Here is a 55,184-nt window from a genome sequence, read left to right as displayed (position 1 = left end):
CAGCAGCAGCGTTTCGGCATCGGGCGCGTGCTCGTAGACGGCGATGCCCATGTCGTTGAACGTGCCGATGATGCCTTCGATCGCTTCCGGATCGACGATGTTGTCCGGCAGATGGTCGTTGATCTCGGAATACGTGAGGAAGCCGCGCTCCTTGCCCGACTTGATCAGGGCCTTGAGCTTCTGGCGGCGGATTTCCAGTTCCTCTTCGCTCGCTTCCGTATCCGACGAGAATGCATCTTTCAGCAGCGCTTTTTCCTTGGCCTTGCGGTCCTTGGCCTTGGCCTTGTCGACCGCTTTCAGTTCGGCGCGCTCGACCGCGTTCAGGGCGGCAACTTCATCGTTTTCGGGCGTGAATTCCTTGGGCTTGCGACCACGCCGGCCCGGGACCTTGACGGCCGGCAGCACGTAGCCCGACGTGTCGATCGCGGCGAGGGCCTCCGCGTCGGTCGTCTGGTTGACTGGGGCGACACCCGCAACGCGAGCTTCCGCCTTGTCTTGCGAATTGTCCGCCTTGGCGGACATCCTGGTGGATTTGGTAGCCACTTTGGTTTCGGGTTTCTTGGTTGGCACAGGCGCTTTCGAAGTCACAACGACCACTTTACGATGGTTAATGATAAAGTTTTGTTACCTTACATCACGCTGCAGGCATACACTGCTGCCCCGCTAACTGAAACACCCAGCCCGAATTGTCACGAAAAATCGTTTCAATGCTTGCAATAGTTAGCGTTTTATTATAGCACGCACCCCTGTTCTTTCCAGTCAAGAACGGCGCCTTGGCAACTGGTCCCGATCAGGCGAATTTCGCAGGGGTGTCGTTTGCCGCCTCCCGGGCCAAGAGGTCCTGCTGAGCTGTGATTTCGCGATAGCGGGCACTCACCTGATCTGGGGTCAATCCGGAAGAAAACAACTGGTTCAACTCCTGTTTCAGCACGTCCATCTTGACTTGCCTCACGGCACTTGTGAGCCAGACGCGGTCCGCGTCGATATCCGATTCCGGTTCGACCGCGATCGATGCGATCAGGTTGTCGTACTCCGAACTCGCCTCCTTCAATTGCTCGGACAACGCGGCGAACGTACCGTTCGGTCCCAGTGCCTGCGCCATCGCCACGAGCTGGCGCAAACGTTCGGCCTGCTCGGTGCCGAAATGGTCGAACGCACGCAAGGCCGACTCGTCCAGGCCCAGTGCCAGCGCCGGATGCGAGACGAGGATGCGCGACATCTGCAATTCCAGGCCGACCGGTTCCGGACGCCCCTGGCGCGGCGGCGCTTTCCTTGCCACTGCAACCGGTTTGGACAACTCGAACAACGTTTCGATCTCCGCCGGCGTTGACTCCGTCAGGTTTGCCAGGCCGCGCACGATCTGCAGGCGCAGGGCGGTCGGCGTCATCGCCTGCAGCAGCGGTTTCGCATCGAACTGGACGCGCGCCCGGCCTTCCGGCGTGTCGAGATCGTGTTCCGTCGTCACCTCGCGCAACAGGAATTGCGACAGCGGCATCGCTTCGTTGATTTCCTGGGCGAACGCATCCGCGCCAAACTCGCGCACATAGCTGTCCGGATCATGCTCTTGCGGTAAGAACAGGAACCTGATCGTCTTGTTGTCCGTCACCTGCGGCAGGCACGCTTCCAGCGCGCGGCGAGCGGCGCGGCGACCGGCCTTGTCGCCGTCGAAGCTGAAGATGACGTTGTCCGTCTGGCGCAGCAGCTTTTGCACGTGGGTACTGGTACATGCTGTGCCGAGCGTCGCGACGGCTTGCGGGAAGCCGAGCTGGGCCAGGGCGACCACGTCCATGTAACCCTCCGTCACCAGCACGTAGCCGGCATCGCGGATCGCCTGGCGCGCCTCGAACAGGCCGTACAGTTCATGCCCCTTCTGGAACAGCGGGGTTTCCGGCGAGTTCAGGTATTTGGGTTCGCCACCGTCCAGCACGCGGCCGCCGAAGCCGATCACCTGTCCTTTCGTGTTCCGGATCGGGAACATGATCCGTTCGCGAAAACGGTCGTACCTCTTTTTATTGTTGCCATCCTCGTCCACCTTGTCGATGACGAGGCCGGACTCGACGAGCGCCAGCGCCTCGTAGTCGCGGAAGACGGAACGCAGGTTGTCCCAGCCGCCCGGCGCATAGCCGAGGCCGAAGCGGGCGGCCACTTCACCCGTCAGGCCGCGGCCTTTTAAATAGGCGATCGCGTTCGGCGCGGTGCGCAACTGGGCGCGGTAAAAGTCACAAGCCTGGTTCAGCGCATCCGTCAGGGCCAGGGTCTGCGCCTGCTGGGCGGCGCGCTGGGCCGGCGGGATCTTGTCGTCCTCCTGGGGCACGATCATGCCCACGCTCTGTGCGAGATCCTTGACAGCGTCGACGAAGCCCATGCCCGAGTATTCGATCATGAAGCCGATGGCGGTGCCATGGGCGCCGCAGCCGAAGCAGTGGTAGAACTGCTTGGTCGGGCTGACGGTGAAGCTGGGGGACTTCTCGTTGTGAAACGGACAGAGCCCCATGTAATTGGCGCCGCCCTTTTTCAGCTGCACGTAACGCCCCACCACGTCGACAATGTCAACGCGGTTGAGCAGATCGGTAATGAATGATTGCGGAATCACTTGATCTAACTAACAGTATTTGTCTCAGGTCAGACTATACCGCAGGGCTCGTTACAAGTTGATTTGCAACAATGCAACATGGCGTTGCCGCTCCGGTGCATCAAAAACGGACACAGCCGTGGCATCGATGCCGCAACCGTGCCGTGCACGTATTAACCGCCAGCCAGGGCCTTCTTGACCTGGGCCGAGACGGCCGTCATGTCGGCGCGGCCGGCCAGTTTCGGTTTCAGGATGCCCATCACCTTGCCCATGTCCTGCGGACCGGCGGCGCCCGAGTCGGCGACGGCAGCGGCCACTTCGGCGGCGACTTCTTCATCGGACAGCCCGGCCGGCATGTAGGCCGACAGTATGGCCAATTCCGACTTTTCCTTGTCGGCCAGATCTTGGCGGCCACCATTTTCGAACTGGGTGATCGAATCCTTGCGCTGCTTGATCATCTTTTCGACGACGGCCAACACCTGCGCATCCGTCAGCTCGATGCGCTCGTCCACTTCCTTCCGCTTGATCTCGGCGATCAGGAGACGGATCGTGTTGAGACGCTCGCTCTCCTTGGCGCGCATCGCGGCTTTCATGTCGTCGGTGATTTGGTCTTTCAAGCTCATGGAAACTCCGTTCGATAGGGGCAAAAGGCAAAACCCGCTGCGGCACAACCGGAGCGGGCTTCGTCGAATTCAGGCCTTGCAACGCCGGGACTGGCAGTGGCCGTCACCGGGGAAGACGTGAATATAAATCAGTACAGCTTCTTCGGCAGTTGCTGGCTGCGGATGCGCTTGTAGTGACGCTTCACGGCAGCGGCCAGCTTGCGCTTGCGCTCTGCAGTCGGCTTCTCGTAGAACTCGCGTGCGCGCAGTTCCGTCAGCAGACCGGTTTTTTCGATAGTGCGCTTGAAGCGACGCATAGCGACTTCGAACGGCTCGTTTTCTTTAAGGCGGATAGTGGTCATGTAAAAATGAAACCGTTGGATTTAGGGAAGAACGAAATTCTAACAGCTTTTCAAGTTCTGTGCGAAGTTTTTCATCAGTGTGCAAAGTTGCCACATGGCTGTTTTTTCACTCGATCGCGCTGCCTGCCGCGACGCCGGAAGCCCATGCCCACTGGAAGTTGTACCCACCGAGCCAGCCCGTGACGTCGACCGTCTCGCCGATGAAATACAGGCCCGGGACAGTGTTCGCCATCATCGTCTGCTGCGACAGTTCGCGCGTATCGACGCCGCCCAGCGTCACCTCGGCCTTTTTATAACCTTCCGATCCTGTCGGGACGATGGCCCAGCGGTTGATCGCATCGCCCAGCTTGCGCAGTTTCGCATCGGCCATGTCCGGCAGGCGCGCATCTGGTGTCAAACCATTGCCGGTCAGCAGGCCTTCCGCCAGGCGCGTCGGCAGCCATTGCGACAAGATATTGCCCAGCTGCTTTTTCACTGTCGTCTTCATGCCGATCAGCTCTTCCGCCACATCCATTTCCGGTAGCAGATTCAGCACGATGGGCGTGCCCGGCTGCCAGTAGCTGGAGATTTGCAGGATGGCCGGCCCGGACAGGCCGCGGTGCGTGAACAACAGATCTTCGCGGAAATAGCCGTACTTCGCGTTCTTGCCCTTCTTCGATCTCGTCGTCACGTCCACTTCAAGCGCGATGCCGGCCAACGGCACGAATGGTTGCCAGCTGGGGCCGTCGAACGTCAGCGGCACGAGGCCGGGGCGCGTCTCGACGATTTTCAAATCGAAATGTTTCGCGATGCGATAACCCAGGTCGGTGGCGCCGATCTTCGGGATCGACAGGCCGCCCGTTGCGACCACGACATTGCTCGCGAGAATAGGCTCGCCGTCCGTGTCGATGCGGAACCCTTCCGCGTTCTTCGTGACGGCCGCCACCTTGCACGGCATGCGCCACTGCACGCCGCCCGCATCGCATTCGGCCTTCAGCATCGCGATGATCTGTTCGGACGAGTCGTCGCAGAACAGCTGGCCGCGGTGTTTTTCGTGGTACGCGATGCGGTGCTTTTTGACGAGCGCAAGAAAATCCTGCGCCGTGTAGCGCGACAGTGCGCTGCGGCAGAAATGCGGATTCTCGGAGAGAAAATTCTGCGGGCCGGCGTTGATGTTGGTGAAGTTGCAGCGACCGCCGCCCGAGATGCGGATTTTTTCCGCCAGCTTGGCGGCGTGGTCGACCAGCAGGACGCGCTTGCCGCGCTGGGCCGCGGTGGCGGCGCACATCATGCCGGCGGCGCCGGCACCGATGATCGCCACGTCGTAGTGTTTTGCCATGCCTCTTCCGTCAATGCTGCGCGCAAAAGGCGTGATTGTACGGGAAGGCGAACGGTTCAGACAGCCGAACGTAACGCCCGCGCCACCTGCACGCACTGCGCCACCTGCGCCGCGATCGGCGGCGGCACGGGCTGTTCACCGCGCAGCGCACGCAAGATCCAGTCGGCGGTCGCTGCGGCGTCGCGGCCCTCCGGTGCGGGCGCCAGCTCGTCGGTCGGCGCATCGCGCTCGACCAGCAGCGTTTTTTGTCCGGCGTGGAACCAGTTGATTTCCTGGGCGCGGTTGGCGTTCGCCACCGTCTCGCCTTCCGTGCCGCGCATGAGGAACGCGTCGCCGCGCACGTGCGGCGCGGCCGTTGCGAAATACTCGGTCAGCATCGCCAGGTATTCCGGGTGCGTGTACGACACGAGGCGCAGCGCCGGGCCCTCGAACGGCTGCAGGATCTTGACGAGGGTGTGCGTGGAATTGCGCACGCCGAGGATGCGGCGCAGCGACAGCTGGTGCGCCAGTTCCGGCGCCAGCCGCTCGATCGGCATGAAGCACGGGCGACCGGCCGCGAAGGCATCCAGCATGTCGGCCGTGGAGCCGCTCGGGCCGATGCCCATCTCGGCGAAAATCTCGGCCGTCGTCACGCGGCCCGGGTCTTCCTGCACGCCGTGCACGAGCACCGGCACGCCCTCGCGCGCGAGCAGCAGGGCCAGCAGCGGCGTCAGGTTGGCCAGCTTGCGCGCGCCGTTGTAGCTGGGGATCAGCACGGGCGCGAAGTCGCCGGGCGGCGCGGGCAGCGGCGCGAACGAGCTTTCCGCCGCGTCCATGAAGCCGGCGATTTCTTCCACCGATTCGCCCTTGATGCGCATCGCAAGCAGGATGCCGCCCAGTTCCAGGTCGGACACCCGCCCGTCGAGCATCGCGCCGTAGAGCAGTTTCGCATCGTCGCGCGTCATGCTGCGCGCGCCTTTTACACCGCGGCCGATCTCCTTGATGAAGCGGGCGGCCGGGAAGGGATTTTTGGAGGTGTTGGTCGTGTCCATGATGACAGGATACCATGCAACATTTTTGGGCAGGAGGATGCAAGGTGTAAGATTTCAGGCTAGACTCAACGATCCCCTCTGGAATAAATACGATTGCCATGCTGATCACGCCCGATATCGAAAACACCAACGTCACCTCGTTCGCGACCATGCCGACGCCGAGCGAGCTGCATAAAAAACTGCCGCTGACGGACAAGGCCTTCACCACCGTGATGAAGGGCCGCGAGACCCTGCGCAACATCCTCGACCGCAAGGACAAGCGCCTGTTCGTCGTCGTCGGCCCCTGCTCGATCCACGACCCGGTCGCGGGCCTCGACTATGCGCGCCGCCTGAAGGCGCTGCAGGCCGAAGTCGAAGACACGATGGTGCTCGTGATGCGCGTGTATTTCGAAAAGCCGCGCACGACGACCGGCTGGAAGGGCTATATCAACGATCCGTTCATGGACGATTCGTTCCGCGTCGACGTGGGCATGGAGCGCGCGCGCCAGTTCCTGCTCGACGTGTGCGAACTGGGCCTGCCGACCGCCACCGAAGCGCTCGACCCGATCTCGCCGCAATACCTGGGCGACCTGATCGCCTGGACCGCGATCGGCGCGCGTACGACGGAATCGCAGACGCACCGCGAGATGTCGTCCGGCCTCTCGACGCCGGTCGGCTTCAAGAACGGCACCGACGGCGACGTCAGCATCGCCATCAACGCCGTGCTGTCCTCGTCCAGCCCGCACTCCTTCCTGGGCATCAACGGCCAGGGCGGCGTGTCGATCGTGCGCACCCGCGGCAACGCCTACGGCCACGTCGTGCTGCGCGGCGGCGGCGGCCGTCCGAACTACGACTCGGTCTCGGTCGCGATCGCCGAACAGGCGCTCAAGAAGGCCGGCCTGCCCGCGAACCTCGTCGTCGACTGCTCGCACGCCAACAGCTATAAAAAGCCGGAACTGCAGCCGCTCGTCATGTCGGACGTGATCCAGCAGATCAGGCACGGCAACCAGTCGCTCGTCGGCGTGATGATCGAGTCGAACATCGTCAGCGGCAGCCAGCCGATTCCGAGCGACCTGTCGCAGCTGAAGTATGGCTGCTCCGTCACCGACGGCTGCATCGCCTGGGACGACACCGAGGCCATGCTGCGCAGCGCGCACAAGGAATTGCTGCAGCGGCCGTGATGCCCTGGCGGGCCAATGCAGGTACAATGGCAGATTGCGCGCCGCCCCGGCGCGCCGATCTTGTCTTCCTCATACTGTTCCTGCTTGCCCATGATTGTCCTCGGCGTCGAATCCTCCTGCGATGAAACCGGCCTGGCTCTGTACGACACGGAGCGCGGCCTGCTGTCCCACGCACTGCACTCGCAGGTCGCGATGCACGAGGAGTACGGCGGCGTCGTGCCGGAGCTGGCGTCGCGCGACCATATCCGGCGCGCGCTGCCGCTGCTGGAACAGGTGCTGGCGAAGGCCGACCTGCCGATGGAACGCATCGACGCCATCGCCTACACGCAGGGTCCCGGCCTCGCGGGCGCGCTGCTGGTCGGATCGTCCGTCGCCTGCAGCCTGGCGCTCGCACTCGACAAACCGGTGCTGGGCGTGCACCACCTGGAAGGCCATTTGCTGTCGCCGCTGCTCGCGACCGAGCGGCCGGAATTCCCGTTCGTCGCCCTCCTCGTCTCCGGCGGCCACACGCAGCTGATGCGCGTGGATGGCGTCGGCCGCTACACCTTGCTGGGCGAGACGCTGGACGACGCGGCCGGCGAAGCGTTCGACAAATCGGCCAAGCTGCTGGGCCTCGGTTATCCGGGCGGTCCGGCCATTTCCCGCCTGGCGGAATTCGGCGATCCGGAAGCGTATAAACTCCCGCGCCCGATGCTGCACTCGAAGGATTTCAACTTCAGCTTCTCGGGCCTCAAGACGGCCGTGCTGACCGTCGTGAAGAACAGCGCAACCGACATTGCCAACGTCTGCGAACAGGACAAGGCCAACATCGCACGCGGCTTCGTCGATGCCATCGTCGACGTGCTGACGGCGAAGTGCGTGCTGGCGCTGAAGCACACGGGCCTCAAGCGCCTCGTGATCGCGGGCGGCGTGGGCGCGAACCGCCAGCTGCGCGCGTCGCTGAACGAAGCGGCCGCGAAGAAGCGCTTCAAGGTCTACTACCCCGAACTCGAATTCTGCACGGACAACGGCGCGATGATCGCGTTCGCCGGTGCGATGCGCCTGGAGCGCAATCCGGACGCGGCACAGCGCGACTACGCATTCAACGTGCGTCCGCGCTGGCCGCTGGACGAGATCGAACCCGCCTGACCTTCAGGCGGCTTCCTTCGCCGGCCTCGCCTGCCGGTGATACAGGAACTCCAGCACCCGCGTCCGATACTCGTTATACAGCGCATCGTGCGCCAGCGCGACGCGTTCGCGCGGCCGCGGCAGGCGCACGTCCACGATCTCGCCGATCGTCGCGGCCGGGCCGTTCGTCATCATCACGATGCGGTCCGACAGCAGCACCGCCTCGTCCACGTCGTGCGTGACCATCACGACCGTCGACTGGGTCTGGGCGACGATGCGCAGCAGCTCGTCCTGCAAATGGGCGCGGGTCAGCGCATCGAGGGCGCCGAACGGTTCGTCCATCAACAGCACCTTCGGTTCCATCGACAGCGCGCGGGCGATGCCGACGCGCTGCTTCATGCCGCCCGAGATCTCACTGGGCCGCTTCTGCGCCGCATGCGTCAGGCCCACCAGCGCCAGCGCGTCGGCCGTGCGTGCGCGCAGCTTGTCCTTCCCTTCGCGGGCGCCGAACACGCGCTCGACGGCCAGGTAGACGTTCTCGAAGCAGGTCAGCCACGGCAGCAGCGAATGGTTCTGGAACACGACCGCGCGCTCGGGCGCCGGTCCGGCGATCTCGCGGCCGGCGCAGATCAGCACACCCTCGGTGGCGCGCGTCAGGCCCGCCAGCAGGTTCAGCAAGGTCGACTTGCCGCAGCCGGAGTGGCCGATCAGCGTGATGAACTCGCCGCGCGCCACCTTCAGGTTGACGTCGGTGAGCGCGTGGAAGCGGCCCTTGCGGGTGTCGAACAGCATCTCGACCTGCTGGACTTCGATGAATTTCGGTTCGCTCATGATCCACTCTCTTCGTAAGTGACGGCGCGGGCCAGTGCGACCAGCGCCTGTTCCAGCACCAGCCCGACCACGCCGATGACGACGATGGCGATGAGGATGTGCGGCACGTTCAGGTTGTTCCACTCGTCCCACACCCAGAAGCCGATGCCCACGCCGCCGGTCAGCATCTCGGCCGCGACGATCACCAGCCACGCCGTGCCGATGGCCAGGCGCACGCCGGTCAGCATGTACGGCAGCACCGCGGGCAGCAGGATCTTCGTGAAGACCTTCCACTCCGACAGGTTCAGCACGCGCGCCACGTTCATGTAGTCCTGCGGCACGCGCTGCACGCCGACGGCCGTGTTGATGATCATCGGCCAGATCGAGCAGATGAAGATGGCCCAGATGGCGGCCGGGTTGGCGGCCTTGAACACGAGCAGGCCGATGGGCAGCCATGCGAGCGGCGACACGGGACGCAGCAGGCTGACGATGGGATTGCACATCCCGGCCAGGAAGCGCGAGCGGCCGATCAGGAAGCCGAGCGGGATACCCGCCGCCGCGGCGAGGCCGAAGCCCAGCGCCACCCGCTTGAGCGACGCGAGGATGTTCCAGCCGATGCCCTGGTCGTTCGGCCCGTTGCTGTAGAACGGGTCGGCGAACAGCTGGACGGCCGCCTCCCACGTGACGAAGGGCGACGGGAAGTTGCTGTTGTTCGCGGAGACGAGCTGCCACACCAGCACCAGCATGGCGAGACCCAGCACCGGCGGCAGCACTGCCAGCAACAGCGCGCGGCCGTTCGGCATGCGCAGCGCCAGGCCGTGCGGCAGGCGCACCGCAGGTTTGACGCGCGGTTTCGATGTCGAATTCACGACGGTATCCATGATGTCCTCCGATCAAACCTTGATCTTGAAAGCGGCGGCATACGCGGCCGGGTTCTTCCCGTCCCACACGATGCCGTCGATGAGCTTCGCCGACCGCATCGGCGACTTCGGCACGTCGGCCTTGGCCAGCGCGGCCGCCTCGCGGTACAGGCCGACCTGGTTGACGCTCGACGCCACGGCCAGGTAGTCGGGATCGGACTTGAGCAGGCCCCAGCGGCGGTGCTGGGTCATGAACCACATGCCGTCCGACAGGTATGGGAAGTTGACCGTGCCGTCGTTGTAGAACTTCATGTAGTTCGGGTCGTCCCACGTCTTGCCCAGGCCGTTCTGGTAGCGGCCCAGGATGCGCTGGTTGATCACGTCGACGGAGGTGTTGACGTACGATTTGTCGGCGATCGTCTCGGCCATCTTGACCTTGTTGGACAGGCTCGCGTCGATCCACTTGCTCGCCTCCAGCACGGCGGCCACGAGGGCCCGCGCCGTGTTCGGATATTTTTTCACCCACTCGAGCGAGGTGCCGAGGGTCTTTTCCGGATGGTCCTTCCAGATGTCCTGCGTGGTCGCGGCGGTGATGCCGACGCCGTCCGCGATGGCGCGGTGGTTCCACGGTTCGCCCACGCAGAAGCCGTCCATGTTCCCGACCCGCATGTTCGCCACCATCTGCGGCGGCGGCACCGTGATCACCTTGGCGTCCTTCATCGGATTGATGCCGTAGCTGGCGAGCCAGTAGTACAGCCACATCGCGTGCGTGCCGGTCGGGAAGGTCTGCGCGAAGCTGTACTCTCGCTTGTCCGTGCCCATTACCTTCGCCAGCGACGGGCCGTCCACGGCCCTGGCGTCGGCCAGCTTCTTCGACAAGGTGATGGCCTGGCCGTTCTGGTTCAGGTTCATCAGCACCGCCATGTCCTTCTTCGGACCACCGATCCCCATCTGCACGCCGTAGATCAGGCCATACAGCACGTGGGCGGCGTCCAGTTCGCCGTTGACCAGCTTGTCGCGCACGCTGGCCCAGGACGATTCCTTGCTGGGCACGATCTTGATGCCGTACTTCTTGTCGAAGCCCAGCACCGACGCCATCACCACGGAGGCGCAATCGGTCAGCGGAATGAAGCCGACCTTCACTTCGGTCTTCTCGGGCTTGTCGGAGCCCGCGGCGAAGACGCCACCGGAGACGAGTCCGGTGAGCGAGGCCGTGGCACCGGCGGCCAGCAGGCGGCGGCGGGTCAGGTTGGTTGTATCGGTCATGTTGGTCCTTGTAGAAGGCAATCGAAAGTAGAGACAACGCTGCGGCGGGCGGAGTGGCCAGCTCCGGCGCCCTCGCAGTCAATACAGCAAGTGCCGTGCCAACACGCAAAATGGTGCGTCGGCACCGTGGTTGTGCCGACGCACCATGAAAAACGGGTCCACACACCGATTGCGTGCAACGGTCCGCATGGCTGCGGCGCATGCGCGTCCGGAACCGTGCGGCGTGCGCCGGCGTGGCGCATGATCTCGAACGCAGCAACGCGCGCCGCTTCCGAATGGGCCGCTTCGGACACTTTTTCGATGAACTTGTAACCTTGACATCGATCCTACCGTGTGACCGTCATTCTCCAAAGAATGGCAAACTCTGGCAGTTGAGTTTTACGGAGGTATCGAATGCGCGTGGTTAGCTGGAATATTCACTGGGGCTGTGGGAGGGACGGGCGCATCCGGATCCACGCAATCATCGATGTGCTGCGCAAGCTGAATCCCGACGTGATCTGTCTGCAGGAAGTGGCCGCCAACCATCCCGAACTGGAGGGCAGCGCCAGCGCGAGCCAGTTCAAGCAACTCGCCGGCGCGTTCGGCGGGTACCACATGATCGAGCAGGCGCCGAGCGAAATCTACCGGAACAACCTGCCCCGCCAGTTCGGCAACATCCTGCTGTCCAAATTCCGCATCACCCAGGCGCAACGCCACATGCTGCCCTGGCCCGTCGATCCGGAACACCCGGCCGGCATGCCGCGCGGGATGATCGAAACCGTGCTGGAAGCGCCCGGCGGCAAGCTGCGCCTCCTCACCACCCATCTCGAATATTTTTCGCCCATGCAGCGCCGCGCGCAGGTGCGCCGCATCCGCGAACTGCACGAGGAAGCGTGCGCCCGCGCGGCCGTCTACCAGCCCGAGCCCGATCTCGAGCCGCCGTTCCAGCTGGGTTTCCGGCCCGGCACGGCGATCTACTGCGGCGATTTCAATTTTGGTCCGGATTCCGAAGACTATCGGGCCCTGCTGGCGCCCGCGTCAAGCGGTGCACTGGGCCTCGTCGATGCCTGGCGCGTGCGCCACGGCGACGCCCCGCGCGCGCCGACGGCCGGCCTGCACGGGTTCAAATGGCCGGAGAAGCCCGACTGCTACGACTATTTCTTCGTCACGGAAGACCTGGCGGGGCGGGTGTCCGACATGAGCGTGCAGTCCGAGACGTCGGCCTCGGACCACCAGCCCATCGTCCTTGACCTGAACTGAGCTGGGCTGAACCGAGCTGGGGCCGCGCCGCCTCAGGCGGCCGGTTCCTCGTCCTGCTCGAGTTCCTCGTCCTGCTGCGCGATCTGGCGCAGCGCCTGCTCGAACACCTCGGGCGGCTGGCCACCCGAGATCAGGTGGCGCTGGTTGATCACGATCGCCGGCACCGAGCGGATGCCGGCGCGCTGCCAGTAGTACTCGAGCTGGCGCACCTCGTCGGCGTACGCGTTGGATGCCAGCACCTGGCGCGCGGCTTCCACGTCGAGGCCGACCTCGCCCGCCGCGCGCAGCAGCACGTCGTGCGCGCCCGGGTTCTCGCCCTGCGTGAAATACGCCTCGAACAGCTTTTCCTTCAGCGCCTGCTGGCGGCCCTGGCCTTCCGCCCAGTGCAGCAGGCGGTGTGCGTCGAAGGTGTTGTAGATGCGGCCGCGTTTGCTCATGTCGAACGTGAAGCCGACGGCCTCGCCGCGCTGGCGGATCATCTCGCGCGACTGGTCCTGCTGGGCGGGGGTGGAGCCGTATTTCTCGGTGATGTGTTCGAAGATGTCCTGGCCTTCCGGACCCATGCCCGGGTTCAGCTCGAAGGGCTGGAAGTGCATGTCGACCGTAATGTCACCGCCCACCCGTTCCAGTGCCTGCTCGAGCGATTTCAGACCGATCACGCACCACGGGCACGATACATCCGACACGAAGTCGATTCTCATTTGCTTGCTCACTTTTTCACCGCCTTCCAATTGGTTTCACTAACGCTTAGGGCATATGGTGACACATCGAACGAAAGGCAGCAGCGCGCCAAACAAATTCGGCAAATCAAAAAGAAAAGGGGCCTGATCGGCCCCTGTGCTCACTTCTTCTTGACCGCCGGTTTGGCAGCCGCAGCGCCCTTGGACTTGCTGCCGATCTTCGATTCCTTGCCGGCCATGAGATTGCCGATGTTGCTGCTGTGGCGGTAGAGGAGCAGCAGGCTCATCGCGATGACGGCGACCAGTTTTTCGTCCGCGCCGAACAGCAGGCCGTAGTAGAACGGCGCGAAGACCGCGGCCACGAGCGCGGCCAGCGACGAGTAACGGAACGCATACGCGACGACGAGCCAGGTGACCAGCGTCGCCAGGCCGAGCCAGACGTTCAGGCCCAGCAGCACGCCCAGCGCCGTCGCCACGCCCTTGCCGCCGACGAAGCGGAAGAACACGGGCCACAGATGGCCCAGAAAGACCGCGATGGCGACCAGCGCCACGCCGCCGTCCTCGACGCCGAAGCGCTCGCCGAAGCGGATCGCGAGCCATACGGCCAGCCAGCCTTTGGCGCAGTCGCCGGCGAGCGTCGCGATGGCCGCCTTCTTGCTGCCCGAGCGCAGGACGTTGGTGGCGCCCGGGTTCTTCGAGCCATAGGTACGCGGGTCGGCCAGGCCGAACAGGCGGCTCGCGACGACGGCGAAGGAAATCGAGCCGATCAGATAGGCTGCGATGGTGAACAGAATTGTGTACATGAGTCTCTTTTCTTAATCCCTACCGGGCTTAATCCCTGGCCAGGAATCTGGCGCGCGTGAAATATACACCATCGGCCGAGCCGGGCGATAGTCAGTCGGCCAGCGCGCAGTTCACCGGACGGGCCTTCAGCACGTCCACCAGCACGGCGGGCGCGATCCCGACCAGGAAACCGCGCCGTCCGCCATTGATATAGATTTTGTCCAGCTGCAGGATGCTTTCCTCGACGTAGACCGGCATCGCCTTGCGCACGCCGAACGGCGACGTGCCGCCGACCATGTAGCCGGAATGGCGCTGGGCGACGTCCGGCTTGCACGGTTCGACGGATTTGCAGGGGATGGCGCGGGCGAGGTTCTTCGTCGAGACCTTGCAGTCGCCATGCATCAGCACGATCAGCGGCTTGGCCGCCTCGTCCTGCATCACGAGGGTTTTCACGACGGCGTGCTCTTCCACGCCCAGCTCGCGCGACGACACGGCCGTACCGCCGTGTTCCTCGTATTCGTAGGGATGCTCCGTGAATGCGACCCCATGCTTGCGCAGGAACTGTGTTGCCGGGGTTTCGGAGATATGCTCTTTCTTGGCCATGCGTGTTACGCTAAATGCAAACGGAGGAGTTGCTTATTATGCAGCAAGAGATTCGCTTTGCCACCTTCAACGTGTGTAACCTCGCCCCGCCGGGCGCCAGGCTGTACGACAACCTGGAACCGAGCACCCCCGAGGAATACGAAGCGAAGATCGCCTGGACCGCGCACCAGATCGACATGCTCGGCGCCGACGTGATCGGTTTCCAGGAAGTGTTCTCCCAGGCCGCGCTGGCCGAGGCGCTGTCGCGCACGCGGCGCTTCCGCGACGCCGTCCACGTCGGCTTCGACCCCGACCCGGACGCGGAGAAGCTGACGCCCAGCGTCGCCCTCGCCTCCCGCCTGCCCCTGGCCGACGCGCCCCGTCAACTGCCCTATTTCCCGCCCGGGATAGCGATGCCGCCCGGCAACCGCGATCCGGAACGTTTTACCCGTGCGCCGCTGCACGCGGCGATCCAGCTGACGCCGGATCTCGTCGCGGACGTGGTGGTCGTGCATTTAAAATCGCGCCGCCCCGACTACCGCGCGGGCGACACGGGCGACGACCCGCAGCTGTACGCGCTGGCATCGCTGCGCTCGCTGATCCGGCGCGGCACGGAAGCGGCCGCGCTGCGCGTGCTGCTGACCGACATCGGCCGCACGCACCACCGCCCGCGCGTCGTGCTGGGCGACTTCAACGACGTCGCCGACGCGGTCACGACCGGCATCGTGCTGGGCCTCGGCGCGCCCAGCGGCGACCGTTTATATGATGCCTGTCAGCTGCAGGGCCGCCAGGACCATCTGCGGCACGTCGGTTTTTCCAACGTGCACGATGGCTATCACTCGACCATCGACCACATCCTCGTGTCGGCGGAATTCAATGCGTCGCTGCCGGGGGCGCTGGGCGAAGTCATCGACGTCGTCTACCTGAACGACCACCTCGATCTCGGGTTGCCGGAGGCGTCGGATCACGGGCAAGTGCTGGCGCGGCTGCGCCTGTTCGAGCGGGCCGGCACGCCAACCGGCGACGGCTGACGCCCGCCCGTCGTCCCCGCGAAGGCGGGGACCCAAGTTCTGCAAACGTAACCGCTACGCTGGCGAAATTGGGCCCCTGCCTCCGCAGGGGCGACGTTGGTTAGTGTTTCGACCGTCTGCACGTCCGCCCCGGATTTTTCGCAGTTCAGCGTCCCTTTTGCACCGCTCGTCGCATTCCGATAGCGGTTCGTCATGGACAAACCTACCATGCCGTCATGCGCTGGGAGCTCCATCCTGCCTGGCAGGACGGAGCACGTGCGCTCTCCTTTCCGCTCGCGCTTGCCACTACATAAAGAATAACCATGAAGATCGAGTCCCTGCCTTTGTCCGCCGACCAGCCCGCCAAGAAACCGGCGCCGCGCCGCCGCGCCAGGATCATTGCGCTGTCGCTGCTCGCCGTCGCACTCGCGGGCGCCGGCGCCTATGCGCTGACCCACCGCGCCGCGGCGCCCGCGCAAGCGGCCGCACCGGCACCGGCGGCGGCCAAGGAACCTGTCCACGAACTGTCGGTGCGCGACATCGCCCGCGTCGAGGCGCGTCCGCTGGCCGTCACCCTGCCTGTCACCGGTTCGCTGATGCCGCTGGCGCAGGCCACCGTCAAGTCGAAGGTATCGGGCATCGTGCTGTCGACCGCCGTGCAGGAAGGCATGGACGTCAAGGCCGGCCAGGTGATCGCGCAGCTCGACCCGGCCGAGGCGCGCGCCCGCGTCGCGCAGCAGCAGGCCATGCTGGCCGACGCGCAGGCACGCCTGACGATGGCCAGGAAAAACATGAGCAACAGCGCGTCGCTGCTGAAGCAGAATTTCATCGCGCAGAACGCGTACGACACGTCGGCGAACGCCGTCGACCTGGCGCAGGCCGCCGTCGACTCCGCGCGCGCGCAACTGGACCTCGCGCGCATCGCGCTGGCCGATACGACGATCCACGCACCGCTCTCGGGCGTCGTCAGCAAACGCCACGCGCAGGCCGGCGAAAAGCTGGCGCCGGACAGCCCCGTGTTCTCGATCGTCGACCTGAAACACCTGACGCTCGACGCCCAGGTGCCGGCCTCCGACATCCCCCGTATCCAGGTGGGCCAGGACGTGCAGTTCAAGGTCGACGGTTTCGACGGCCGCAACTTCACCGGCAAGGTCGCGCGCATCAACCCGGCGACCGAGACGGGCTCGCGCGCCATGATCGTCTATGTGGACGTGGCGAATCCGGACGGCCTGCTGCGCGCCGGCATGTTCGCCAAGGGCACCGTCGTCACCGAGAAGTCGAACGCGCATCCGCTGCTGCCGCTCGGCGCCGTCCGCAAGGACAACGGCCGCGACGTCGTCTACCGCATCGACAACGGCAAGGTCGTCGCGCAGCCGGTGAAACTCGGCCTGCGCAACCAGGACGAGGGCGTCGTCGAAGCGCTGGAAGGCGTCGACGCCGGCATGACGGTGCTCGCGGTGCCGCTGGACGGCATCAAGCCGGGCAGCCAGGTGAAACTGCCGGACGCGAAAGGCTGAGCCATGTGGATCACACGTACCAGTATCAAATACCCCGTCTTCGCCACGATGGTGATGGTGGGCCTGATGGTGCTCGGCCTGTTCGCGTACCGCGGCCTCGGCGTCGAGAGCATGCCGAACGTCGAGATCCCGGCCGTGTTCATCGAGACCGCGTATCCCGGCGCCTCGCCTGAACAGGTCGAGAACGACGTCACGCGCCCGCTCGAGGAAGCGGCGAACACGGTCGGCGGCATCAAGACGATCCGCAGCACGTCGTGGGAAGGCCGCTCGGGCGTCGGCATCGAATTCCAGCTGACGGTCGACATGGACCGCGCCGTGCAGGACCTGCGCGACCGCATCAGCACCGTGCGCGGCGGCTTCCCGCGCGAGGTGAAAGAACCGATCGTGTTCCGCGAGGAAGGCGAGAACACGCAGCCCGTGGTCCTGCTGGCGCTGACGTCGAAGGAGCGCAGCCTGCGCGACCTGACGATGCTGACCGACCAGGTGATCGTGAAGCGCCTGCAGGCCGTGGCCGGCGTGGGCCAGATCCGCGTCAACGGCAAGCAAGACCGCCAGGTGCTGATCGACATCCGCCCCGACCAGCTGAAGAGCCTCAACGTCGGCATCGACGAGGTGATGAACGCGATCACGACGACCAATGCCAACCTGCCGGCCGGCCGCATCAGCCGCGGCGCACGCGAGAACCTCGTGCGCATCGAAGGCAAGATGAAGGAAGCGGCCGACTTCAAGCGCATCGTCGTCGCCAACCGCACCGGCGGCCCGATCTACCTGAGCCAGGTGGCCGACATCTCCGACGGCGCCGCCGAGGAACAGTCGATCTCGCGCGTGAACGGCGAGCGTTCCATCACGCTGGAGATCGCGAAGATCCAGGACGCCAATACGGTGCAGGTGGGCACCGGCGTGAAGGCCGCCATCGAAGCGATGAAGACGACGCTGCCGAAGGACATCCAGTTCCGCATCCTGGACGACAAGGCGAAGAACGTGCAGGGCCAGCTCGACAACGTGAAGGACACCATCATGGAAGGCGCGATGCTGACCATGGTGATCGTGTTCTTTTTCCTGCACTCGTGGCGCAGCACGATCATCACGGGCCTGACCCTGCCGATCTCCGTGCTGGCCAGCTTCATCGCGATGAAGTACTTCGGCTTCACGCTGAACTTCCTCACGCTGATGGCGCTGTCGCTGTGCATCGGCCTGCTGATCGACGACGCCATCGTCGTGCGCGAAAACATCGTGCGTCACTTCGGCATGGGCAAGAACCACGTGCGCGCCGCGGAAGACGGCACCAACGAGATCGGCGTCGCCGTGATGGCGACGACGTTCGCCATCGTCGCCGTGTTCGTGCCGATCGCGTTCATGAAGGGCATCATCGGCCGCTTCTTCCTGCAGTTCGGAATCACCGTCGCCGTCGCCGTGCTGGTGTCGCTGTTCGTCAGCTTCACGCTCGACCCGATGCTGTCGTCCGTGTGGCCCGACCCCGTGAAGGACCGCTTCAAGTACGTGCCGTGGCTGGGCCGCCTGATGGCGCGCATCGAGCACGGTATCGAGTGGCTGCACGGCCTGTACGCGAAGGTGCTGGGACTGGCGCTTGCCTGGCGCAAGTCGACCCTGCTGCTGGCCGTCGTGCTGTTCGGGGGCAGCCTGACGCTGGTGCCGATGATCGGCGGCGAATTCGTGCCGCAGGTCGACGACGGCTACATCCATATGCGCCTGAAGACGCCGATCGGCTCCAGCCTGGAATACTCGGATGCGAAACTGCGCCAGGCCGAAGCGGCGCTGGGCGAGTTCAAGGAAATCGAAAGCGTATCGACCATCGTCGGTTCGTGGGAGGGCCGCAACTACTCGGAGGTGCACCTGAAGCTGACGGACGTGCACAAGACGCACCGCCGCTCGCAGCAGGACATGGAAAAAGTCATCCGCGACCGCCTGGAGAAGATAGCCGGCATCTCGATGACGGTGGGCCAGCGCCCGATCTACATCGCCATCCTGGGCAATGACGAAGCGAAGCTGGACGCGGTGGCCCACACTTTGATGGACAAGATGCGCAAGATCCGCGGCATCGCCGACATCGAGTACAGCCAGGAAGGCGCGAACCCGGCCACCATCGTCAAGATCAACCACGAGCTGGCGTCCGACCTCGGGCTCACCGTGCAGCAGATCGGCACGGCGCTGCGTCCGTTCGTCGCCGGCGACCAGACCAACCGCTGGCTCGCGCCGGATGGCCAGAACTACGAAGTCAACGTGCAGCTGCCGAAGTCGGGCCGCGAGAAGGTGGCCGACCTGGCCGACCTGTCGGTGGCATCGGGCAAGCGTGACGCGATGGGCAACCCGGTCATGGTCCCGCTGCGCCAGGTCGTGCAATTCATCCCGTCCACGAGCCCGCAGATGCTCAAGCGCCAGGCCCTGCAGCGCCGCGTCGCGGTTTTCGCCGGCCTTGAAGGCCGTCCGCTGGGCGACGTGATGGGCGACGTGAACAAGGAAATGAAAGCCATGCAGCTGCCGGACGGCGTGCGCTTCGACGTCGGCGGCGACGCCCAGCAGATGGACGAGACGATGGCCGGCTTCGGCGTCGCCCTGGGCATTGCCGTGATCTTCATCTACCTCGTGCTGGCATCGCAGTTCGGCAGCTTCCTGCAGCCGATCGCGATCATGGTGTCGCTGCCGCTGTCGCTGATCGGCGTGCTGATCGCCCTGCTCATCACGAAGACGACGCTGAACATCTTTTCCATCATCGGCGTCGTGATGCTGATGGGTCTAGTGACGAAGAACGCGATCCTGCTGGTGGACTTCGCGAACCACGGCCAGCGCGAAGGCCGCTCACAGTTCGACGCGCTGATGGAAGCGGGCCAGGTGCGCCTGCGCCCGATCCTGATGACGACGCTCGCGATGATCTTCGGCATGCTGCCGATGGCGATCGGCATGGGCGAAGGCGGGGAAACGCAGGCGCCGATGGGACGTGCCGTGATCGGGGGCGTGATCACGTCGACCCTGCTCACGCTCGTCGTCGTGCCGGTGGCTTATACCTATCTCGACAGTCTCGGCAAGCGCGTGGCGGCGTGGTTCAGGAAGGGGCACGAAGAGGAGACGGCAACGGAACAAACCGCCTGACATACGTCGTCCCCGCGAAAGCGGGGACCCATACAGAGCCTCAGAAATCGCACCCGTCGCGTTTAAGCAAGCTCAGCATGGGTTCCCGCGTGCGCGGGAACGACGATTAATGGTCAAGCCGGATCGTGCTCCTGCTGTGCCTCTTCCCCGGAATCCTCATCCTGCGCCGGCGCATCGTCCCCCTTGTGCTGCTTGGCTTCCTGCTTCTTGCGCGCCTTTTCGTCCGCCTTGCGTTTCTTCTCCAACTCCCGCTGGCGTTTTTCGTACTGGAAATTCGTCTTGGCCATGCTCACCTCTTGCTATCGTTGGAAAGGTCGTACCGGTCCATTATGGACCAGTCATCCCACCCCGTCTTGAGAATTAACCACGCGGGTGGTGCCGCGCGTGCAGGTGCTTCAGGCGTTCCCGCGCGACGTGGGTGTAGATCTGGGTCGTGGAAATGTCGGAATGGCCCAACAGCAATTGCACGACGCGAAGGTCGGCGCCGTGGTTCAGCAAATGCGTGGCGAACGCGTGACGCAGGGTGTGCGGCGACAGCGGCGCCGTGATGCCCGCCTTCGCCGCATGCTTCTTGATGACGACCCAGAACATCTGGCGCGTCATCGGGCCGCCACGGCCCGTCACGAACAGCGCGTCGTCGACCTGGCCGTCGAGGATGATGCCGCGCGCCTCTTTCATATAGCGCTCCAGCCAGTGTCGCGCCTGTTCGCCGAACGGCACGAGACGCGTCTTGCTGCCTTTGCCGGTAATGCGCAGCACGCCATCGTTCAGGCTCAGCTCGACCATCTTCAGCGCGACGAGTTCCGACACGCGCAGGCCGCTGGCATACATCAGTTCGAGCATCGTGCGCTCGCGCAGGCCGAGCGGCGTCGAGACATCCGGCGTCCCCAAGAGCGCGTCGACCTGGGCCTCCGAGAGCGTATGGACGAAGCGCTGCGGCTGCTTCGCGGACGCCATCTTCAGGCACGGATCGGCGGCGATGCGGCGGTCGCGCAAGGCAAGCTGATAAAAGCGCTTCAGCACGGACAGCCGGCGGTTGGCCGAGCTGGGCTTCGTGTCTTCATGGCGTTCGGCGAAATAGGCGGCGATGTCCTGCGGTTCGACGGCGTACAGGTCGCCCCGCTCCGGCCGCTTGACTTCAAGCCAGCGTGCGAACAAGCGCAGGTCGCGCCGGTAGGCGTCGAGGGAGTTCTTCGCGAGGCCGTGCTCGAGCCAGAGCGTGTCGCAGAACGCGTCGATCAGGGGAAGATTGACTGCTGCTGCCATGGCATCTCGAGCGCCAGCGCGCCTTCGTGGCGCAGCAGCCAGCGCTTGATTCCGAGCTGGAATCCGTGTTCGTCATCGCTGCTGGAAAAACCGCCCAGGCCGCCGGACGCCGTCACGCGGTGGCACGGGATCACGAGCGGGAACCAGTTCGCGCCGCAGGCCTGGCCGACGGCGCGCGGGGCCGATTCCAGCTGCTTGGCGATCTGGCCGTACGTACGGACGCTGCCGCGCGGGATCGCGCAGATGGTGTCCCACACGCGCCGCTGGAAGGCGCTGCCGGCTTCCTTCAGCGGCAGGTCGAAGCGGAAATCGGGATCCTCGAAATAGCGCGCCATCTGGACGGCGGCCTGTTCCGCGACGGCATCCTGCGCCGATTTTTCATGATAATGCGACGGCAGGTAGACCAGTTCGCGCAACCGCCCGTCTTCGGTACGGATGCCCATCGCTCCAAACGGCGCCGCGATGATGGCGCTGAAAATCTCGCTGCCTTGTTGTGTGTTCATCGATGCAGTGTAAGACCCGGCAAGCGCGTTCGCAAGCGTCACCGGCCGCAGGCAAAAAAAAACGCACCCGTAGGTGCGTTTCTAATATGGTCACGTTTTCGGCTGCCTGGTCATTGCCGGCTGCATCATATAAAACGTGTGTCTCCTCCTAACTGTTTTACGGTAAAGTTTGTGTTTACCGCTTTCTTTTCCCTCTCCCAAATCGTATTCGGTCGCTTTATCGCACCAGGTTGGTGCCAAAAGGTGCCCCATCATAACGCAACCGCATAAGAAAAGCGTAGTTTTTTATATACATTCACGAAATATATTTCGGTCATAAGCCCCCATGACATGTCATAAAAATGCTAGTGCCGGTGTTTCATTGATTACAGGCAACTAACACGTTTTACCCGCACCGAATGAGGGCGATTCTCACCGCGCCTGGGCCGTCGTCACGGGCGCCGTGGCGCGCGACGTCGTCTGGTTGATTGCATCGATGAGATCCTTGCCGATCCGCCCTTCCACCTGCTTCTGCACGGGCAGCAGCGCGCGGCGCCAGTCGGCCTGCTCCTGCGGCGTCAAAGTGTAGATCTTCGTCTTGCCGGTCTTGCGGATCGCCTCGAGGGCAGCGTCGTTGTCGCGCTGAGCGATGGTCTTCTCGAACGCGGTCGCTTCGCGCATCGCCTGCGCCAGTTCCCCCCGGATGTCGCGCGGCAGGCCGTCCCAGAATTTCTTGTTGACGATGACGGCATAGCCCAGGTAGCCGTGGTTCGACACCGTCACGTATTTCTGCACCTCGTGCATCTTTTGCGTGTACATGTTCGACGGCGGGTTCTCGGTGCCGTCCACGATATGCGCCTGCAGGGCGGGATAGACTTCGGAAAACGCCAGCACCTGGGGCACCGCGCCGAGCGCGCGCATCTGCACGTCGAGCACCTTGGAACCCTGGATGCGCATCCGCAGCCCGTGGAAATCCGCCGGGCTGTGCAGCGGGCGGTTGGCCGACATCACTTTAAAGCCGTTGTCCCAGTAGGCCAGGCCCGTGATGCCCTTCGATTCCAGCTTTTGCAGCAGGTTCTTGCCGATCGGGCCTTCCGTCACGGCATACAGCGCCGCCTTGGTCGGGAAGATATACGGCAGGTCGAACGCTTCGAATTCCTTCACGCCGAGCGGTGCGAATTTGGCGAGCGACGGCGCCAGCATCTGCACGGCGCCCAGTTGCAGGGCTTCCAGCTCTTCCTTGTCCTTGTAGAGCTGGCTGTTGGGATAGACTTCGACCTTCACCCGGCCGCGCGTCCGCTGTTCCGCCAGCACGCGAAAGCGTTCGGCCGCCAGGCCCTTGGGCGCGTCCGGCGACACGACGTGGCTGAACTTGATGATGATCGGTGCCTGGGCCTGGGCGCCGGCGCCGGTCAGCACAGCAAGCGCGGCCAACAAGGCTTTGATGCGCATAAATTTGATCTTCCCGCGGTGTATATTCGGATACCGACCGCCAGTGTGCCGGTTCCGCTGTGCGACCGCTATCGTGGAAAACCACGACAGACAGTCGTCGGTAAAAGATGAAACGTTATCACATGAAAACATTCACCCTGCCCCGCCCTGTCAAGCAAGGCCCGTGGCGCTGGCTCGTGCCCGTGTTGCTCGTGCTGCTGTTCCTGCTCGTCCTGCTGTGGCTGCCCTGGCAGGCGCGCCAGATGGAAAGCAACGAGCGTCAGGAACAATTGATCGCCGATACGCTGTGGGTCGAGCAGACCTTGCGCTTCGAGCTCGCGCGCAGCGAGGAAGCGCTGGCCGCGCTGGGCAACGACCTCGCCATCGAGACGCCGGCGCCGGCCGCCCTGCAGGCCCGCCTTGCACAGATGTTCAAGAACGGTCATGAAATCCAGCGCATCATCTGGTACGACGCGCAGGGCCAGGTCAAGGCGAGCCGCGGGATGGAGCTGCCCCCCGAAGGGCTCACGCAATCGTCGCGCGACGCCGCCGCCATGTCGCGCAGCACGCGCCTCGGCCGTTACAGCGAGCCATATGGCGCCACCGGCCTCGTGCACGGCCTGATCGACTTCCACCTGCCCCTGTACCACGCTGGTAAGTACATGGGCAGCCTCGTTGCCACGTACAACCTGCAGACCTTGCTGGACGAAAACGTGCCGTGGTGGTTCGCCCAGGACAACGCCCTGTCCCTGCTCGACCGCGACGACCACGTCGTGGCACAGCGCGCGGCGGGCGGGCCAGGCCGCGGCGTCTACACGCACAAGCGTGCGCTCGACCTGCCCGGCTCGCAGATCGTGCTCGCCACCGACAGCGTCAAGGGCGCGCCCAAGCTGCTGCCGAACCTGCTGGTCGGCTCCGTGATCGTGCTGGCGCTGGGCCTCGTGATTTCGCTCGTCGCGCTGTGGCGCCACATCGCGCGCACGATTGCGGCGGAAAACGCGCTGCGCCAGCAGATGGCCTTCCGCACCGCGATGGAAGACTCTCTGCTCACGGGCCTGCGCGCGCGCGACCTGGAGGGCCGCGTCACCTACGTGAACCCGGCGTTCTGCCGCATGGTCGGTTATCCGGCGGAAGACCTGCTGGGCAAGAAGCCGCCGATGCCCTACTGGGCGCCGGAAGCGATGGCGGAGTACGAAGGCCGCTTCCGCATGGTGCTGTCGGGCCAGGCCACGCCGCAGTTCGAAACCGTGTTCCAGCGCTCGGACGGCGTGCGCGTGCCCGTGCTCGTGTTCGAGGCACCGCTCGTCGACGCCCACGGCCGCCACACGGGCTGGATGAGTTCCATCCTCGACATCACGGACCGCAAGCGCGCCGAAGAACTGAATCGCCAGCAGCAGGAAAAGCTGGAGACGAGCGCGCGCCTGGCGACGATGGGCGAGATCTCGTCGATGCTGGCGCACGAGCTGAACCAGCCGCTGGCCGCCATCTCCAGCTACACGGCGGGCGCACTGAACGTGCTCGCGCGCGAGACCAATGCGGCCCCGCTCGACACCGGCATGCTGAAACGCGCGCTGGAACAGGCTAACACGCAGGCGCGCCGGGCCGGCCAAATCATCCGCAGCGTGCACGAATTCGTGAAAAAGCGCGAGCCGCGCCGCGAGACGGTGGGCATTCCCAACGTCGTCGACGGCATCCGCGCCCTCGTCGAACTGCAGGCGCGCCAGAGCTATGTCGCGCTGCAGGTGGACGTTCCGCCCGACCTGCCTCCGGTGCTCGCGGACCGCGTGCTGATCGAGCAGGTGCTTCTCAATCTCACGCGCAACGCGATCGAAGCGATGCAGGCCGTCGACCCGGAGCGGCGCGTACTGCGCATCGCGGCGCACACCGGCGAACAGGGCCAGGTCGCCGTATCCGTGATCGACAACGGCCACGGCATCCCGCCGGAAGTGGCCGAGCGCCTGTTCTCGCCCTTCTTTTCGACCAAGGCCGAGGGCATGGGCATGGGCCTGTCGATCTGCCGCACGGCCATCGAATTCCACGGCGGCACGCTCACCCACGCGGACAATCCGGGCGGCGGGACCGTGTTTACGTTCACCTTGCAGCAGGCCCAGGAAGCACCCGTCACCTGAACGGTGAATTACAATACGGCGAAAAAAGGAGACTCCATGCTGCATATCGTCGACGACGAAGACGTCATCCGCGACGCCCTCGAATGGCTGGCGCAATCGCGTGGGTTGCCTGCGCGCGGCTATGCGGGCGGCCAGGCCTTCCTCGATGCGCTCGGCGACCGCTTTGCAGCAGACACTCCCCACGGCGACTGCGTCCTGCTGGACGTGCGCATGCCGGGCATGAACGGCATCGCCGTGTTCGACCAGCTGGTGGCGCGCGGCCTGCTGGCGCGCCTGCCCGTGATCTTCCTGACCGGCCATGGCGACGTGCCGATGGCCGTCGATTCCCTCAAGCGCGGCGCCTTCGACTTCTTCGAAAAACCGTTCAACGACAACCAGCTGATGGACCGCGTCGAGGAAGCCCTCGCCGCCTCGCGCAAGGCCGCCTCGCGCGACGCCATCCACGCCCGCCTCGCCACCCTGTCGGCACGCGAGCGCGAAGTCCTCGATCTCATCCTCGCCGGCAACATGAACAAGGTCGTGGCCGACAAGCTCGGCATCAGCATGCGCACGGTCGAGGTGCACCGCGCGCACATCTTCGACAAGATGCAGGTCAAGACGGCCGTCGAGCTGGCTGGCTTGTTAAAGTAACACGCGCGCACGACTGCCCGCGCGCCCTGTGCCGCGCGGGGTTCGCTTGTAAAATCAGCCTGAGCATGGAGTGGTCGAACTCACCACGTCGAAACATTCTTTAGGGAACGCAGATGAGCGAGAAGACGATAGCCGACAAAATGTTCTTGAGAACCGCGAAGTCGATGCTGATCCTGAACGGGAACGTCCACCCCGGCATGGTGTCCCAGATGCCGGCCAACCTGATCCAGAACGATCAGGACAAGGTCGACGTGGTGTTGCTGTTCGCGATGAACCGCAAGGAACTCGAGCAGTATTTCCCGATCGCCAAGGAACGCCTGGGCGACAAGGGCTCGCTGTGGGTCGCCTATCTGAAACAGACCGCCTCCAAGGCCACCGACATCAACCGCGATTCGATCAATGCCTATGCCAAGGAAAACGGCATCACGGGCGTCGCCATGATCTCCATCGACGGCGACTGGTCCGCGCTGCGCATGAAGCGGATCGAACTCTAAATCGTTTGCTCGTGGCGTGCGAGCGCCCACGCGACGTGCTCGCGCACGAGCGCCGACGGGTGGTCTGCACGTGCGCGCAGCGCGGCGACGACGGCATCCGACCTGGCAGCATTACCGAGACCGACCGCCAGGTTGCGCAGCCAGCGCTCGTGCCCGATGCGACGGATCGGGCTGCCTTCGAGGCGGCGGTTGAAATCGTCCTCGCTCCAGCCGAACAGCTCGATGAGCCCCGCCGTGCCCAGGCCGTTTCTCTCGTCGAAATCCGGCACGGTCGCCCGCTGCGCGAACTTGTTCCATGGGCAGGCCAGCTGGCAATCGTCGCAGCCATAAATGCGGTTGCCGATCAGCGGACGGAATTCTTCCGGAATCGCGCCCTTCAGTTCGATGGTCAGATAGGAAATGCAGCGGCGCGCATCCAGCCGGCCCGGACCAAGGATCGCGCCCGTCGGACAGGCAGCTATGCATGCGCTGCACTGGCCGCAGTGGGCACCGGTCGGTGCGTCGACGGGCAGCGGCAGGTCGACGAGGATCTCGCCGATGAAGAACGTCGAGCCCGCCTCGCGGCTCAGTAATAACGTGTGCTTGCCGCGCCAGCCGAGGCCCGCCTTCTGCGCCAGCGGCAGCTCCATCACGGGCGCGGAATCCGTGAACACGCGGTAGCCGTACTCGCCGACGGCCGCCTTGACCTTCTCGGCCAGGGCCTGCAGCCGGTTGCGCAATACCTTGTGATAATCGCGGCCGCGCGCATAGATCGAGACGACGGCGGCCTGCGGGTCGTCCTGGCGCAGGCGTTCGCGCGCACGCCAGTCCGGCGGGGTCTCCATCGGCAGGTAATCCATGCGCGCGCTGATCACGCGCACCGTGCCCGGCACCAGCTCGGCCGGCCGGGCGCGCTTCATGCCGTGGCTTGCCATATAATCCATCTCGCCGTGGTGGCCGGCGTCCAGCCAGGCCTGCAGGCCCGCTTCGTGGTCGGCGAGATCGATGTCGGCGATGCGCACGTCGGCAAAGCCCAGTTCCGCGCCCCATGCCTTGATGGCTTGGGCGAGTGCGGAGAAATCGGGCTGGACGGGGAGCTGGGCGGACATTGGCGGACCTACAAACCTCATATTTTATTCGATGCACCAGCAACTGACAGCCTATCTTCCCGACGAATCGGCCACGCAGGCCCTGGGCGCCGCCCTCGCGCGCGCGCTGAGCCCGGGTCTCGTGATCTATCTGCACGGCGACCTGGGCGCCGGCAAGACGGCGCTCACGCGCGCGCTGCTGCACGCGGCCGGCCACAAGGGCGCCGTCAAGAGTCCGACCTATACGCTGTCGGAGCCGTACCGCATCGACCTGGATGGCCGACCCGTCAACCTGATCCATTACGACCTGTACCGCATGTCCAGCCCCGAGGAATTCCTCGACGCGGGCTTCCGCGAGGATTTCGACGGTAACAACATCTGCATCGTCGAATGGCCGGAAAAGGGAGAACCGGTGTTGCCGCCACCCGACGTTAAAGTGTTGCTTAAGGTCAGCGGTCTCGGGCGTGAGGTAGAATTGCAGGCGTTGTCCGACTTGGGCCTGCTATGCCTCGAACGCCTGCACTACCCCCCGACTCCCTGATTCCCGGTTCCCCGAAGCGTCGCACGATCCTCAAGGCCGGCGGTACGCTGCTGCTGTCCGTCGTCGCGCCGCTGACGGCATCCGCCGCCCAGATCATGGCCGTGCGCGTGTGGCCGGCCGACGAGTACACGCGCGTCACGCTGGAAAACGACGGCGAGCTCAAGACGACGCACTTCATGGTGCCGGACCCGCCGCGCCTCGTCGTCGACATCGACGGCCTCGCGCTGAACGACACCCTGAAGGGCCTTGTCGCCAAGATCGAATCGAACGACCCGTACATCAAGCAGGTGCGCGTGGGCCAGAACCGGCCGAACGTCGTGCGCCTCGTGTTCGACCTGAAGGAAGACGTCAAGCCGCAGGTGTTCAACCTGGCGCCCGTCGCCGGCTATCACCACCGCCTGATTTTCGACCTGTATCCTGTCAAGCCCGTCGATCCGCTCGCGAGCATGATCGCCAAGGAAAACTGGAGCATGGACGCGGCCCCCGCCACGCCGACCCCGGCCGTGCAGCCGGGCGAGCCGACCGTCGGCCAGGCCGGCCCGGACGCGATCGCCAAGCTGGAAGCGGACGCGGCCCGCGCCGGTTCCACGCCCGCGCAGCCCCAACCGACGACGCCGCAACCGGCCCAGCCGCCCGCCAGGAACGTCCCGGGCCAGAAAGTGGCGCGCATGGTAACCATCGCGCTCGACCCCGGCCATGGCGGTGAGGACCCCGGCGCCACCGGTGCCACGGGCGTGCACGAGAAGGACATCGTGCTCGAAGTCGCCAAGCGCCTGAAGGCCAAGCTTGAAGACTTGCCGAACACGCGCGTGATGCTGACGCGCGATGCCGACTTCTTCGTCCCCCTCGGCCAGCGCGTGGAAAAAGCGAGAAAGGTGCAGGCCGACCTGTTCGTGTCGATCCACGCCGACGCCTTCGTCGAACGAACGGCGCGCGGTTCCTCCGTGTTCGTGCTGTCGGAAAAAGGCGCCAGCTCGAGCGCGGCACGCTGGCTGGCGGCCGACCAGAACAAGGCCGACCTGATCGGCGGCGTGAATCTCGCCAGCCACGACAAGCAGCTGGCGAGCGTGCTGATGGACCTGTCGCAGACGGCCCAGATCAACGACAGCATGAAGCTCGGCAAGGCCGTGCTGACGGAAATCGGCGGCATCAACCGCCTGCACCGCGGCGTCGTCGAACAGGCCGGCTTTGCCGTGCTGAAGGCGCCGGACATCCCGTCGATCCTCGTCGAGACCGCCTTCATCTCCAACCCGGAGGAAGAAGCGCGGCTGAAGGATGACGCCTACCAGAACCAACTGGCCGACGCGATCACGAAAGGCATCAAGCGCTACTTCGCGTACAATCCGCCGCTGGCGAAGAGCCGCATGACTTAATGGGACGCCCGCGGGCGTCCCCCTGAGGAGGATTCTCGTGAGTGCAACGACCATCGAATTCGGGCAACTGCCCGCCCTGCAACTTCGCGCGCCGGATGGCGCCGAGGCCACCATCACGTTGTACGGCGCCCATCTCGTGTCGTGGAAAGCCGTCACCACGGCCGGCGGGCCCGCGCAGGAACGCCTGTTCATGAGCAGCCTGTCCGCGCTGGACGGCCAGAAGGCGATCCGCGGCGGCGTCCCCGTCATCTTTCCGCAGTTCGCCGAGCGCGGCACCGGCATGCGCCATGGCTTCGCGCGCGTGTCGACCTGGCGCGTCCTCGACCAGGGCGAACAGGATGGCGCCGCGTTCGCCGTGCTGGGGCTGAACGCCTCGGACCTGCCGCAGCAGGTGGCAGCCGCCTGGCCGTACGCCTTCGAACTGGTGCTGCGCGTGGCCGTGCGCGGTGCGCAACTGGACATGTCGCTCGACGTGCGCAACACGGGCACGCAGGCGTTCCCGTTCGCGGCCGCACTGCATACGTACCACCTCGTCGAAGACGTGGAAGCCGTGCGCATCGACGGCGTGCAGGCGGAGACGCTCGCCATCACCGACAAGCTGGACCAGGTATTCGAACGCATCGCGGGCGCGATCACATTCGACACGGGCGCGGACAAGGTGACGCTGGAGCAGACGGGCTTCAATGACGCCGTCGTGTGGAACCCGGGCGCGGCCGATGCGGCGGCCCTGTCCGACATGGAAGACGAGGAATACCGCCGCTTCGTCTGCATCGAACCTGCCCTGCTGGGGGATGCGGCCGCCCGACCGCAGCAACTGGAGCCGGGCGGGATCTGGCGCGGGACGTACCGGGCCGTGGTCCAGGCAGGATAAACGACAACGCCGGCGCTTGCCGGCGTTTCATTTTGTAGCAAAAAATGCGCGGTGCACCTCGTCATGCGGCCTAAACTACAGGCTACACGCATGGGAGGACACGCAATGAACACATTGGTGAAACGGCTGGCACTCGTGCTGGCGGCGGGGTCCGCCCTGTCGGGCTGCGCCGTCTATGCGCCGCCTTATGCGGCCTACGACGCGCCCTATTATCCTGGCGGCTACGGCCCCGCGTATGTCGGGCCGCCCGTCTCGCTCGACTTCAGCTACCACGAGTACGATCGTGGCGGGCGCGGCTGGCACGGACACCGGGGCGGCCGCCGCTGGCGCTGAACACGCCAACGCTCAGTTCGATTCCTTGATCATGCGTCCCGCGGTCGACTGGACCGGCCGCGCGTTCAGCGGATACAGGCGCGAGAACAGGGCCATCTGCGCCGGCGACGCCTGCATCGGCTGCTTGAACACCATCCACAGCACGCCTTCCGTGCAGGGCGGTTCCGTCAGCGAGCCCATGTAGGTGAAATACTCGCGCCGTTCCGGCAGCGCGTCGGTCGGGTCGATCACGATCGCGGGCGACACGGTGTCGAATTTTTCCAGCGGCAGATTGTCCCAGATCGTCTGCATCAGACGGTGCGGCTGGCCGCGTTCCAGCAGCACGGCGACGATCGCGATCTTGCCTTCGGCGCTCTTGTGCACGAGGTGGATCACCATCTCCGTGCCCTTGCCGTTGATCTTTTCTTCCGACGGGCGGTGGAAATGGAATTCCTGCAACTCGTACACGGCGTTGCCCACCGTGATGAAGTTGCCGCCGCCCACCGTTACCTGGATCGTGTGGCCGTTGTTGACCTCGCTGAACGACGACGGGTGATAGTCGAAGCTGATCTGTTCGAGGTTGACCTTGATGCCGTCGCGCAGGTCGATCGGCGACTGGCGGTTGCCGGTGCCACACTTTGCCCAGTCGACATTGATCTTGGACCAGTTCGCCGGGCCCGTCTCGCCTTCATACGACCACACGGTGCCGCGCTTCGGCACGGCGGCGATGGCGGCTGCCGCGGCGGCGGTCTGCTCGTCCTGTTTGCGCTTCGCATCGGCGAGCTTTTTCGCGCGCGCGGCGGCCGTCGCGCGGGCCTGCTGGCGCTCGCGCAACGCGGCGAGACGCTGGGCGATCTTGGCCGACAGTTCGACCTCGGCATCTTCCTCGCTCGAGGAGGCGGCTGCCTCGGCTTTCGGTTCGGCTTTCGGTTCGGCTTTCTTTTCTGCGGGCTCGGCCTTTTTCGTCGCAGCCGGCACCATGGCTGATGCCGGACGGGACACGGAAGCCGCCAGCTTGGCTGCCGCTGCTGCGGCGGGATCGTTCGCGGCGCTTGCGCTCAGGGCGACGCAGCTGCAAGCGAACAGGGCGATCAGGGTACGCATGGGAATCCAGTAGTGTTGCTCTCCCCTGCCTTATCGGCGTGACCGACAGTAAACTTGAGCCTGGGGAACAATTCCGTGCATCAATAGCCGCCGCAAATAAAAAACGCGCCGTCATGCGGCGCGTTTCATGTGATCACATTGTCAGGTTTCAGCGGCTCATCATGCGCCGTCCGACCTTGTACAGCCCGCCCAGCGCCAGCGGCACGACGGCCGCGCCAACGCCCACCAGCACGATGACCGTCAGGTGATCGCGGACCACAGGGATATTGCCGAAGAAGTAACCGCCGGTCACCAGGCTGACCACCCAGGCCACGGCGCCCGTGACGTTATACATCTGGAAGCGGGCATGGGTCATATCGGAAATGCCCGCGACGAACGGTGCGAACGTGCGCACGACGGGCACGAAGCGGGCCAGGATGATCGTCTTGCCGCCGTGGCGTTCGAAGAATTCGTGGGTGCGGTGCAGGGCGTCCTTGTTCAGCCAGCGGTAATCGTGCGTGAACACGCGGTGCCCGATCGCCCCGCCGATGTAATAGTTGAGGGTATTGCCCGTCACCGCCGCGATGATCAAGAGAATCGTCAGCAAGGCGTAACTCATCTCGCCGGTGGCGCAGAAGGCGCCGGCAATGAACAGCAGGGTGTCGCCGGGGAAGAAGAACAGAACCACGAGGCCGGTTTCGCAGAACACGATGGCGAACAGCACGGCATACACATACACCCCGTATTGCGCCAGCAATGTACCCAGGGTCTTATCGACATGAAGAATCATGTCGAAGAATTGCATCAGATCCATAATTTTCCTAAATGGTAGCGCCGAATCATACCATCAGTCCGACCCCGAAAATAACTGCCAGCTCATCTTCACCGCGAATTTTCTTCATCGGCAAAATGTTTTAATTCTATTATTTTCCAGATTACAATTGTCATCACACCACCCGATGATCAGGCCCGCCACAAGCGGCCAAGGAGACGACATTGAAGAAGGCATATTTCCCCCTCCGGCACACGATGCTCGCCGCCACCTGCGCCCTCTTCGCGGCGACCGCCGGCGCGAAAGAACTCGCGCCGAAGCCCAGCGTCGCCGACATCGTCAAGGCGTCGAAACCGTCCGACTGGCGCCCCCTCGATCCGGACAACACGCTGTACATGGAACTCCCGTTCGGCCGCGTCGTCATCGAACTGGCGCCGACGTTCGCACCGAACCATGTGAAGAACATCAAGGCCCTCGCGCGCGAGCATTATTTCGACGGCCTGGCCATCGTGCGCGTGCAGGACAACTGGGTCGTGCAATGGGCCGATCCGAACGAGGACAACGACAAGGCGCGCCCGATCAAAGGTGCGCAGAAAACGCTGAAGGCGGAGTTCACCGTCCCCCTCAAGAACGATACCCATTTCACGCGCATGAAGGACGTCGACGGCTACGCGCCCCAGGTCGGCCATTCGAACGGCTTTCCCGTCGGCCGGGATCCGAAGACGGGCGAGACCTGGCTGGCGCACTGTTACGGCATGGTCGGTGTGGGCCGCGACAACGATGCCGACAGCGGCGGCGGCACGGCGCTGTACGCCGTCATCGGCCCGGCGCGCCACCTCGACCGCAACATCACGGTGGTCGGCCGCGTGATCTCCGGCATGCCGGAACTGTCCGCCCTGCCGCGCGGTCCGGCGCCGATGGGCTTCTATGGCAAGCCGGAGATGAACGTGCCGATCACGTCCATCAAGGTGGCGGCCGACGTCCCGGCCGACCAGCGCAGCCGCTTCGAAGTGATGCGCACCGAGAGCGCCACGTACCAGGCCGTGCTCGACGCCCAGCGCAACCGCGGCGGGCCGTGGACCAAGGTCGCGGCCGGCCATCTCGACCTGTGCGCGGCGCCGATTCCCGTACGCGAGCAAAATAGCCTCAGGGTAATTAACCAAAACCGGGGTCAGAGCCCGTTTTTTGGCAACTTCTTTAAAGACATTTTGTCAATCAATGTCCTCAAACCGGGGTCTGACCCCGGTTTGGGAAAAATCAAACAGCACCGGTTTCGGGGCTTGCCGCGAGCTATAATTTACGGATGAACGCCCCGGCCCCCACCCACCGCCCCATCCAGCAGCTTCCCGACCAGCTCATCTCGCAGATCGCCGCCGGCGAGGTCGTCGAGCGGCCGTCGGCCGTGGTGAAGGAGTTGCTGGAAAACGCGCTCGACGCCGGCGCCACGCAGGTCACGGTCCGGCTCGAGGAAGGCGGCGTCAAGCGCATCGCCATCACCGACAACGGTCGCGGCATCCCTCCCGAGGAGTTGCCGCTCGCGCTCGCGCGCCATGCGACGTCGAAGATCGCGTCGCTGACCGACCTCGAGAACGTGAACACGCTCGGCTTCCGCGGCGAGGCGCTCGCGTCGATCGCGTCCGTCGCCGCCGTCAAGATCACGTCGCGCACGCAAGGCGCCGCGCACGCGTGGGAAATCGTCGGTTCGCACCAGGGCACGGTGTCGCCGTCGTCCGGTCCGTTCGGCACGACGATCGACGTGCAGGACCTGTATTTCAATACGCCCGCGCGCCGCAAGTTCCTGAAATCGGAGCAGACCGAATACGGCCACTGCGTCGAAGTCGTGCGCCGCATCGCGCTCGCACGGCCGGACGTGTCGTTCAGCCTGACGCACAACGGCCGCACGATCGACCACTGGAACACGAGCGAGGCGGCCAAGCGCAGCGCGCAGATTCTCGGCGGCGACTTCGCCGAGGCCCGCCTGCAGCTCGACGAGAGCGCCGGTCCGCTGCGCCTGCACGGCTACGTCGGCCTGCCGACGGCCTCGAAGGCGCGCGCCGACAGCCAGTATTTTTATGTCAACGGCCGCTTCGTGCGCGACAAGCTGCTCGTCCATGCAGTCAAAGCCGCGTACGAGGACGTGCTGCACGGCGACCGCTTCCCGTCCTACGTGCTGGCGCTCGAACTCGACCCGGCGATGGTCGACGTGAACGTGCACCCGTCGAAGATCGAGGTGCGCTTCCGCGACAGCCGCGCCGTCCACCAGTTCGTGTTCCACGCCGTGCAGCGCGCGCTGGCCAAGACGTCGGCGACGGCGCACGGAGATACGCCGGCGCCCGTCAGCGCTGCCGAGATCACGCCGTCGTCCACATCGCTGGGCGATACGGCCTGGCGCCGTCCGCACGAGCAGACGTCGTTCGGGTCGCAGCTCGCGTCGCCCGCCTGGACCTCCGGATCGTCCGGTGGCGGCGGCGGTGGCGGTGGCTCGCGCGCGTCGTCGACCTTCTCGCCCTCCCCGTTCCCGCCCGGCAGCCGCTGGGATGCGCCGGCGGGCGCCGGCGTCCCGCAACGCACCGCGGACTATGGCGCGCTGTTCACCGGCGCGCCCAAGCCTTCATCGCAACCGCTGGGCGTGCAGGAAGCCCAGCTGCCGGAAACGACGAAGCCCGCCTCCGACGACGACTTCCCGCTCGGCTTCGCGCTGGCCCAGTTGCACGGCATTTATGTCCTGGCGCAGAACCGCAAGGGCCTCGTCCTCGTCGACATGCACGCCGCGCACGAACGCATCCTGTACGAGCAGCTGAAGAACGCGCTCGACGCCCAGGCCGGCGGCGAGCAGATGCAGGTGCAGCAGATGCTGATCCCCGTGACCTTCTTCGCCGACGCCATCGAAGTGGGCACCGCGCAGGAAGAACAGGAGACGCTGAAGGCGCTCGGCTTCGACATCGCGGCCGTGTCGCCGACGACGCTCGCCGTGCGCGCCGTGCCGACGCTCCTCAAGAATGCCGACGCGCAGACGCTCGCGCGCGATGTGCTGCGCGACGTGCGCGAATTCGGCGGCTCGCGCGTGCTGATCGAGCGCCGCAACGAACTGCTCGGCACCCTCGCCTGCCACACGGCCGTGCGCGCGAACCGCATCCTCACGCAACCCGAGATGAACGCCCTCCTGCGCCAGATGGAAGCGACGGAACGCGCCGACCAGTGCAACCACGGCCGCCCGACCTGGGTCCAATTGGAGATCGCCGCGCTCGACAAGCTGTTCCTGCGCGGCCAGTAAAGAAACACATGACATCGCAACACAAACCGCTGGCCGTGGCCATCATGGGCCCAACGGCGTCCGGCAAGACGGCGGCCGCCCTCGCCATCGCCCAGGAGATGCCCGTCGAGATCATCTCGGTCGACTCCGCCCTCGTCTACCGCGGCATGGACATCGGCACGGCAAAACCGTCGGCTGCGGAACTGGCAAGCGCCCCCCATCACTTGATCGATATTCTCGACCCGCTCGACGCCTATTCCGTCGCGCAGTTCCGCGAAGACGCGATCCGGCTCGTGGCCGAGATCCAGGCGCGCGGCCGGCTGCCGCTGCTCGTCGGCGGCACGATGATGTACTTCAAAGGCCTCAACGACGGCCTGGACGACCTGCCCACGGCCGACGCCGACGTGCGTGCGCGCATCGACGCGGAAGCGGCCCGCATCGGCTGGCCCGGCATGCACGCGAAGCTGCGTGAAGTCGACCCGGTCACGGCGGACCGCCTGGCACCGAACGACGCCCAGCGCATCAACCGCGCGCTGGAGATTCATGAATTGTCGGGCAAGCCGATGTCCGCGCTGCTTGCGCGCCGCGAGAAGCCGGAACTGCCGTTCGACCTCGTGCCGTTCGCGCTGGAGCCGCTTGAGCGCGCCGTGCTGCACGAGCGAATCGCGCTGCGCTTCGACCTGATGCTGGGCAAGCGCGACGACACGGGCATCGTGGCCGAGGTCGCGGGCCTGCGCGCGCGCGGCGACCTGCATCCGAACCTGCCATCGATGCGCTGCGTGGGCTACCGCCAGGCGTGGGAATACCTCGACGGCACGATCGACCGCGCCCAGCTGCGCGAGACCGGCATCATCGCCACGCGCCAGCTGGCCAAGCGCCAGCTGACCTGGCTGCGGTCGATGCCGGAGCGGATTGTGATCGATTGCCTGGGGCCGGATCCGGCGCGGCAGATGCTTGACCATTTGGCCACGTTGCGGGTGTGAGACGATTGAAGCGGCGCTGGACAGCGTGATCTGAAGGCGGTAGCCTTGACACTTTCGGGGCCGAACGGCATAATGCTCCCCGTTCTGGTGATATAGCTCAGTTGGTTAGAGCATAGCATTCATAATGCTAGGGTCGGTGGTTCAAGTCCACCTATCACCACCAAGGATTCAAGCGAAATGGCTTGGCACTCAAGGCTGAGCCATTTTGTTTTCACAGTGTTACAAGCTGGTGATATAGCTCAGTTGGTTAGAGCATAGCATTCATAATGCTAGGGTCGGTGGTTCAAGTCCACCTATCACCACCAGATTCGGAAAGCCGCCGGTTCGCAAGAGCCGGCGGCTTTTTCCATTTCCGGCCTACCCCATCTCGCCCAACTGCTCGACCAGGAAATCGATGAACGCCCTCGTGCGCGCCGCCAGGTTCTTGCGGTCGAGGTAGTAGACGAACAAATCGGCCGACGGCAGCGTGGCCTGCGGCAACACGATGCGCAGGCGCCCGCTCTTCACATACTTGGCGAGATCCCATTCCGAGCGGATCAGGATGCCGTGACCATCCAGCGCCCAGCCCAGCACGATGTCGCCGTCGTTGCTCGACAGTGCGCCGTGCACCTTCACCACCTCGCTGTCCTCGCCCTCGTTGAACCGCCAGATGCCGTACGCGTCGTCATTCTGGCGGTGCAGGATGCAGCGGTGGCGCGCCAGGTCCGCCAGCGTCTGCGGCTCGCCGTGCTGCGCCAGATACCGCGGCGACGCACACAGGAAGCGCCGGTTCGACAGCACGCGGCGCGCGGCCAGCCGTTTGTCGGGCAGTGCGCCGAAGCGGATCGCGAGGTCGTAGCCGTTTTCCACGAGGTCGACGGGACGGTCCGTCACGTCCAGCTGCACCTCGACCTGCGGATGGCGCTTGCAGAACGCCGAGACGACGGGCGCGATGGTCGTGCGGCCGAAACCGAGGCTCGCGTTCACCCGCAGCAGGCCGCGCGGCGCGGTGCGGTTGCTCGCCACCGCGTCTTCCATCTCGCGGATCGCCGCCAGGATGCCCGTCGCGTGCGCGAGATAGGTCTCGCCCTCGCTCGTCAGCGACAGCCGCCGCGTCGTGCGGTTGACGAGGCGGACACCCAGCCTTGCCTCCATCTGCGCCAGGCGTTTCGTTGCGGCCGGCGGCGTGAGGTCGAGCGCGCGGGCGGCGGCCGCCAGCGAACCGTGGCGGGCGACCAGCACGAAGAATTCGAGTTCGGATGCGCTGTCAGTATTCACCTGGATTCAATAATCAATTCACATGAGGGGAATTATAGGGACGCTCCACGGACTTACCCTGCACGCTTGACCAACCCACCAGCGAGACCGCCATGAGAATCGTCGAGATCCGCGAACAGACACTCCCCATCAGCTCCCCCATCCGCAACGCCTACATCGACTTCAGCAAGATGACCTTGAGCCTCGTGGCCGTCATCACGGACGTGGTCCGCGACGGCAAGCCCGTCGTCGGCTACGGCTTCAATTCGAATGGCCGCTACGGCCAGGGCAAGTTGATGCGCGAGCGCTTCATCCCCCGCATCCTCGACGCCGATCCTGCAGCCCTGCTGGACGACGCGGGCGACAACTTCGAACCGCACCGGATCTGGGATGCGATGTTCACCAACGAAAAGCCGGGCGGCCACGGCGAGCGCTCCGTCGCCATCGGCACCATCGACATGGCCGTGTGGGATGCCGTCGCGAAGATCGAAGGCAAGCCGCTGTTCCAGCTGCTGGCCGACCGCTACGGCGACGGCCGCCCGCACCGCAACGTGTTCGTGTACGCTGCCGGCGGCTACTACTATCCCGGCAAGGACCTGGAGAAGCTGAAGGACGAGATGCGCAGCTACATCGAACGCGGCTACAATATCGTCAAGATGAAGATCGGCGGCGCGCCGCTCGACGACGACCTGCGCCGCATCGATGCCGTGCTGTCCGTCCTGAAGGATGGGCAGAAGCTGGCCGTGGACGCCAATGGCCGCTTCGACCTCGACACGGCCATCGCGTACGCCAAGGCCCTGTCGCGCTACGACCTGTTCTGGTACGAGGAGGCGGGCGACCCGCTCGACTTCGAACTGCAGGCCACCTTGCGCAACTACTACGACAAGCCGATGGCGACGGGCGAGAACCTGTTCTCGATGCAGGATGCGCGCAACCTGGTCCGCTACGGCGGCATGCGTCCGGACCGCGACTGGCTGCAGTTCGACTGCGCCCTCTCGTACGGCCTCGTGGAATACCTGCGCACGCTCGACATGCTGCGCCAGCACGGCTGGTCGCGCACGCGCTGCATCCCGCACGGCGGCCACCAGATGTCGCTGAACATCGCGGCCGGCCTGGGCCTGGGCGGCAACGAATCGTATCCCGACCTGTTCCAGCCGTTCGGCGGTTTCCCCGACGGCGTGCGCGTGGAGGACGGCTTCATCACGATGCCGGACCTGCCGGGCATCGGCTTCGAGGGCAAGGCGGACCTGATCCGCGAAATGCGCAAGCTGTCGGCCTAGGATCCGCTCACGTCCGCATCCTCGCCGAGTTCGAACTCGCCGCGCGCGAACGCTTCGAGCACGGCCTGGGCCTGCTGCAGATGATCCGCCGGGACGAGGATGCGCACGCCGCCCAGCGCAGGCGCCAGCAGCATGTCGGTCTGCACGAGGTTGGCGTCGGCCAGCACGGCCGGGATGCCGGAGGCGGCGAGGCAGCCCTGCACGAGGTTCGCTTCCAGCGGGATCAGGTAGCGCGCCACCTCCACCAGGTCGCGGCCCGGCAGGCGTGCCAGCTCGGGGACGCCGGTCAGCAGTGCGTTCAACGGTTCGTTCGATGCTTGCATGACTCGCTCCTTTTACGCCAGCGCGGACAACAGGTACAGCACGACGCCGATCAGTCCACCGACGATGGTGCCGTTGATGCGGATGTATTGCAAGTCCTTGCCGATGTTGATTTCGACCTGGTGCGACATCTCCCCACTGTCCCAGTGTTTCACCGTGTCGGCGATGTGGCGCGTCAAGAAGCCCGCGAATTCGGGCGCCGCGCCGCGCGCGGCCAGTTCCAGGTTCTCGTTCAGCGCCGTACGAAGCACGGGATCTTCGGCCAGCGTCCTGCCGATCCAGGCACCGGTCGCGACGATCCGGCGCCGCAGCACCGAGTCCTCCTTGTGCAGGTCGGCCTTGATCCAGCCTTTCAGGTCGCCCCACAGCGAACCGATGTAGCCGTTCACGGAGGCGTCACCGATCAGGTGGCGCTTGATGTCCTCGCCCTTCTCGATGAACGCGGGGTCGGTCTTCAGCCTTTCGATGAAGTCGTGCGTGAAGACGTCGAAGCGGCGCCGCAGCGGGTGATCCGGCTCGTCGTTGACGCGCTTGAGGATGCCGGCCGCGAGCCGCACGGAAATGTCGGCGCCCTTGCGGCCGATGAGTTCCGACGGCAGCATCTTTTCCATGAACGCGTACTCGTCGCGCAGCCAGTCGACGATGCCCTGCGCGATGAAGTCCTGCGTCTCCGGGTTCGCCAGCAGGTTGGCCAGCTGGGCTATGCCTTCGTCGAGGATCTGCTGGTGGCGGCCGTCGCGCGTCAGGCTTTCCAGGATCGTGCCCGCCGTCTGCGACAGGTCGACGCTCCTGACCACGCCGTGCACCCCTCGCCGGATGAAATCCTGCACGGCCGCGTCCTCGATGACGTCGAGGGCGAAGCCGGCCACGCGCACGAGCGTGTCGCCCAGACACTCCGTGTTCTCCGGCCTGGTCAGCCAGTCCGCGACCTTCTGCGCCGGATCGTGGCGCTGGATCAGGCGCACGATGGAATCCGTGTCGAGGAATTTGTCGCGCACGAACGCGGCCAGGTTGTCGGCGATGCGTTCCTTGTTGGCCGGGATGATCTCCGTGTGGCGCGACACGACGGGAATCGGGATGCGCTTGAACAGCGCGACGACGGCGAACCAGTCGGCCAGCGCGCCCACCATCGCCGCTTCCGAAAACGCCTTCAGCAGCCCGATCCACCAGTTGCCGGGCCAGCGGGAGGACAGCAGGAGTGCGACGACGAACAATACGGCGGCGCCGATGAAAAAGCCCAGCGCCAGGCGCTTGGACTGGCGCAGCTCAAGTTCTTTGGAAGGCATGGTGTCCATGCCACCATCGTAGCCCAGCCTAGACGATATTGTCGCGCAGCAGCGTGGCGATGGCGTTGTCGGTCCACCCCCAGTCGGCCAGGATGGCGGCCCCGTCCTGTCCCGGCGCGGCGACCTGCCCCGCCTGGCCGGGTGTACGCGAGAAGCGCGGCGCCGGCGCCGGTTGCGTGACGCCGTCGACGTCGACGAAGGTGGCGCGCGCCGCGTTGTGCGGGTGGCGCGGGGCCTCGTCCATGTCGAGCACCGGCGCGAAGCACACGTCCGTCCCCTCCAGCAGCGCGCACCAGGCGTCGCGCGTGCGCGTGGCGAACAGCGCGGCGAACCGGTCTTTCAGCGCCGGCCAGTCGTCCCGGTCCCATTGCCGCGCGAACGCCGGATCGGACGCCCCCGTCAGCGCCAGCAGCCGCGCATAGAACTGCGGCTCGATGGCGCCCACGGCGATGAACTTCCCGTCCGCGCAGGCATACGTGGCGTAGAACGGCGCGCCACCGTCGATGAAATTCGCGCCGCGCGCGGCCGACCACGAGCCGTGCGCGCGCAGCCCGTACATCATGGCGCCCAGCAGCGCGGCGCCGTCCGTCATCGCGGCATCGACGACCTGCCCGCGGCCCGATATCCGCGTTTCCAGCATGGCGCAGACGACGCCGAACGCGAGCATCATGCCGCCGCCGCCGAAGTCGCCGACGAGGTTCAAGGGCGGCGCCGGCGGCCTGTCGGCGTCGCCCATCGCATGCAGCATGCCGGACAGCGCCACGTAGTTGAGGTCATGCCCGGCCGCCGGCGCCAGCGGGCCGGTCTGCCCCCAGCCGGTGACGCGGCCGTACACCAGCTTCGGATTGCGCTCCAGGCACACGTCCGGCCCAAGGCCCAATCGCTCCATCACGCCGGGCCGGAAGCCTTCGACGAGCGCGTCGGCCTTCGTCACGAGATCGAGCAGCAACTGGCGCGCACGCGGGTGCTTGACGTCCAGCGCCAGCGAACGCCGGCCGCGCGCCATCACATCGTATTTGGTGCCGAGCGTCGGATACGGATTGGGGGCCGCGGGATCGGGCTTGCGGTCGATGCGGATCACGTCCGCGCCCATGTCGGCCAGCATCATCGCGGCGAACGGGCACGGGCCGATGCCGACCATTTCGATCACGCGCAGCCCCGTGAGAGGTCCTTTGGCCATCACAGCGAGCGGGCGATGATTTCTTTCATGATCTCGTTCGCCCCGCCGTAGATGCGCTGCACGCGTGCATCCAGGTACATCTGCGTGATGGGGTATTCGAGCATGTAGCCGTAGCCGCCGAACAGCTGCAGGCAACGGTCGACGATCTTGCACTGCAGGTCCGTGATCCAGTACTTGGCCATCGACGCGCGTACCGTGTCCATGCGGCCGGCGACGATGTCCTCGATGCAGCGGTCGATGAACACGCGCGCCACCGTCGCCTCGGTCTTGCACTCGGCGAGCACGAAGCGCGTGTTCTGCATGTCGATGAGGGCCTGGCCGAACGCCTTGCGCTCGCGTGCGTGCGTGATCGTCAGGTCCAGCGCGCGCTCGATGCACGCGACGCCCGCCACGCCGACGATCGTGCGCTCGTACGGCAGCTCCGTCATCAGCTGGGCAAAACCACGTCCCTCTTCGCCGCCGAGCACGTTCTGCAGCGGGACGATGGCCTCGTCGAAGAACAGCTCGCACGTGTCCTGGCCCTTCTGCCCCATCTTCTCGAGGATGCGGCCGACGCGGAAGCCCGGATTGTGCGCCGTCTCCAGCAGCATCAGCGAGATGCCCTTCGCACCCGCGGCCGGATCGGTCCTGGCGACGACGAGGACGAGATCGGCGAGATAGCCGTTCGAGATGAAGGTCTTGGACCCGTTCAGGCGGTAGCCCAGGTCCGTGCGCACGGCGGTCGTGCGGATGCCCTTCAGGTCGGAGCCGGCACCCGGTTCGGACATCGCGATCGCGGCGACCAGTTCCCCGGTCGCGAGGCGCGGCAGGTATTTGTATTTCTGCTCTTCCGTGCCGTGGTTCAGCAGGTAGTGGGCGACGATCGCATGCACGTGCAGGCCGAACGCGGTATCGCCGGCCAGCGCCAGTTCCTCGAACACGACGGCCTGGTGGGCGAACGTGCCGCCCGAGCCGCCGAAATCGTCGGGCACGTCGGCGAGCAGCAGACCGAGTTCGCCGGCCTTTTCCCACAGCACGCGGTCGACGTGCTGCTGCTCGCGCCAGCGCTGCTGGTGCGGCACGACTTCGGCCGCCACGAAGCGGCGCACGGCAGTGCGGAAGGTTTCCAGTTCAGGCGTCATCCAGGGAGATGTCATGGCCGCCCCCTTACACTTGATACAGCGTGACGACGCAGGCGCCGCCCAGGCCCAGGTTGTGCTGCAGCGCCGTGCGCGCGCCCTCGACCTGGCGCGCCCCCGCAGTGCCGCGCAACTGGTGCGTCAGTTCGAAGCATTGGGCGAGGCCCGTCGCGCCGAGCGGGTGGCCCTTGGACAGCAGGCCGCCGGACGGATTCGTGACGACCTTGCCGCCATACGTGTTGTCGCCGTCGCGGATGAACTTGTCGGCGCCGCCTTCCGGGCACAGGTCCAGCGCCTCGTACGTGATCAACTCGTTGTGGGCGAAGCAGTCGTGCAGCTCGACGACGTCCAGGTCGTCCGGCCCGATGCCCGCCTGCGCGTAGACTTTCTGCGCTGCTTCCCGGCTCATGTCGTAGCCGACGAGGCGCATCATGTCGTTCGATTCGAACGTGCCGGGACGGTCCGTCGTCATCGCCTGCGCGGCGATGTGGACGTCGGCGCGCAGGCCGCGCTTTCTGGCGAAATCTTCGGACACCAGCACGGCCGCCGCGGCGCCGCACGTGGGCGGACAGGCCATCAGCCGCGTCATCACGCCGGGCCAGATGGCGGGCGCGTCGAGCACGTCCTGCGCGCTGACCTCCTTGCGGAACAGCGCCAGCGGATTGTTCGCCGCATGGCGGCTGGCCTTGGCGCGGATGCGCGCGAACGCCTCCAGCGGCGTGCCGTATTTTTCCATGTGCGCGAGGCCGGCGCCGCCGAAGTAGCGCAGCGCCAGCGGAATTTCGGGCTTGCCGACGAGGCGGTCGGTGACGGCGTCGAAGTCGTCGAACGGCGCGGGCCGGTCCGTGAACACGGATGCCAGCGCGCCGGGGCTCATCTGCTCGAAGCCCAGCACCAGCACGCAGTCGGCCGCTCCGCCCTGCACGGCCTGGCGCGCGAGGTACAGCGCGGTCGACCCGGTCGAGCAGTTGTTGTTGACGTTGACGATCGGAATGCCCGTCATGCCCACGCCGTACAACGCCTTCTGGCCGCAAGTGGAATCGCCGTAGACGTAGCCGGCATAGGCCTGTTCGACGTCCTCCCAGGCGATGCCCGCGTCCTCCAGCGCTGCGCGCGCGGCCTGGGCTCCCATTTCGTGGTACGGGGCGCTCGCCCCCGGTTTGGCGAACGGGATCATCCCCACGCCGGTCACATGGACTTTGCGGCTCATCGTCGTCTCCTTTTTTATTAGGTCAGCCGACCTATCCGACAGATTATAGGTCAGTCGACCTTCTTTTCAAAGCATGCCGTGCGATAATGCCGGGCATGAAGGCAACGATCGACCAGACCCTGCGCAACAAGTCCTCCCTCACGACCGAAAAAGGGTGGGAGCGCGTGCACGCGATCCTGCAGGCCGCACGCCGGCTGCTCGCGGAGGACGGCTATGCCGGGCTGTCGATGCGCAAGGTGGCGGCCGAGGCGGGCATGACCCTGTCGAACGTCCAGCACTATTACAACAGCAAGGACGTCTTGCTGGAAGCGGCGCTGCTGTCCACGATGGACGAATTCCAGGCCAAGATGGACCGCATCTCGGCCGAGATGCGCGACCGCCCGCGCCTTGACCAGTTCCTGTCGACAACCGACATGTTCCTGGAAGAGATCACGGACCCGGTCACGCACGCGCTGTTCTTCGAGATCTGGGCACTGGCGTCGCGCAATGCGTTCGCGTCCAGCCTGATGGACCGCATGCTGGGACGCGAGCGCAAGACCGTCTACAACCTGATCCGCGGGCTGAACCCGGCCATCACGGACGAGGAATACATGCAGCGTGCCATCCTGATGGTGGCGCAGATCGAGGGACTGATGCTGTTCCGCCTGGACCGCGACTCGCGCCGCGAGCAGTTCATGGCCGTCAGGGCGGCCGTGCGCAAGGCATTGCTGAATCTGGCCACGGTGCCGTAAGCGTCCTGCATTGGTCGTGTCGCGTATACTGGCCCGGTTCAACACAAAGGAGCCGGGATGCAGCACGACATCAGCCTGATCACCACCATCGCCGCCGCCCTCGGTCTCGGCCTGCTGTTCGGCATGCTGGCCGTGCGCCTGCGCCTGCCGGCCCTGGTCGGGTATCTGGCCGCCGGCGTCATCATCGGCCCCGCCACGCCGGGCTTCGTGGCCGACGTGCATCTCGCGTCGCAGCTGGCCGAGATCGGCGTGATGCTGCTGATGTTCGGCGTCGGGCTGCATTTCTCGCTGGACGACCTGCTCGAAGTGAAGGGCATCGCCCTGCCCGGCGCCGTGCTGCAGATCACGGTGGCGACCCTGCTCGGCATCGGCCTCACGTACCTGTGGGGCTGGGACCTCGGCGCCGGCCTCGTGTTCGGCCTCGCGCTGTCGGTCGCGAGCACGGTGGTGCTGCTGCGCGCGCTGGAAGACCGCGGCGAGCTCGATTCCTTCAACGGCCGCATCGCCGTCGGCTGGCTCGTCGTGGAAGACCTCGTGACGGTACTCGTGCTCGTGCTGCTGCCCGCGCTCGCCGGCCCGCTGGGCGGCAAGGGCGAAGGCGGCTCGCTGTGGCTCTCGCTCGGCAAGACCCTGCTGCAGGTGGGCGCATTCATCGCCTTCATGCTGCTCGTGGGCCGCAAGCTGTTCCCATGGTTCCTGTGGCGCGTGGCCAAGACCGGCTCGCGCGAGCTGTTCACCCTGGCCGTGATCGCGGCCGCCGTCGGCATCGCGTACGGGTCGTCGCATTTGTTCGGCGTGTCGTTCGCACTGGGCGCGTTCTTCGCCGGCATGGTGCTGCGCGAATCGGAGCTGAGCCACCGCGCGGCGGAAGAGACGCTGCCGCTGCGCGACGCGTTCTCCGTGCTGTTCTTCGTCTCGGTCGGCATGCTGTTCGACCCGCGCGTGCTGGTGGAGAGCCCGCTGGAAGTACTGGGCGTCGTCGCCATCATCCTGGTCGGCAAATCGCTGGCCGCGTTCTTCCTCGTGCTGGCGCTGCGCTATCCGCTCAACACGGCGATCACGGTGTCGGCCAGCCTCGCGCAGATCGGCGAATTCTCGTTCATCCTTGCCGCCCTCGGCATCTCGCTCGGCCTGCTGCCGGAGATGGGGCAGAACCTGATCCTCGCGGGCGCCATCATCTCGATCGCCGTGAACCCGCTGATGTTCAAGCTGGTGGGCCCGCTGCAGAACTGGGTGCTGGCGAAATCCGACCATGCGCGCAAGATGGCGCGCTCGCCCGACCCGCTGGCCGAGCTGCCGACGACCGTCACGCACGAGCGCCTGACGGGCCAGGTCGTGCTGGTCGGCTACGGCCGCGTGGGCAAGCGCATCGCGCAAGAACTGGACCGCGAAGGCATCCATTACGTGGTGGCGGAACAGAACCGCGACATCGTCGAGGACCTGCGCCGGCGCGACCAGCCGGCCGTGGCGGGCAACGCGGCGGAACCCGCCGTGCTGATCCAGGCCCACATTGCGCGCGCATCGATGCTCGTGATCGCGACGCCGGACACCTTCCACGTGCGTGCCATGGTCGAAACGGCCAAGGCCCTGAATCCCGCCATCCGCTGCGTGGTCCGCACGCACAACGAGGAAGAGGCACGCCTGCTGCGCGAAGAGACGGGCGGCACGGTCCTCGTCGGCGAACACGAACTGGCGCGCAGTATGACGCGACATGTGCTGGACGGGCTAGCGCTCGCGCAGGCGCACTGATTCCGCGACGACGACGGCGAATGCGCAGACCATCGTGCTGCGCTCCATGATGCCGGCGGCCAGCAGCGCGACGGTCAGGCCGGCGCAGCGCCGGACACAATGGCCGCCCAGGCGCGCCCCGTGCCGCAGCGCGGCGGCGCAGACGGGCGGACCAGCCAGCCTCAGAGGCACCGGACGCCGATGCCACGCCGCCAGATGCCAGGCGGCGCCCGCCACGCCGGCCAGCGCGGCCATCACCGGCATCGTGCGCGCCAGCGCAGGCGTATTCAGCAGCGCCTGCGCGACGGCCGCACCGGTCAGGTACACGGGCAGTCCAAGCGCCGTCCACGTGGCGGCCCAGGCCAGGCCGGCGGCCGCCGTGAGCAGCAACGGGCGCCATCTTCCGTCCAGCGCGGCCCGGTAGTCCAGCAACGGCGCCACGGCGAGCGGCAGCATCATCGGCACCATCATCGCGCCCCACATCCCCGTAAAACCGGCCGCGGCACCGGGCCACGACTGGCCGCACATCGGCAGCCACATCGCCGCCATGCTCCACCCGCCGGGCATCGGGATCTGCCCCATGATCACACGGGATACTCGTCGTGCCGCCGCCACCAGACGCCGTTCTCGTTGCGGCCTTTCGGTGCGCGGTCCAGCCAGGGATACATGCCCCACAGCGCGTCGAGGCCGCGCGCGTACGTCGAATAGGTGTGGTACACGACGCCATCCTCCAGCACGAAGGCGCTCAGGCCCGGCCGCTCGCGCGTGTAGGTGGCGAGGTCGGTGCCGGTCGATACGGCCTGCTGCGCCGCCGGACCGGTGCCGTTTTGCAGCGGCATCGGCATCGGCGGCTCGCGGCGGTAGTTGTACTCGATGCCACCTTCGCGTTGCTGCGTCTCGCTGAACCAGACGTTGAAGTCGGCATTGAAGTCCGCCTCGCCCGGCAGCGATGTCGCCCACGGAAACGTCCATCCCATGCGCCTCTTGTAGGCCTGCAGCTTGGCTTGCGGCGCACGCGAGACGGCCATCAGCATCACGTCGTGGTGGGCCAGGTGCGTGGCGATGCCGTTGAAACCGTCGGCGATCGCCGAGCAGGATGGGCAGCCCGCCGCGTAGTCGACACCGAACATGAAGTGGTAGACGAGCAGTTGCGAACGGCCCTGGAACAGGTCGGCCAGCGCCACGTTGCCCGCTTCGGTCTCGAAGCGGTAATCCTTGTCGATGCGAACCCAGGGTAACGCTTGCCGCTGGCGCGCCAGCTCGTCGCTGCGGTGCGTGAGCTCGCGCTCCGCTTCCCACAGCCGCAGCCGCGCGGCCAGCCATTCGTCCCGGGTTCCCGCTTGATGAGTGCTCATCGTTTTCTCCTGTTGGTTGAAGGTGCGGTGCTATATTAGGGACGGCATACCACCCGACGGGAGTGACAAGTTTGGCGCGATTCCGATGGACTCGATGATCACGGCGGCGGCCCTGGCGCTGGCGCATGGCGACCCGCTCGGCGCCCTCTCCCGCGTCGCGTTGCGTGACGATGCCCCCGCGCTCGCATTGCGCGGCATCGCGATGGCGCAGCTGGGCGATCTGTCTCGCGCCCGCCAGCTGGTGCGCCGCGCCGCCCGCGCGTTCGGTGCGAAAGAGGCCGTCGCGCGCGCCCGCTGCCTGCTCGCCGAGGCCGAGATCGCACTCGCCGTGCGCGACCTCGACACAAGCACGACCTTGCTCGCCGAAGCGTGCCGCACGCTGGACGAACACGGCGACCATGCCAATGCCGCGCACGCCCGCTACCTGGAGATCCGCCGCCTGCTGCTGACGGGCCGCCTCGACGATGCCGGGCAGCGCCTTGCCGCGCTCGATCCGGCCGGCCTGCCGCGCGCCCTGCGTGCCGCGCACGAGCTGACCGCGGCCGGCATCGCGATGCGCCGCCTGCGCGCGCACGCGGCACGAGAAGCGCTCGCCCGCGCGGACGCCCACGCGCGCGCCGCCGGCATCGCCGCGCTGGGCGCCGAGATCGCGTGGGCCGCGCGCCTGCTCGACACGCCGGCGGCCAGGCTCGTCACGCCGGATGGCCCGCGCGACGTGCTGCTCGACGACGTGGAGCGGCTGATGTCGTCCACGGCGCTGGTGGTCGACGGGTGCCTGCATGCCGTGCACCACCTCGGCACGGACATCGCGCTGGCCCGGCGCCCGGTCCTGTTCGCGCTGGCGCGAACCCTGGCCGAGGCCTGGCCGCAGGATGCAGCGCGCGACGCGTTGATCCTGGCCGCCTTCCGCATCCGCCATCCCGACGAGACGCACCGCGCCCGCCTGCGCGTCGAGATGGGCCGCCTGCGGACCGTACTGCGCGGCGTCGCCGGCGTGCGCGCCACGCCGCGCGGTTTTCAATTGATCCCGCGCGACGGCCACGACGTCGCCGTGCTCGTGCGCCCCGTCGATGACGACCACGCGTCCGTGCTGGCGTTGCTGGCGGACGGCGAGGCGTGGTCCAGTTCCGCGCTCGCGCTGGCGCTGGGCACCAGCCAGCGCACCGTCCAGCGTTCGCTGGAAGCGCTGGCAGCAAGCGGCAAGATCCAGGGATACGGACAGGGCCGCGCGCGCCGCTGGTCGATGCTGCCCCTGCCCGGATTCGCGACAAACTTGTTACTCGCGACGGCGCCGGGCGTTCCCTAGAATGACCATATGAAAACGACACCTGCCCACATCGTCCGCGAATACGGACCCTACGACGACAAGCCCGCCGTGCACGGCGTCTCCTTCGACGGCAAGCAACTGTGGTTTGCCTCGGGCGACCACCTGAATGCCGTCGATCCCGCCAGCGGCGAGCTGCGCCGCTCCCTTGACGTGCAAGCCCATGCGGGGACGGCTTTCGATGGCCGCTACCTGTACCAGATCGCGGACAGCCGTATCCAGAAGATCGACCCGGACACGGGCGCGGTCCTGTCGACCGTCCCGACGCCGGAAGGCGGCGGCGCCGGCCTCACCTGGGCCGAAGGTTCGCTGTGGATCGGACAGCACCGCGCGCGCAAGATCCACCGGCTCGATCCGGAGACCGGGGCGATCCTGCACACGATCGAGTCGAAACGCTTCGTCACGGGCGTGACGTGGCTGAACGGCGAGCTGTGGCACGCCACCTGGGAAAGCGAACAGAGCGATTTGCGCCGGGTGGATCCGGATACCGGCGACGTGCTGCAGACCGTCGACATGCCGGCCGACGTCATGGTATCCGGCCTCGAATCCGACGGCGTGGATCGTTTTTTTTGCGGCGGTGGCCATAGCGGCAAGATCCGGGTCGTGCAGCGGCCAGAATAAAAAAAACGGCGGACATCACTGTCCGCCGCATTAACTTGAGTGCTACCTCAAGACCATCAAACAACCGGGCACGTCGAAAAACCTGCTACGCGTTGCAGATTCCGTCTGCGATGCTCGCTGTACTCTCGTACAGCTGCGCTTCTCAACGAAATCTGCTGCCGCTCGCGACGGTTTTTCGAGGTGCCCTACCACCAAACTTTAATCAGGCCACGGCCGCCTCTTCGGCACACAGCTTCAGGCTCGCATGGCGCGGTGCGTTCAGACCCGCCATCAGCGCTTCCTGGTGTTCTTCCAACAGGTTGAACACGGCATCCTTCGACAACACGTACTGGTCCAGCAGCGTGTCCTTGATCGAAACGATCACGTCCTTGTAGTCGCGGATCGAATTCAGCGTGTAGTTATAGAGCTCGTCCGATTTCTCCTCGACCTGGCGCAGCGTGTGCTCGCCGGACGCGTCGTTCTGCAACTGGCTGTAGTCGATCTTGGCGCGCGAATACATCGACAGGCGGCCGACCATCAGGTTCAGCATCTTCGTGATCTTTTCGATGTCGTTCTGGCTGCCCACCGAGATACCGCGTGCACCATAAAACAGTTCTTCCGCCGCCACGCCGCCGTACAGGCCGATCACGTCGCGCTCCAGTTCTTCCAGCGTGCGCAGCGACATGTCTTCACCGGACTGCAGCACATAGCCCAGCGCACCGATCTTGGACACCGCTTCCGTGCTGATCTTCAGCAGATGCGACTTTTCCTTGACCTCGCTCAGGCTCATGCCGGCACGCAGGAACGGGTCGATCTGCATGAAGAAGTGACCCAGTTCGTGCACGGCGATGCGCTCGCGCTGCTTGAGCTTCTCGGCCGTCGTGGCGCGGTCCGTCAGGCCGATCGTGGCACGCTCGTATGCGCGGAACAGCAGGTCGGTATTGATGATCGTCTTTTCCTGGATCGAGATCATCGATGCGCGCTCGACCACGGTTTCCAGCAGTGCGGGGCTCAGGTTCTGGGTGATTTCCGCGACCTGGTCCAGGTCGAGGTCGTTCCAGTCCACGAGACCTTCTTTCTTGCGTGACAGGAAGCTGCGCAGCAGTTCCTTGCGCTCACCCTTGTTCGGCAGGCGGAAATTGATCTTCACGGAGAAGCGGCGCAGCATCGCTTCGTCCATCTCCGTCGACGCATCGTCGAAGTTCGAGGCCACGACCCAGATCACGCCCTGGCCCTTGTCGCTCTTGACGCCGTCCAGCAGGCCCAGCAGGGTGTTCGCGGTGTCGTCTTCCCATTTCTTTTCGCTGCGGCCGCGCGGCATGAACAGGCTTTGCGCTTCATCCAGGAAGATGATGCAACGGCCCTTGCCCGACGCCTTGCGGTACAGGGCGTTCAGCGCCTTCGAACCGCCGCCGACATAGCCCGATTCCAGCGCCGAGCCGGACGCCTGGATCAGCGGGATGTCGAGGCGCTTGGCCAGGTAGCCCACCAGCTTGGTCTTACCGGTACCGGCCGGCCCCGTCAGCATGACGTTGAACGGCTTGTCGATGTTGTGCTCTTTATACAACTCGCGGTTGCGGATCATGTCTTCCAGGTGCAGCACTTCCTGCTTGATGTCTTCCATGCCGATCAGGTCGTCCATGCTGCCCTTCAGCTTATCCGGCGTGATCATCTGGCTGCTCATGCCCATGCCCGGGATGCCGAATTTCATGGCGTACAGGATCACCAGCAGCACGGTCAGGTCGAGCGCATGACGCTTCAGGAAATCGACGATGTCGGCTCCGACGCCTTCGCCTTCGTCCTGCAGGACGGCCTTGTGCGACGCCAGGTACTCATCCTTGGCGATCGAATACGGGATCGCGTTCTTCAGCAGCACTTCGCGCTCCAGCGACAGGTGCGACGTGCTCGGCACTTTCACCACGTGCAGTTGCGGCGCATTTTTGTACTTATAGATATAGCGCGGCGAATCCGACAGCGGCTTCGCGACGAGCAGGTAGTCGAGACGGTCCTTCTGGGCGGCCAGTTGGGTGATCTCGGAGATATTCTGCGAGTAGACGACCGGCGACGGATCTTGCGGGATATCGGCCTTGTAGATTGCCCAGCCCGTCAGGATGCCGAGCAGGACGGCAGTCAAGATTCGGACATAAACATTCTTAAAGGCAATTTGAAGTCGGGCAAAATTGGGCATATCGGTCTCTTACAAGGTCGAAGGTGCGTGATACGGCATTGGTTACTACTGCCTTCCGGAGTGCCGAGTGGACGCGAAAGGCGGCGGTGCGGGGACCGCGGGGTATTCAAACGTGTGCGTTTGATATTGTTTTGATGCCCGAAGGCAATGGGGATATGGAGACTATACTCGCAAAGAAAAGCGACGTGTATACCGTGCGGTGAAAAAATTTTGAATCACAACAGGGATGATCAAGCTGATATCTGTTTTCATTGCCCATCTCATACATTCAATAAATAAATCGCAATAAGTCGCTCTATGTTTGGTGTTTTATCAATAGCCAATAGACTAATTAATTGCATTTCTTTTATTTAAAAATGATTAACTTTGCCATCTGTTTATCGTGCTTTAACGGCACGTAACGGACGCGATGCATGGCGCATTTTTGCTATGCTGGGATCATCCGCATGACGCCGCCAATGGTCGTGCGGGTTACGTACCCCACAGTCAGACAATGCATGGATAAGGAATGACCGTGAAACGATACGCACTTGCCGCAATGCTCAGTCTCTTGATGGGTGGCGCCGTCCAGGCTGCCGCCATTGACCTCGACAACAGTCACACCGTGCTGCGCATGCGCGGCGTGACCGATCTGTCGACGGTAAATCACAACGAAGTGGTGGCACCACCTTCCGCTTCGATGTCCGAACTTCCGGAACCGGAAGTGTTTGCCATGATGCTGGTCGGCCTGATCCTGATCGGTTATCGGGCCAGCCGTGACAGCAGCGAGAAATTCAAATAAGGATGAAACACTTTTCCGCAAGACGCGGAAATGTCGATCGACGGCGCCGCAAGGCGCCGTTTTCTTTTGTCAGCCGCTCAGGCCGGCAATTCCTGGCACAGTGCATGAAGCTTGCTGAGCGTCGCCCAATTGCGCGTGGTCGTCGCATCGCCCAGTTTCTTTCCCAGTGCCGCTACGACCGGACTGTCGAGAACGCCATCCGGACACCAGACATAGGCCGCCCGCTCGCCCAGCGCCATCGCCCCCGGCCGCCAGTCCTGGCCGGACAGCGCTTCGACGGCGTCGCGCGAATGGGGGCCGGCGAGAATGAACGTCAACAGGCGGGAATGGTCCGTTGCCTGGTCGAGCAAGGGGTTGGAAGCGATGATGGCATCGAGGTCATCGCAGCTGAGCACGACGGTTCGGGAAGCGACGCCGAGCTTCAGCACGAGCGCTTCCTCGATCTCGGCAGCGACCGTGTCATGCGCCTTGGCCGGGCCGGTGAACACGACGTTGCCACTGTTGAGGAGACTGCGCACGTGGTCGTAGCCCAGATCCGCGATCAGTTTGCGCAGGTCGGCCATGGCGATGCGTTTCGCCCGCCCGACATTTACACCTCTCAATAAAACAATGTAGCGTTTTCTAGTCATCCAGGCATGGTACGGCGCCCGAATTAGATAAGCATTAAGGCACCGGCTTACAACACCGGGGCCGACGGGCGCTCACACGCTCCTTACCGGATGGTAATATTCAATCCATTGCAAAAATTAAATTAAATGAGGGAAGCATGAGCGGTCCTTTCCACCTGACGCCGTTGGCGGAGACCCGACCGGGCATGGTGTTATCCGACGTCGTGCGCGACGGGAAAGGCAATGTGTTGCTGGCACAGGGTATCGTGCTGACCGAATCCATGCTGGCGTCGCTGGGACGGCATGGCATCGACATGCTGCCCATCCTCCAGGCAGCACCCGAGCCGCCACCGATCGATCCGGCAGCGATCCAGGCACGGCTCGATCACATCTTCCGCAAGCACGACCGCGACGACCTCGGCGACTGGGCCACGGGCATCCTGCGCCGCTACGTGGAAGACTACCGCCTGCAGCGCGAGGTGAATCCCGGGGTGAATCCATGAACCGACTGACACCCGAACAACTGGCCGCCGGCGTGCAGGATTTGCCGTCGCTGCCCGCCGTCGTAATGGAATTGCTCAGCAGCATAGAGCAGGAAGACATCGACATCTCGGTGCTGGCGAAAAAAGTGTCGTACGACCAGGCCCTGACGGCAAAAACGCTGCGCCTGGCCAATTCCTCGACGTACGGCCTGCAAGTGAAGGTCACGACGATCCAGCAGGCCATCACCTTCCTGGGCTTCCAGACGACGCGCAACCTGATCACGGCGGCCGCCATCACCGGTTGCTTTCCGAGCGGACGCTGCGGGGGATTCCACGATAAGGGGTTCTGGCGCCATTCGATCGCCACGGCCGCGTGCGCACGCGCACTGGCGCGCCGGATGCGCTTCAACCAGGACATCGCGTTCACGGCGGGCCTGCTGCATGACATCGGCCGGCTCGTGCTGGTGACAGGTCATCCGGACGCGTATGCCCAGGTCGTGGCCTGGCACGCGCAGCATGGCGGCGACTGGCAGGACGCCGAACAGGCCATCCTCGGCATCGACCACGTCGACGCGGGCGTCGCGCTGGCCGACCACTGGAATTTCTCGAGCACCATGCGCCAGGCGATCGCCTACCACCACGCGCCCGACATCCATGGCGCGGGTTTCCTGGCAGCGATCGTGCACGTGGCCAACGCCATCGTGCACGCGCTCGACCTGGCTTGTGAAGACGACGAACTGGTGCCGCGCGTATCCAGCGTGGCCTGGGATGCGATGGGACTGAATGAAGAAGCCTATCTGCACCTGTTCCGCGAAACGGAACTGCAGTTTGGCGAAATGTCGACCATCCTGATGGCTTGAAAAGGGCTCATCAAGCCCAGGATGATCGGTAGTGACAGCAGCGAAGGGTTGCTCCGCTGCCGGGTCTCGCCGGAGGCATGACAGGACCGGCTGTCATGCCCACGGCATCAGTGCGCATAGTTGCCCGACTTGGTCGAAGACGATGCCTCGTTCGATTGCGGTTGTTGGCCTTGCGCCTGAGCTTGTTGCTGTTGCGCAGCCT

At 65.1% G+C, this 55,184-nt stretch carries 54 protein-coding genes and 2 tRNA genes (2 of these 56 only partly in view); 26 read left to right on the top strand and 30 right to left on the bottom strand.

Annotation, left to right across the window (positions count from 1 at the left end):
- The 6 genes from rpoD to ybiB all read right to left on the bottom strand — a co-directional run.
- On the bottom strand, positions 1–522 hold the start of the coding sequence (rpoD, locus tag P0M04_RS13335) for an RNA polymerase sigma factor RpoD (RefSeq protein WP_259450083.1). 1,689 nt of this gene lie to the left of the window's left edge; 522 of the gene's 2,211 nt are visible here — the first part of the coding sequence; its start codon is at positions 520–522; its stop codon lies off the left edge, out of view.
- Between the two features lie 268 nt (positions 523–790).
- Entirely contained in the window at positions 791–2,593 is a 1,803-nt protein-coding gene (dnaG, locus tag P0M04_RS13330) for a DNA primase (protein WP_259449742.1), read from the bottom strand.
- A 152-nt stretch (positions 2,594–2,745) separates the two neighbouring features.
- Positions 2,746–3,195: a GatB/YqeY domain-containing protein gene (locus tag P0M04_RS13325; RefSeq protein WP_259449741.1), complete on the bottom strand. Its 450-nt coding sequence runs from the start codon at positions 3,193–3,195 to the stop codon at positions 2,746–2,748.
- Positions 3,196–3,323: 128 nt separating this feature from the next.
- Positions 3,324–3,536 (bottom strand): 30S ribosomal protein S21, encoded by a 213-nt coding sequence (gene rpsU, locus P0M04_RS13320; protein WP_005665410.1) that lies wholly within the window; start codon positions 3,534–3,536, stop codon positions 3,324–3,326.
- 106 nt (positions 3,537–3,642) lie between these two features.
- Positions 3,643–4,854: a BaiN/RdsA family NAD(P)/FAD-dependent oxidoreductase gene (locus tag P0M04_RS13315; protein WP_259449740.1), complete on the bottom strand. Its 1,212-nt coding sequence runs from the start codon at positions 4,852–4,854 to the stop codon at positions 3,643–3,645.
- A 56-nt stretch (positions 4,855–4,910) separates the two neighbouring features.
- Complete coding sequence (gene ybiB / locus P0M04_RS13310) at positions 4,911–5,885, bottom strand: DNA-binding protein YbiB (protein WP_259449739.1); 975 nt, start codon at positions 5,883–5,885, stop codon at positions 4,911–4,913.
- A 101-nt stretch (positions 5,886–5,986) separates the two neighbouring features.
- Here ybiB and P0M04_RS13305 point away from each other — a divergent pair, with 101 nt between their 5' ends.
- Together P0M04_RS13305 and tsaD are read left to right on the top strand one after the other, a co-directional pair.
- Positions 5,987–7,045, top strand: a complete 1,059-nt coding sequence (locus P0M04_RS13305; protein WP_443098677.1) for a 3-deoxy-7-phosphoheptulonate synthase — start codon at positions 5,987–5,989, stop codon at positions 7,043–7,045.
- A gap of 90 nt (positions 7,046–7,135) precedes the next feature.
- A complete protein-coding gene (tsaD, locus tag P0M04_RS13300; protein ID WP_259449737.1) occupies positions 7,136–8,173 on the top strand; it encodes a tRNA (adenosine(37)-N6)-threonylcarbamoyltransferase complex transferase subunit TsaD in 1,038 nt (345 codons plus the stop codon).
- A gap of 3 nt (positions 8,174–8,176) precedes the next feature.
- Here tsaD and P0M04_RS13295 read toward each other — a convergent pair whose 3' ends face one another.
- The 3 genes from P0M04_RS13295 to P0M04_RS13285 are packed head-to-tail and all read right to left on the bottom strand — an operon-like array spanning position 8,177 to position 11,088.
- A complete protein-coding gene (locus tag P0M04_RS13295) occupies positions 8,177–8,983 on the bottom strand; it encodes an ABC transporter ATP-binding protein (protein WP_259449736.1) in 807 nt (268 codons plus the stop codon).
- On the bottom strand, positions 8,980–9,843 hold the full coding sequence (ntrB, locus tag P0M04_RS13290) for a nitrate ABC transporter permease (RefSeq protein WP_259449735.1): 864 nt from the start codon (positions 9,841–9,843) through the stop codon (positions 8,980–8,982). The genes P0M04_RS13295 and ntrB overlap by 4 nt, the downstream gene beginning before the upstream one ends.
- Positions 9,844–9,855: 12 nt before the next feature.
- Positions 9,856–11,088 carry a CmpA/NrtA family ABC transporter substrate-binding protein gene (locus tag P0M04_RS13285; RefSeq protein ID WP_259449734.1) on the bottom strand — a complete coding sequence of 411 codons (1,233 nt, stop codon included), beginning with the start codon at positions 11,086–11,088 and terminating at the stop codon, positions 9,856–9,858.
- Between the two features lie 393 nt (positions 11,089–11,481).
- On the opposite strand from P0M04_RS13285, the gene P0M04_RS13280 reads away from it, so the two are divergent.
- Positions 11,482–12,327 (top strand): endonuclease/exonuclease/phosphatase family protein, encoded by an 846-nt coding sequence (locus P0M04_RS13280; protein ID WP_259449733.1) that lies wholly within the window; start codon positions 11,482–11,484, stop codon positions 12,325–12,327.
- A 32-nt stretch (positions 12,328–12,359) separates the two neighbouring features.
- Here P0M04_RS13280 and P0M04_RS13275 read toward each other — a convergent pair whose 3' ends face one another.
- The 3 genes from P0M04_RS13275 to ybaK all read right to left on the bottom strand — a co-directional run bounded on the left by P0M04_RS13275 (position 12,360) and on the right by ybaK (position 14,393).
- Entirely contained in the window at positions 12,360–13,028 is a 669-nt protein-coding gene (locus tag P0M04_RS13275; RefSeq protein WP_307727170.1) for a DsbA family oxidoreductase, read from the bottom strand.
- Between the two features lie 140 nt (positions 13,029–13,168).
- A complete protein-coding gene (gene plsY / locus P0M04_RS13270; protein ID WP_259449731.1) occupies positions 13,169–13,810 on the bottom strand; it encodes a glycerol-3-phosphate 1-O-acyltransferase PlsY in 642 nt (213 codons plus the stop codon).
- 91 nt (positions 13,811–13,901) lie between these two features.
- The gene (gene ybaK / locus P0M04_RS13265; protein WP_259449730.1) at positions 13,902–14,393 is read right to left on the bottom strand and encodes a Cys-tRNA(Pro) deacylase; all 492 of its coding nucleotides are present in this window, start codon (positions 14,391–14,393) and stop codon (positions 13,902–13,904) included.
- Between the two features lie 38 nt (positions 14,394–14,431).
- On the opposite strand from ybaK, the gene P0M04_RS13260 reads away from it, so the two are divergent.
- The 3 genes from P0M04_RS13260 (at position 14,432) to P0M04_RS13250 (ending at position 20,007) form a co-directional block, all read left to right on the top strand.
- Entirely contained in the window at positions 14,432–15,403 is a 972-nt protein-coding gene (locus tag P0M04_RS13260; protein WP_259449729.1) for an endonuclease/exonuclease/phosphatase family protein, read from the top strand.
- 302 nt (positions 15,404–15,705) lie between these two features.
- The gene (locus P0M04_RS13255; RefSeq protein ID WP_259449728.1) at positions 15,706–16,899 is read left to right on the top strand and encodes an efflux RND transporter periplasmic adaptor subunit; all 1,194 of its coding nucleotides are present in this window, start codon (positions 15,706–15,708) and stop codon (positions 16,897–16,899) included.
- A 3-nt stretch (positions 16,900–16,902) separates the two neighbouring features.
- Positions 16,903–20,007, top strand: coding sequence for an efflux RND transporter permease subunit (locus tag P0M04_RS13250; protein ID WP_259449727.1), 3,105 nt, complete (start codon positions 16,903–16,905; stop codon positions 20,005–20,007).
- A gap of 113 nt (positions 20,008–20,120) precedes the next feature.
- Here the strand turns inward: P0M04_RS13250 and P0M04_RS13245 are convergent, their stop codons facing one another.
- The 4 genes from P0M04_RS13245 to P0M04_RS13230 form a co-directional block, all read right to left on the bottom strand.
- Positions 20,121–20,294, bottom strand: coding sequence for a hypothetical protein (locus P0M04_RS13245; RefSeq protein WP_259449726.1), 174 nt, complete (start codon positions 20,292–20,294; stop codon positions 20,121–20,123).
- 73 nt (positions 20,295–20,367) lie between these two features.
- Positions 20,368–21,273 carry a site-specific tyrosine recombinase XerD gene (gene xerD, locus P0M04_RS13240; RefSeq protein ID WP_259449725.1) on the bottom strand — a complete coding sequence of 302 codons (906 nt, stop codon included), beginning with the start codon at positions 21,271–21,273 and terminating at the stop codon, positions 20,368–20,370.
- The gene (locus P0M04_RS13235) at positions 21,246–21,776 is read right to left on the bottom strand and encodes a methylated-DNA--[protein]-cysteine S-methyltransferase (protein WP_259449724.1); all 531 of its coding nucleotides are present in this window, start codon (positions 21,774–21,776) and stop codon (positions 21,246–21,248) included. The genes xerD and P0M04_RS13235 overlap by 28 nt, the downstream gene beginning before the upstream one ends.
- Positions 21,777–22,187: 411 nt before the next feature.
- Positions 22,188–23,207, bottom strand: coding sequence for a TRAP transporter substrate-binding protein (locus P0M04_RS13230; RefSeq protein WP_259449723.1), 1,020 nt, complete (start codon positions 23,205–23,207; stop codon positions 22,188–22,190).
- A 122-nt stretch (positions 23,208–23,329) separates the two neighbouring features.
- Here P0M04_RS13230 and P0M04_RS13225 point away from each other — a divergent pair, with 122 nt between their 5' ends.
- From P0M04_RS13225 to P0M04_RS13215, 3 genes are all read left to right on the top strand, one after another.
- On the top strand, positions 23,330–25,315 hold the full coding sequence (locus P0M04_RS13225) for a sensor histidine kinase (protein WP_259449722.1): 1,986 nt from the start codon (positions 23,330–23,332) through the stop codon (positions 25,313–25,315).
- A gap of 36 nt (positions 25,316–25,351) precedes the next feature.
- The gene (locus P0M04_RS13220; RefSeq protein WP_259449721.1) at positions 25,352–25,945 is read left to right on the top strand and encodes a response regulator transcription factor; all 594 of its coding nucleotides are present in this window, start codon (positions 25,352–25,354) and stop codon (positions 25,943–25,945) included.
- Between the two features lie 140 nt (positions 25,946–26,085).
- Entirely contained in the window at positions 26,086–26,439 is a 354-nt protein-coding gene (locus P0M04_RS13215) for a DUF3052 family protein (RefSeq protein WP_259449720.1), read from the top strand.
- On the opposite strand, the gene queG is transcribed toward P0M04_RS13215, so the two are convergent.
- On the bottom strand, positions 26,436–27,527 hold the full coding sequence (gene queG, locus P0M04_RS13210; protein WP_259449719.1) for a tRNA epoxyqueuosine(34) reductase QueG: 1,092 nt from the start codon (positions 27,525–27,527) through the stop codon (positions 26,436–26,438). The two genes, P0M04_RS13215 and queG, sit on opposite strands and share 4 nt — an antisense overlap.
- Before the next feature lie 31 nt (positions 27,528–27,558).
- On the opposite strand from queG, the gene tsaE reads away from it, so the two are divergent.
- From tsaE to P0M04_RS13190, 4 genes are all read left to right on the top strand, one after another.
- On the top strand, positions 27,559–28,047 hold the full coding sequence (tsaE, locus tag P0M04_RS13205) for a tRNA (adenosine(37)-N6)-threonylcarbamoyltransferase complex ATPase subunit type 1 TsaE (protein ID WP_259449718.1): 489 nt from the start codon (positions 27,559–27,561) through the stop codon (positions 28,045–28,047).
- The gene (locus P0M04_RS13200; RefSeq protein ID WP_259449717.1) at positions 28,011–29,420 is read left to right on the top strand and encodes an N-acetylmuramoyl-L-alanine amidase; all 1,410 of its coding nucleotides are present in this window, start codon (positions 28,011–28,013) and stop codon (positions 29,418–29,420) included. Before tsaE ends, P0M04_RS13200 begins: the two co-directional genes overlap by 37 nt.
- Positions 29,421–29,457: 37 nt before the next feature.
- Positions 29,458–30,291, top strand: coding sequence for a D-hexose-6-phosphate mutarotase (locus P0M04_RS13195; protein WP_259449716.1), 834 nt, complete (start codon positions 29,458–29,460; stop codon positions 30,289–30,291).
- A gap of 105 nt (positions 30,292–30,396) precedes the next feature.
- Positions 30,397–30,624 carry a hypothetical protein gene (locus P0M04_RS13190; protein ID WP_259449715.1) on the top strand — a complete coding sequence of 76 codons (228 nt, stop codon included), beginning with the start codon at positions 30,397–30,399 and terminating at the stop codon, positions 30,622–30,624.
- Positions 30,625–30,636: 12 nt separating this feature from the next.
- On the opposite strand, the gene P0M04_RS13185 is transcribed toward P0M04_RS13190, so the two are convergent.
- Together P0M04_RS13185 and P0M04_RS13180 are read right to left on the bottom strand one after the other, a co-directional pair.
- Positions 30,637–31,707, bottom strand: coding sequence for a carbonic anhydrase (locus tag P0M04_RS13185; protein ID WP_259449714.1), 1,071 nt, complete (start codon positions 31,705–31,707; stop codon positions 30,637–30,639).
- 148 nt (positions 31,708–31,855) lie between these two features.
- A complete protein-coding gene (locus P0M04_RS13180) occupies positions 31,856–32,500 on the bottom strand; it encodes a VTT domain-containing protein (protein WP_259449713.1) in 645 nt (214 codons plus the stop codon).
- A 182-nt stretch (positions 32,501–32,682) separates the two neighbouring features.
- On the opposite strand from P0M04_RS13180, the gene P0M04_RS13175 reads away from it, so the two are divergent.
- From P0M04_RS13175 to P0M04_RS13155, 5 genes are all read left to right on the top strand, one after another.
- On the top strand, positions 32,683–33,765 hold the full coding sequence (locus P0M04_RS13175) for a peptidylprolyl isomerase (RefSeq protein ID WP_307727169.1): 1,083 nt from the start codon (positions 32,683–32,685) through the stop codon (positions 33,763–33,765).
- The gene (gene mutL, locus P0M04_RS13170) at positions 33,762–35,732 is read left to right on the top strand and encodes a DNA mismatch repair endonuclease MutL (protein WP_259449712.1); all 1,971 of its coding nucleotides are present in this window, start codon (positions 33,762–33,764) and stop codon (positions 35,730–35,732) included. Before P0M04_RS13175 ends, mutL begins: the two co-directional genes overlap by 4 nt.
- An 8-nt stretch (positions 35,733–35,740) precedes the next feature.
- Positions 35,741–36,694 carry a tRNA (adenosine(37)-N6)-dimethylallyltransferase MiaA gene (miaA, locus tag P0M04_RS13165; protein ID WP_259449711.1) on the top strand — a complete coding sequence of 318 codons (954 nt, stop codon included), beginning with the start codon at positions 35,741–35,743 and terminating at the stop codon, positions 36,692–36,694.
- Positions 36,695–36,780: 86 nt separating this feature from the next.
- Positions 36,781–36,857: transfer RNA gene (locus P0M04_RS13160), tRNA-Met, on the top strand.
- A 65-nt stretch (positions 36,858–36,922) separates the two neighbouring features.
- A tRNA-Met gene (locus tag P0M04_RS13155) sits at positions 36,923–36,999 on the top strand.
- 52 nt (positions 37,000–37,051) lie between these two features.
- Here P0M04_RS13155 and P0M04_RS13150 read toward each other — a convergent pair.
- On the bottom strand, positions 37,052–37,951 hold the full coding sequence (locus P0M04_RS13150; RefSeq protein ID WP_259449710.1) for a LysR family transcriptional regulator: 900 nt from the start codon (positions 37,949–37,951) through the stop codon (positions 37,052–37,054).
- Positions 37,952–38,043: 92 nt separating this feature from the next.
- On the opposite strand from P0M04_RS13150, the gene P0M04_RS13145 reads away from it, so the two are divergent.
- Complete coding sequence (locus P0M04_RS13145) at positions 38,044–39,210, top strand: mandelate racemase/muconate lactonizing enzyme family protein (protein ID WP_259449709.1); 1,167 nt, start codon at positions 38,044–38,046, stop codon at positions 39,208–39,210.
- Here the strand turns inward: P0M04_RS13145 and P0M04_RS13140 are convergent.
- Genes P0M04_RS13140 through P0M04_RS13120 form a run of 5 tightly spaced genes read right to left on the bottom strand, consistent with a single transcriptional unit; the run spans position 39,207 to position 44,325 of the window.
- A complete protein-coding gene (locus P0M04_RS13140; RefSeq protein WP_259449708.1) occupies positions 39,207–39,533 on the bottom strand; it encodes a putative signal transducing protein in 327 nt (108 codons plus the stop codon). The two genes, P0M04_RS13145 and P0M04_RS13140, sit on opposite strands and share 4 nt — an antisense overlap.
- A 12-nt stretch (positions 39,534–39,545) precedes the next feature.
- On the bottom strand, positions 39,546–40,817 hold the full coding sequence (locus tag P0M04_RS13135; RefSeq protein ID WP_259449707.1) for a DUF445 domain-containing protein: 1,272 nt from the start codon (positions 40,815–40,817) through the stop codon (positions 39,546–39,548).
- Positions 40,818–40,845: 28 nt separating this feature from the next.
- Positions 40,846–41,997 carry a CaiB/BaiF CoA transferase family protein gene (locus P0M04_RS13130; RefSeq protein WP_281042411.1) on the bottom strand — a complete coding sequence of 384 codons (1,152 nt, stop codon included), beginning with the start codon at positions 41,995–41,997 and terminating at the stop codon, positions 40,846–40,848.
- Positions 41,997–43,133, bottom strand: a complete 1,137-nt coding sequence (locus tag P0M04_RS13125) for an acyl-CoA dehydrogenase family protein (protein ID WP_259449705.1) — start codon at positions 43,131–43,133, stop codon at positions 41,997–41,999. The genes P0M04_RS13130 and P0M04_RS13125 overlap by 1 nt, the downstream gene beginning before the upstream one ends.
- Before the next feature lie 10 nt (positions 43,134–43,143).
- Positions 43,144–44,325, bottom strand: coding sequence for a lipid-transfer protein (locus tag P0M04_RS13120; RefSeq protein WP_259449704.1), 1,182 nt, complete (start codon positions 44,323–44,325; stop codon positions 43,144–43,146).
- A 95-nt stretch (positions 44,326–44,420) separates the two neighbouring features.
- Between P0M04_RS13120 and P0M04_RS13115 the strand changes: the two genes are divergently transcribed.
- Complete coding sequence (locus P0M04_RS13115; protein WP_259449703.1) at positions 44,421–45,056, top strand: TetR/AcrR family transcriptional regulator; 636 nt, start codon at positions 44,421–44,423, stop codon at positions 45,054–45,056.
- Positions 45,057–45,113: 57 nt separating this feature from the next.
- Complete coding sequence (locus P0M04_RS13110) at positions 45,114–46,805, top strand: cation:proton antiporter domain-containing protein (RefSeq protein ID WP_259449702.1); 1,692 nt, start codon at positions 45,114–45,116, stop codon at positions 46,803–46,805.
- Here P0M04_RS13110 and P0M04_RS13105 read toward each other — a convergent pair.
- Positions 46,782–47,366, bottom strand: coding sequence for a copper chaperone (locus P0M04_RS13105; RefSeq protein WP_259449701.1), 585 nt, complete (start codon positions 47,364–47,366; stop codon positions 46,782–46,784). The two genes, P0M04_RS13110 and P0M04_RS13105, sit on opposite strands and share 24 nt — an antisense overlap.
- 2 nt (positions 47,367–47,368) lie before the next feature.
- Positions 47,369–48,139: a DUF899 domain-containing protein gene (locus P0M04_RS13100; protein ID WP_259449700.1), complete on the bottom strand. Its 771-nt coding sequence runs from the start codon at positions 48,137–48,139 to the stop codon at positions 47,369–47,371.
- A gap of 85 nt (positions 48,140–48,224) precedes the next feature.
- Between P0M04_RS13100 and P0M04_RS13095 the strand changes: the two genes are divergently transcribed.
- Positions 48,225–49,445, top strand: coding sequence for a helix-turn-helix domain-containing protein (locus tag P0M04_RS13095; protein WP_259449699.1), 1,221 nt, complete (start codon positions 48,225–48,227; stop codon positions 49,443–49,445).
- 9 nt (positions 49,446–49,454) lie between these two features.
- Positions 49,455–50,084, top strand: a complete 630-nt coding sequence (locus tag P0M04_RS13090; protein ID WP_259449698.1) for a Vgb family protein — start codon at positions 49,455–49,457, stop codon at positions 50,082–50,084.
- Between the two features lie 202 nt (positions 50,085–50,286).
- Here the strand turns inward: P0M04_RS13090 and P0M04_RS13085 are convergent, their stop codons facing one another.
- The gene (locus tag P0M04_RS13085) at positions 50,287–52,251 is read right to left on the bottom strand and encodes an AAA family ATPase (RefSeq protein ID WP_259449697.1); all 1,965 of its coding nucleotides are present in this window, start codon (positions 52,249–52,251) and stop codon (positions 50,287–50,289) included.
- 508 nt (positions 52,252–52,759) lie between these two features.
- Between P0M04_RS13085 and P0M04_RS13080 the strand changes: the two genes are divergently transcribed.
- On the top strand, positions 52,760–53,032 hold the full coding sequence (locus P0M04_RS13080; RefSeq protein ID WP_259449696.1) for a hypothetical protein: 273 nt from the start codon (positions 52,760–52,762) through the stop codon (positions 53,030–53,032).
- A gap of 77 nt (positions 53,033–53,109) precedes the next feature.
- On the opposite strand, the gene P0M04_RS13075 is transcribed toward P0M04_RS13080, so the two are convergent.
- Positions 53,110–53,595: a DUF1697 domain-containing protein gene (locus P0M04_RS13075; protein ID WP_281042410.1), complete on the bottom strand. Its 486-nt coding sequence runs from the start codon at positions 53,593–53,595 to the stop codon at positions 53,110–53,112.
- 203 nt (positions 53,596–53,798) lie between these two features.
- On the opposite strand from P0M04_RS13075, the gene P0M04_RS13070 reads away from it, so the two are divergent.
- Both P0M04_RS13070 and P0M04_RS13065 read left to right on the top strand, forming a co-directional pair.
- The gene (locus P0M04_RS13070; RefSeq protein ID WP_259449694.1) at positions 53,799–54,143 is read left to right on the top strand and encodes a hypothetical protein; all 345 of its coding nucleotides are present in this window, start codon (positions 53,799–53,801) and stop codon (positions 54,141–54,143) included.
- Positions 54,140–54,982 (top strand): HDOD domain-containing protein, encoded by an 843-nt coding sequence (locus tag P0M04_RS13065; protein ID WP_259449693.1) that lies wholly within the window; start codon positions 54,140–54,142, stop codon positions 54,980–54,982. The genes P0M04_RS13070 and P0M04_RS13065 overlap by 4 nt, the downstream gene beginning before the upstream one ends.
- A gap of 107 nt (positions 54,983–55,089) precedes the next feature.
- Here P0M04_RS13065 and P0M04_RS13060 read toward each other — a convergent pair whose 3' ends face one another.
- Positions 55,090–55,184: the end of a hypothetical protein gene (locus P0M04_RS13060; protein ID WP_259449692.1), read on the bottom strand. The gene runs 316 nt beyond the window's last position; only the last 95 of its 411 coding nucleotides appear in the window; its start codon lies off the right edge, out of view; its stop codon occupies positions 55,090–55,092.

The organism is Telluria mixta (assembly GCF_029223865.1).
Taxonomy (GTDB): domain Bacteria; phylum Pseudomonadota; class Gammaproteobacteria; order Burkholderiales; family Burkholderiaceae_D; genus Telluria; species Telluria mixta.
Note: the sequence above shows the minus strand (reverse complement) of the source record. Positions and strands in the feature narration are given on the sequence as shown.

Bases quoted from the DNA above. Each gene is read 5' to 3' on its own strand.
- P0M04_RS13325 (WP_259449741.1), bottom strand. From the start codon at position 3,195: ATGAGCTTGAAAGACCAAATCACCGACGACATGAAAGCCGCGATGCGC.
- rpsU (WP_005665410.1), bottom strand. From the start codon at position 3,536: ATGACCACTATCCGCCTTAAAGAAAACGAGCCGTTCGAAGTCGCTATG.
- P0M04_RS13315 (WP_259449740.1), bottom strand. From the start codon at position 4,854: ATGGCAAAACACTACGACGTGGCGATCATCGGTGCCGGCGCCGCCGGC.
- ybiB (WP_259449739.1), bottom strand. From the start codon at position 5,885: ATGGACACGACCAACACCTCCAAAAATCCCTTCCCGGCCGCCCGCTTC.
- tsaD (WP_259449737.1), top strand. From the start codon at position 7,136: ATGATTGTCCTCGGCGTCGAATCCTCCTGCGATGAAACCGGCCTGGCT.
- P0M04_RS13295 (WP_259449736.1), bottom strand. From the start codon at position 8,983: ATGAGCGAACCGAAATTCATCGAAGTCCAGCAGGTCGAGATGCTGTTC.
- ntrB (WP_259449735.1), bottom strand. From the start codon at position 9,843: ATGGATACCGTCGTGAATTCGACATCGAAACCGCGCGTCAAACCTGCG.
- P0M04_RS13285 (WP_259449734.1), bottom strand. From the start codon at position 11,088: ATGACCGATACAACCAACCTGACCCGCCGCCGCCTGCTGGCCGCCGGT.
- P0M04_RS13280 (WP_259449733.1), top strand. From the start codon at position 11,482: ATGCGCGTGGTTAGCTGGAATATTCACTGGGGCTGTGGGAGGGACGGG.
- P0M04_RS13275 (WP_307727170.1), bottom strand. From the start codon at position 13,028: ATGAGAATCGACTTCGTGTCGGATGTATCGTGCCCGTGGTGCGTGATC.
- plsY (WP_259449731.1), bottom strand. From the start codon at position 13,810: ATGTACACAATTCTGTTCACCATCGCAGCCTATCTGATCGGCTCGATT.
- ybaK (WP_259449730.1), bottom strand. From the start codon at position 14,393: ATGGCCAAGAAAGAGCATATCTCCGAAACCCCGGCAACACAGTTCCTG.
- P0M04_RS13260 (WP_259449729.1), top strand. From the start codon at position 14,432: ATGCAGCAAGAGATTCGCTTTGCCACCTTCAACGTGTGTAACCTCGCC.
- P0M04_RS13255 (WP_259449728.1), top strand. From the start codon at position 15,706: ATGAAGATCGAGTCCCTGCCTTTGTCCGCCGACCAGCCCGCCAAGAAA.
- P0M04_RS13250 (WP_259449727.1), top strand. From the start codon at position 16,903: ATGTGGATCACACGTACCAGTATCAAATACCCCGTCTTCGCCACGATG.
- P0M04_RS13245 (WP_259449726.1), bottom strand. From the start codon at position 20,294: ATGGCCAAGACGAATTTCCAGTACGAAAAACGCCAGCGGGAGTTGGAG.
- xerD (WP_259449725.1), bottom strand. From the start codon at position 21,273: ATGGCAGCAGCAGTCAATCTTCCCCTGATCGACGCGTTCTGCGACACG.
- P0M04_RS13235 (WP_259449724.1), bottom strand. From the start codon at position 21,776: ATGAACACACAACAAGGCAGCGAGATTTTCAGCGCCATCATCGCGGCG.
- P0M04_RS13230 (WP_259449723.1), bottom strand. From the start codon at position 23,207: ATGCGCATCAAAGCCTTGTTGGCCGCGCTTGCTGTGCTGACCGGCGCC.
- P0M04_RS13225 (WP_259449722.1), top strand. From the start codon at position 23,330: ATGAAAACATTCACCCTGCCCCGCCCTGTCAAGCAAGGCCCGTGGCGC.
- P0M04_RS13220 (WP_259449721.1), top strand. From the start codon at position 25,352: ATGCTGCATATCGTCGACGACGAAGACGTCATCCGCGACGCCCTCGAA.
- P0M04_RS13215 (WP_259449720.1), top strand. From the start codon at position 26,086: ATGTTCTTGAGAACCGCGAAGTCGATGCTGATCCTGAACGGGAACGTC.
- queG (WP_259449719.1), bottom strand. From the start codon at position 27,527: ATGTCCGCCCAGCTCCCCGTCCAGCCCGATTTCTCCGCACTCGCCCAA.
- tsaE (WP_259449718.1), top strand. From the start codon at position 27,559: ATGCACCAGCAACTGACAGCCTATCTTCCCGACGAATCGGCCACGCAG.
- P0M04_RS13200 (WP_259449717.1), top strand. From the start codon at position 28,011: ATGCCTCGAACGCCTGCACTACCCCCCGACTCCCTGATTCCCGGTTCC.
- P0M04_RS13190 (WP_259449715.1), top strand. From the start codon at position 30,397: ATGAACACATTGGTGAAACGGCTGGCACTCGTGCTGGCGGCGGGGTCC.
- P0M04_RS13185 (WP_259449714.1), bottom strand. From the start codon at position 31,707: ATGCGTACCCTGATCGCCCTGTTCGCTTGCAGCTGCGTCGCCCTGAGC.
- P0M04_RS13180 (WP_259449713.1), bottom strand. From the start codon at position 32,500: ATGGATCTGATGCAATTCTTCGACATGATTCTTCATGTCGATAAGACC.
- mutL (WP_259449712.1), top strand. From the start codon at position 33,762: ATGAACGCCCCGGCCCCCACCCACCGCCCCATCCAGCAGCTTCCCGAC.
- miaA (WP_259449711.1), top strand. From the start codon at position 35,741: ATGACATCGCAACACAAACCGCTGGCCGTGGCCATCATGGGCCCAACG.
- P0M04_RS13145 (WP_259449709.1), top strand. From the start codon at position 38,044: ATGAGAATCGTCGAGATCCGCGAACAGACACTCCCCATCAGCTCCCCC.
- P0M04_RS13140 (WP_259449708.1), bottom strand. From the start codon at position 39,533: ATGCAAGCATCGAACGAACCGTTGAACGCACTGCTGACCGGCGTCCCC.
- P0M04_RS13135 (WP_259449707.1), bottom strand. From the start codon at position 40,817: ATGCCTTCCAAAGAACTTGAGCTGCGCCAGTCCAAGCGCCTGGCGCTG.
- P0M04_RS13130 (WP_281042411.1), bottom strand. From the start codon at position 41,997: ATGGCCAAAGGACCTCTCACGGGGCTGCGCGTGATCGAAATGGTCGGC.
- P0M04_RS13125 (WP_259449705.1), bottom strand. From the start codon at position 43,133: ATGACATCTCCCTGGATGACGCCTGAACTGGAAACCTTCCGCACTGCC.
- P0M04_RS13120 (WP_259449704.1), bottom strand. From the start codon at position 44,325: ATGAGCCGCAAAGTCCATGTGACCGGCGTGGGGATGATCCCGTTCGCC.
- P0M04_RS13115 (WP_259449703.1), top strand. From the start codon at position 44,421: ATGAAGGCAACGATCGACCAGACCCTGCGCAACAAGTCCTCCCTCACG.
- P0M04_RS13110 (WP_259449702.1), top strand. From the start codon at position 45,114: ATGCAGCACGACATCAGCCTGATCACCACCATCGCCGCCGCCCTCGGT.
- P0M04_RS13105 (WP_259449701.1), bottom strand. From the start codon at position 47,366: ATGGGGCAGATCCCGATGCCCGGCGGGTGGAGCATGGCGGCGATGTGG.
- P0M04_RS13100 (WP_259449700.1), bottom strand. From the start codon at position 48,139: ATGAGCACTCATCAAGCGGGAACCCGGGACGAATGGCTGGCCGCGCGG.
- P0M04_RS13095 (WP_259449699.1), top strand. From the start codon at position 48,225: ATGGACTCGATGATCACGGCGGCGGCCCTGGCGCTGGCGCATGGCGAC.
- P0M04_RS13090 (WP_259449698.1), top strand. From the start codon at position 49,455: ATGAAAACGACACCTGCCCACATCGTCCGCGAATACGGACCCTACGAC.
- P0M04_RS13085 (WP_259449697.1), bottom strand. From the start codon at position 52,251: ATGCCCAATTTTGCCCGACTTCAAATTGCCTTTAAGAATGTTTATGTC.
- P0M04_RS13080 (WP_259449696.1), top strand. From the start codon at position 52,760: ATGACCGTGAAACGATACGCACTTGCCGCAATGCTCAGTCTCTTGATG.
- P0M04_RS13075 (WP_281042410.1), bottom strand. From the start codon at position 53,595: ATGGCCGACCTGCGCAAACTGATCGCGGATCTGGGCTACGACCACGTG.
- P0M04_RS13070 (WP_259449694.1), top strand. From the start codon at position 53,799: ATGAGCGGTCCTTTCCACCTGACGCCGTTGGCGGAGACCCGACCGGGC.
- P0M04_RS13065 (WP_259449693.1), top strand. From the start codon at position 54,140: ATGAACCGACTGACACCCGAACAACTGGCCGCCGGCGTGCAGGATTTG.